The 55,814-nt window shown below is 73.4% G+C and carries 56 protein-coding genes and 1 riboswitch (2 of these 57 running past the window's edge); of the genes, 17 read left to right on the top strand and 39 right to left on the bottom strand.

Annotated features, from left to right (window positions below; genetic code table 11):
- From def to pyrR, 18 genes are all read right to left on the bottom strand, one after another.
- Nucleotides 1-469 carry the 5' portion of a peptide deformylase gene (def, locus tag Nocox_RS15210; RefSeq protein WP_020541707.1) on the bottom strand. It extends 80 nt beyond the left edge of the window, so the window shows 469 of its 549 coding nt (coding positions 1-469); its start codon is at nt 467-469; the stop codon falls past the left edge of the window.
- A 28-nt stretch (nt 470-497) separates the two neighbouring features.
- Complete coding sequence (locus Nocox_RS15205; protein ID WP_020541706.1) at nt 498-1,826, bottom strand: hypothetical protein; 1,329 nt, start codon at nt 1,824-1,826, stop codon at nt 498-500.
- A 37-nt stretch (nt 1,827-1,863) separates the two neighbouring features.
- A complete protein-coding gene (locus Nocox_RS15200) occupies nt 1,864-3,333 on the bottom strand; it encodes a hypothetical protein (RefSeq protein ID WP_020541705.1) in 1,470 nt (489 codons plus the stop codon).
- A gap of 49 nt (nt 3,334-3,382) precedes the next feature.
- Nucleotides 3,383-5,890 (bottom strand): primosomal protein N', encoded by a 2,508-nt coding sequence (locus Nocox_RS43040; RefSeq protein ID WP_020541704.1) that lies wholly within the window; start codon nt 5,888-5,890, stop codon nt 3,383-3,385.
- Nucleotides 5,891-6,153: 263 nt separating this feature from the next.
- Nucleotides 6,154-7,341, bottom strand: coding sequence for a methionine adenosyltransferase (gene metK / locus Nocox_RS15185; protein WP_020541703.1), 1,188 nt, complete (start codon nt 7,339-7,341; stop codon nt 6,154-6,156).
- A gap of 146 nt (nt 7,342-7,487) precedes the next feature.
- Nucleotides 7,488-7,781: a hypothetical protein gene (locus Nocox_RS15180; RefSeq protein ID WP_246649792.1), complete on the bottom strand. Its 294-nt coding sequence runs from the start codon at nt 7,779-7,781 to the stop codon at nt 7,488-7,490.
- A 179-nt stretch (nt 7,782-7,960) separates the two neighbouring features.
- On the bottom strand, nt 7,961-9,178 hold the full coding sequence (gene coaBC / locus Nocox_RS15175; RefSeq protein WP_020541701.1) for a bifunctional phosphopantothenoylcysteine decarboxylase/phosphopantothenate--cysteine ligase CoaBC: 1,218 nt from the start codon (nt 9,176-9,178) through the stop codon (nt 7,961-7,963).
- An 8-nt stretch (nt 9,179-9,186) separates the two neighbouring features.
- Nucleotides 9,187-9,456, bottom strand: a complete 270-nt coding sequence (rpoZ, locus tag Nocox_RS15170) for a DNA-directed RNA polymerase subunit omega (protein WP_020541700.1) — start codon at nt 9,454-9,456, stop codon at nt 9,187-9,189.
- A 4-nt stretch (nt 9,457-9,460) separates the two neighbouring features.
- Nucleotides 9,461-10,048: a guanylate kinase gene (gene gmk, locus Nocox_RS15165; RefSeq protein ID WP_051112486.1), complete on the bottom strand. Its 588-nt coding sequence runs from the start codon at nt 10,046-10,048 to the stop codon at nt 9,461-9,463.
- 122 nt (nt 10,049-10,170) lie between these two features.
- A complete protein-coding gene (mihF, locus tag Nocox_RS15160; RefSeq protein WP_020541698.1) occupies nt 10,171-10,494 on the bottom strand; it encodes an integration host factor, actinobacterial type in 324 nt (107 codons plus the stop codon).
- Nucleotides 10,495-10,848: 354 nt separating this feature from the next.
- Nucleotides 10,849-11,541 (bottom strand): orotidine-5'-phosphate decarboxylase, encoded by a 693-nt coding sequence (pyrF, locus tag Nocox_RS15155; RefSeq protein WP_020541697.1) that lies wholly within the window; start codon nt 11,539-11,541, stop codon nt 10,849-10,851.
- Between the two features lie 92 nt (nt 11,542-11,633).
- A complete protein-coding gene (locus Nocox_RS15150) occupies nt 11,634-12,611 on the bottom strand; it encodes a dihydroorotate dehydrogenase (protein ID WP_026214022.1) in 978 nt (325 codons plus the stop codon).
- Nucleotides 12,601-13,452 carry a dihydroorotate dehydrogenase electron transfer subunit gene (locus tag Nocox_RS15145; protein WP_020541695.1) on the bottom strand — a complete coding sequence of 284 codons (852 nt, stop codon included), beginning with the start codon at nt 13,450-13,452 and terminating at the stop codon, nt 12,601-12,603. The genes Nocox_RS15150 and Nocox_RS15145 overlap by 11 nt, the downstream gene beginning before the upstream one ends.
- A gap of 40 nt (nt 13,453-13,492) precedes the next feature.
- Entirely contained in the window at nt 13,493-16,780 is a 3,288-nt protein-coding gene (gene carB, locus Nocox_RS15140) for a carbamoyl-phosphate synthase large subunit (RefSeq protein WP_020541694.1), read from the bottom strand.
- Nucleotides 16,767-17,861, bottom strand: a complete 1,095-nt coding sequence (gene carA / locus Nocox_RS15135) for a glutamine-hydrolyzing carbamoyl-phosphate synthase small subunit (RefSeq protein WP_211212558.1) — start codon at nt 17,859-17,861, stop codon at nt 16,767-16,769. The genes carB and carA overlap by 14 nt, the downstream gene beginning before the upstream one ends.
- An 11-nt stretch (nt 17,862-17,872) precedes the next feature.
- Complete coding sequence (locus tag Nocox_RS15130; RefSeq protein ID WP_020541692.1) at nt 17,873-19,162, bottom strand: dihydroorotase; 1,290 nt, start codon at nt 19,160-19,162, stop codon at nt 17,873-17,875.
- On the bottom strand, nt 19,159-20,076 hold the full coding sequence (locus tag Nocox_RS15125) for an aspartate carbamoyltransferase catalytic subunit (protein ID WP_020541691.1): 918 nt from the start codon (nt 20,074-20,076) through the stop codon (nt 19,159-19,161). The genes Nocox_RS15130 and Nocox_RS15125 overlap by 4 nt, the downstream gene beginning before the upstream one ends.
- Nucleotides 20,073-20,657 (bottom strand): bifunctional pyr operon transcriptional regulator/uracil phosphoribosyltransferase PyrR, encoded by a 585-nt coding sequence (gene pyrR / locus Nocox_RS15120; protein ID WP_020541690.1) that lies wholly within the window; start codon nt 20,655-20,657, stop codon nt 20,073-20,075. The genes Nocox_RS15125 and pyrR overlap by 4 nt, the downstream gene beginning before the upstream one ends.
- 159 nt (nt 20,658-20,816) lie before the next feature.
- On the opposite strand from pyrR, the gene Nocox_RS15115 reads away from it, so the two are divergent.
- The 5 genes from Nocox_RS15115 (at nt 20,817) to Nocox_RS15095 (ending at nt 25,896) form a co-directional block, all read left to right on the top strand.
- Nucleotides 20,817-22,061, top strand: coding sequence for an arginine deiminase (locus Nocox_RS15115; RefSeq protein ID WP_020541689.1), 1,245 nt, complete (start codon nt 20,817-20,819; stop codon nt 22,059-22,061).
- Nucleotides 22,062-22,168: 107 nt separating this feature from the next.
- Complete coding sequence (locus tag Nocox_RS15110; RefSeq protein ID WP_020541688.1) at nt 22,169-23,590, top strand: amino acid permease; 1,422 nt, start codon at nt 22,169-22,171, stop codon at nt 23,588-23,590.
- Nucleotides 23,590-24,456, top strand: a complete 867-nt coding sequence (locus Nocox_RS15105; protein ID WP_020541687.1) for a universal stress protein — start codon at nt 23,590-23,592, stop codon at nt 24,454-24,456. The genes Nocox_RS15110 and Nocox_RS15105 overlap by 1 nt, the downstream gene beginning before the upstream one ends.
- A gap of 301 nt (nt 24,457-24,757) precedes the next feature.
- Nucleotides 24,758-25,252, top strand: coding sequence for a transcriptional regulator BldD (bldD, locus tag Nocox_RS15100; protein WP_026214021.1), 495 nt, complete (start codon nt 24,758-24,760; stop codon nt 25,250-25,252).
- A gap of 284 nt (nt 25,253-25,536) precedes the next feature.
- Nucleotides 25,537-25,896 carry a hypothetical protein gene (locus Nocox_RS15095; RefSeq protein WP_020541685.1) on the top strand — a complete coding sequence of 120 codons (360 nt, stop codon included), beginning with the start codon at nt 25,537-25,539 and terminating at the stop codon, nt 25,894-25,896.
- Between the two features lie 594 nt (nt 25,897-26,490).
- Here the strand turns inward: Nocox_RS15095 and Nocox_RS15090 are convergent.
- The 3 genes from Nocox_RS15090 to Nocox_RS15080 form a co-directional block, all read right to left on the bottom strand.
- Nucleotides 26,491-26,937 carry an SAV_6107 family HEPN domain-containing protein gene (locus Nocox_RS15090; RefSeq protein WP_033408393.1) on the bottom strand — a complete coding sequence of 149 codons (447 nt, stop codon included), beginning with the start codon at nt 26,935-26,937 and terminating at the stop codon, nt 26,491-26,493.
- A gap of 429 nt (nt 26,938-27,366) precedes the next feature.
- Nucleotides 27,367-27,558, bottom strand: coding sequence for a ferredoxin (locus tag Nocox_RS15085; RefSeq protein ID WP_026214019.1), 192 nt, complete (start codon nt 27,556-27,558; stop codon nt 27,367-27,369).
- 11 nt (nt 27,559-27,569) lie between these two features.
- Nucleotides 27,570-28,760, bottom strand: coding sequence for a cytochrome P450 (locus Nocox_RS15080; protein WP_020541682.1), 1,191 nt, complete (start codon nt 28,758-28,760; stop codon nt 27,570-27,572).
- A gap of 96 nt (nt 28,761-28,856) precedes the next feature.
- Between Nocox_RS15080 and Nocox_RS15075 the strand changes: the two genes are divergently transcribed.
- Nucleotides 28,857-29,528 (top strand): TetR/AcrR family transcriptional regulator, encoded by a 672-nt coding sequence (locus Nocox_RS15075; protein WP_020541681.1) that lies wholly within the window; start codon nt 28,857-28,859, stop codon nt 29,526-29,528.
- A gap of 23 nt (nt 29,529-29,551) precedes the next feature.
- Entirely contained in the window at nt 29,552-30,124 is a 573-nt protein-coding gene (locus tag Nocox_RS15070; protein ID WP_020541680.1) for a hypothetical protein, read from the top strand.
- On the opposite strand, the gene Nocox_RS15065 is transcribed toward Nocox_RS15070, so the two are convergent.
- The gene (locus Nocox_RS15065) at nt 30,111-30,956 is read right to left on the bottom strand and encodes a L,D-transpeptidase family protein (RefSeq protein ID WP_246649791.1); all 846 of its coding nucleotides are present in this window, start codon (nt 30,954-30,956) and stop codon (nt 30,111-30,113) included. The genes Nocox_RS15070 and Nocox_RS15065 overlap by 14 nt on opposite strands.
- A gap of 97 nt (nt 30,957-31,053) precedes the next feature.
- On the opposite strand from Nocox_RS15065, the gene Nocox_RS15060 reads away from it, so the two are divergent.
- Nucleotides 31,054-31,530: a YbaK/EbsC family protein gene (locus Nocox_RS15060; protein WP_026214018.1), complete on the top strand. Its 477-nt coding sequence runs from the start codon at nt 31,054-31,056 to the stop codon at nt 31,528-31,530.
- 9 nt (nt 31,531-31,539) lie between these two features.
- Nucleotides 31,540-32,115: a GNAT family N-acetyltransferase gene (locus tag Nocox_RS15055; RefSeq protein ID WP_020541677.1), complete on the top strand. Its 576-nt coding sequence runs from the start codon at nt 31,540-31,542 to the stop codon at nt 32,113-32,115.
- Nucleotides 32,116-32,271: 156 nt separating this feature from the next.
- On the opposite strand, the gene metF is transcribed toward Nocox_RS15055, so the two are convergent.
- Nucleotides 32,272-33,192 (bottom strand): methylenetetrahydrofolate reductase [NAD(P)H], encoded by a 921-nt coding sequence (gene metF, locus Nocox_RS15050; RefSeq protein WP_026214017.1) that lies wholly within the window; start codon nt 33,190-33,192, stop codon nt 32,272-32,274.
- A 106-nt stretch (nt 33,193-33,298) separates the two neighbouring features.
- Between metF and Nocox_RS15045 the strand changes: the two genes are divergently transcribed.
- The gene (locus Nocox_RS15045; RefSeq protein WP_026214016.1) at nt 33,299-34,366 is read left to right on the top strand and encodes a polyprenyl synthetase family protein; all 1,068 of its coding nucleotides are present in this window, start codon (nt 33,299-33,301) and stop codon (nt 34,364-34,366) included.
- Nucleotides 34,367-34,496: 130 nt separating this feature from the next.
- Here the strand turns inward: Nocox_RS15045 and thiE are convergent, their stop codons facing one another.
- From thiE to Nocox_RS15030, 3 genes are read right to left on the bottom strand one after another with little or no spacing between them, the layout of a single operon-like run.
- Complete coding sequence (gene thiE, locus Nocox_RS15040) at nt 34,497-35,135, bottom strand: thiamine phosphate synthase (RefSeq protein ID WP_020541674.1); 639 nt, start codon at nt 35,133-35,135, stop codon at nt 34,497-34,499.
- The gene (locus Nocox_RS15035) at nt 35,113-35,490 is read right to left on the bottom strand and encodes an Rv2175c family DNA-binding protein (protein WP_020541673.1); all 378 of its coding nucleotides are present in this window, start codon (nt 35,488-35,490) and stop codon (nt 35,113-35,115) included. The genes thiE and Nocox_RS15035 overlap by 23 nt, the downstream gene beginning before the upstream one ends.
- A gap of 30 nt (nt 35,491-35,520) precedes the next feature.
- Complete coding sequence (locus Nocox_RS15030) at nt 35,521-36,684, bottom strand: NAD(P)/FAD-dependent oxidoreductase (RefSeq protein WP_026214015.1); 1,164 nt, start codon at nt 36,682-36,684, stop codon at nt 35,521-35,523.
- A gap of 81 nt (nt 36,685-36,765) precedes the next feature.
- A riboswitch (TPP riboswitch) is annotated at nt 36,766-36,882 on the top strand.
- Here Nocox_RS15030 and thiO point away from each other — a divergent pair.
- The 4 genes from thiO to Nocox_RS15010 all read left to right on the top strand — a co-directional run bounded on the left by thiO (nt 36,870) and on the right by Nocox_RS15010 (nt 41,218).
- On the top strand, nt 36,870-37,991 hold the full coding sequence (gene thiO, locus Nocox_RS15025) for a glycine oxidase ThiO (RefSeq protein WP_020541671.1): 1,122 nt from the start codon (nt 36,870-36,872) through the stop codon (nt 37,989-37,991). (Overlaps the previous riboswitch by 13 nt.)
- Nucleotides 37,988-38,188, top strand: coding sequence for a sulfur carrier protein ThiS (gene thiS / locus Nocox_RS15020; protein WP_020541670.1), 201 nt, complete (start codon nt 37,988-37,990; stop codon nt 38,186-38,188). Before thiO ends, thiS begins: the two co-directional genes overlap by 4 nt.
- A 40-nt stretch (nt 38,189-38,228) precedes the next feature.
- A complete protein-coding gene (locus tag Nocox_RS15015) occupies nt 38,229-38,936 on the top strand; it encodes a thiazole synthase (protein WP_246649865.1) in 708 nt (235 codons plus the stop codon).
- Between the two features lie 152 nt (nt 38,937-39,088).
- On the top strand, nt 39,089-41,218 hold the full coding sequence (locus Nocox_RS15010) for a Stk1 family PASTA domain-containing Ser/Thr kinase (protein WP_051112478.1): 2,130 nt from the start codon (nt 39,089-39,091) through the stop codon (nt 41,216-41,218).
- 55 nt (nt 41,219-41,273) lie between these two features.
- Here Nocox_RS15010 and alc read toward each other — a convergent pair whose 3' ends face one another.
- From alc to Nocox_RS14995, 3 genes are read right to left on the bottom strand one after another with little or no spacing between them, the layout of a single operon-like run.
- A complete protein-coding gene (gene alc / locus Nocox_RS15005; RefSeq protein ID WP_020541667.1) occupies nt 41,274-42,233 on the bottom strand; it encodes an allantoicase in 960 nt (319 codons plus the stop codon).
- Nucleotides 42,234-43,544: an allantoinase AllB gene (allB, locus tag Nocox_RS15000; protein ID WP_020541666.1), complete on the bottom strand. Its 1,311-nt coding sequence runs from the start codon at nt 43,542-43,544 to the stop codon at nt 42,234-42,236.
- Nucleotides 43,541-44,686 (bottom strand): glycerate kinase, encoded by a 1,146-nt coding sequence (locus Nocox_RS14995; protein ID WP_020541665.1) that lies wholly within the window; start codon nt 44,684-44,686, stop codon nt 43,541-43,543. Before Nocox_RS14995 ends, allB begins: the two co-directional genes overlap by 4 nt.
- Before the next feature lie 156 nt (nt 44,687-44,842).
- Here Nocox_RS14995 and Nocox_RS14990 point away from each other — a divergent pair, with 156 nt between their 5' ends.
- The gene (locus Nocox_RS14990; RefSeq protein ID WP_020541664.1) at nt 44,843-46,009 is read left to right on the top strand and encodes a winged helix DNA-binding domain-containing protein; all 1,167 of its coding nucleotides are present in this window, start codon (nt 44,843-44,845) and stop codon (nt 46,007-46,009) included.
- 13 nt (nt 46,010-46,022) lie between these two features.
- On the opposite strand, the gene Nocox_RS14985 is transcribed toward Nocox_RS14990, so the two are convergent.
- Genes Nocox_RS14985 through uraD form a run of 7 tightly spaced genes read right to left on the bottom strand, consistent with a single transcriptional unit; the run spans nt 46,023 to nt 50,652 of the window.
- Nucleotides 46,023-46,235: an EF-hand domain-containing protein gene (locus tag Nocox_RS14985; protein ID WP_020541663.1), complete on the bottom strand. Its 213-nt coding sequence runs from the start codon at nt 46,233-46,235 to the stop codon at nt 46,023-46,025.
- Between the two features lie 27 nt (nt 46,236-46,262).
- Nucleotides 46,263-47,642, bottom strand: a complete 1,380-nt coding sequence (locus tag Nocox_RS14980) for an 8-oxoguanine deaminase (protein WP_020541662.1) — start codon at nt 47,640-47,642, stop codon at nt 46,263-46,265.
- A complete protein-coding gene (locus Nocox_RS14975; RefSeq protein ID WP_020541661.1) occupies nt 47,639-48,112 on the bottom strand; it encodes a (2Fe-2S)-binding protein in 474 nt (157 codons plus the stop codon). Before Nocox_RS14975 ends, Nocox_RS14980 begins: the two co-directional genes overlap by 4 nt.
- Nucleotides 48,112-48,975: an FAD binding domain-containing protein gene (locus tag Nocox_RS14970; RefSeq protein ID WP_219495624.1), complete on the bottom strand. Its 864-nt coding sequence runs from the start codon at nt 48,973-48,975 to the stop codon at nt 48,112-48,114. The genes Nocox_RS14975 and Nocox_RS14970 overlap by 1 nt, the downstream gene beginning before the upstream one ends.
- 5 nt (nt 48,976-48,980) lie before the next feature.
- Nucleotides 48,981-49,841, bottom strand: coding sequence for a factor-independent urate hydroxylase (gene pucL / locus Nocox_RS14965; protein ID WP_020541659.1), 861 nt, complete (start codon nt 49,839-49,841; stop codon nt 48,981-48,983).
- A complete protein-coding gene (gene uraH / locus Nocox_RS14960; RefSeq protein ID WP_020541658.1) occupies nt 49,841-50,146 on the bottom strand; it encodes a hydroxyisourate hydrolase in 306 nt (101 codons plus the stop codon). Before uraH ends, pucL begins: the two co-directional genes overlap by 1 nt.
- The gene (uraD, locus tag Nocox_RS14955; RefSeq protein ID WP_020541657.1) at nt 50,143-50,652 is read right to left on the bottom strand and encodes a 2-oxo-4-hydroxy-4-carboxy-5-ureidoimidazoline decarboxylase; all 510 of its coding nucleotides are present in this window, start codon (nt 50,650-50,652) and stop codon (nt 50,143-50,145) included. Before uraD ends, uraH begins: the two co-directional genes overlap by 4 nt.
- A gap of 174 nt (nt 50,653-50,826) precedes the next feature.
- Between uraD and Nocox_RS14950 the strand changes: the two genes are divergently transcribed.
- Nucleotides 50,827-51,669: a deoxyribonuclease IV gene (locus Nocox_RS14950; protein WP_033408329.1), complete on the top strand. Its 843-nt coding sequence runs from the start codon at nt 50,827-50,829 to the stop codon at nt 51,667-51,669.
- Nucleotides 51,670-52,265: 596 nt separating this feature from the next.
- On the opposite strand, the gene Nocox_RS14945 is transcribed toward Nocox_RS14950, so the two are convergent.
- Together Nocox_RS14945 and Nocox_RS14940 are read right to left on the bottom strand one after the other, a co-directional pair.
- Nucleotides 52,266-53,006, bottom strand: coding sequence for a LytR/AlgR family response regulator transcription factor (locus Nocox_RS14945; RefSeq protein WP_026214014.1), 741 nt, complete (start codon nt 53,004-53,006; stop codon nt 52,266-52,268).
- Nucleotides 53,007-53,119: 113 nt separating this feature from the next.
- Nucleotides 53,120-53,716, bottom strand: a complete 597-nt coding sequence (locus Nocox_RS14940; RefSeq protein ID WP_246649790.1) for a molybdopterin-dependent oxidoreductase — start codon at nt 53,714-53,716, stop codon at nt 53,120-53,122.
- A 243-nt stretch (nt 53,717-53,959) separates the two neighbouring features.
- Between Nocox_RS14940 and aroF the strand changes: the two genes are divergently transcribed.
- On the top strand, nt 53,960-54,991 hold the full coding sequence (gene aroF, locus Nocox_RS14935) for a 3-deoxy-7-phosphoheptulonate synthase (protein WP_020541653.1): 1,032 nt from the start codon (nt 53,960-53,962) through the stop codon (nt 54,989-54,991).
- 28 nt (nt 54,992-55,019) lie between these two features.
- Here the strand turns inward: aroF and thiI are convergent, their stop codons facing one another.
- On the bottom strand, nt 55,020-55,814 hold the 3' portion of the coding sequence (gene thiI / locus Nocox_RS14930) for a tRNA uracil 4-sulfurtransferase ThiI (protein ID WP_020541652.1). The gene runs 405 nt beyond the window's last position; only the last 795 of its 1,200 coding nucleotides appear in the window; the start codon falls outside the window, past its right edge; its stop codon occupies nt 55,020-55,022.

The raw sequence follows: 55,814 nt of genomic DNA, 5'->3' as shown, positions 1-55,814 counted from the left end.
CCGCCTTCATGGCGAGCTTGCGCTGCTTGGGGTCCATGCGGTCGATGAACAGGATGCCGTCGAGATGGTCGGTCTCGTGCTGGAAGCATCGTGCCATGAGGTCGGTGCCCTCCAGCGTGACCGGCTCGCCGTGCATGTCGTAGCCCTTGGCCACGGCCCGCACGGCGCGCGGCGTCGGGAACGACAGCCCGGGGAAGGACAGGCAGCCCTCCTCGCCCTCCTCGTCCAGCTCGGACGACAGGTCGAGGTCGGGGTTGATCAGGTGGCCGAGCTGGTCGTCGACGTAGTAGGTGAACACCCGCAGGCCGACGCCGATCTGGGGGGCCGCGAGGCCCGCGCCCGGCGCGTCCATCATCGTGTCGGTGAGGTCCTTGACCAGCTTGCGGAGCTCCCTGTCGAAGTCGACGACCGGGGCCGCCGGGGTGCGCAGCACCGGGTCTCCGAACAGCCGGATCGACTGGATCGCCAAAGGGGTCACTCCGTTTCGTCGCGAGGGATCAGCCCAGTTTAGTGTGCTGGAGCGACCGGGCCTTCATCGCGGCTTTACGGGCGGCCTTGGCCACCTGCTGGTCGTCGTGCCGGCCGGCCAGCAGGTCGAGCACGGCGACGGTGTCGGGGTGCCCGACGGCGGGCATCTCGGCGACGAGCTTGACGAGGTCCTCCGGCGGGTCGAGCCGCGCCGCGGCGGGCCCGGACAGGTGCAGCAGCGCCGCGAGGGAGTCGACCGCGAGCCATGTGTGGTCCTCGGGGCCGAGCGCCGGGGCCGGCAGGTCGCGGATGTGCAGCCAGGAGGCGGCGTAACGGCGCAGGAGCGGCTGGCCGAGCGCCTCGCGCACGGGCGTCTCGGCCTCGGGACCCAGCTCCTCCAGGATCGCGCCCACCGCGCCGCGCTGCCCGGCGGTGCCGGACGCGGCGATCGCGAGGAGGTCGCGCGCGGCCGACTCGGGCGGGCGGCGCTCCAGCCACCCGGCGACCGCGCTCTGCGTGGCCGTGCCCTTGACCAGCGCCTCGACCAGCTCGGCCGCCGACAGGTCGGCGAAGACCTCCACCTCCTCGGCGGTCGGCGCGTCGTGTCCCTCGCGCAGCAGGTCGCGGCGGACGGCCCACACCCCGAGCGGGGTGAGCGCCGTGCGCCCCGCGGAGGTCTGCTCAACCAGCCCGCAGTACGTCAGCAGCGACAGCGCCTCCAGCAGCTCGGCCGGCAGCGCGGCGGCCAGCCGGCGCATCTCGGCCGCCCCGGGGGCGCAGGCCACCTCGTGGGACTGGAGGATGCCGCGGGCGAGGTTGGCGGTGGCGACCCCCGAACGCACGGAGTAGATGGTGGCCAGCATCTCGGCCAGGTGGCCGTCCACCACGGCCGAGCCGGTCAGACCGTCGTCGGCGCGGTCGAGGACGTCCATCACCACGCCGTCCCAGAACTCGAGCGTGGCCTCGACCGTGAGCTGCATCGACAACGGGCCCCGCGCCACCCGTCCGGCCGTGATGCGCAGCAGGCCGGTGTTGACGGCGACGATCCAGACCAGGCGCAGCCGGGCGGCGCTCAGGCCGAGCCGGGCGGCGGCGGCCGCCGCGTCGGTCTCGCCGAGGTGCCCGTCGGGGCCGACCGCGCGCTCGCCCGTCCAGGCGGTGAGCCTGATGGCGTCGGCCACGAGCGGCACCGCGGGCACCGCCCGCGCCAGCTCGGCGTCGGACGCCAGCAGGACCGGCGGGAAGGTCAGCGCTTCGTGCTCCTCGGCGGGAGCCGCCTCGGCCTGCCGTGGGGGCACGGCAGCCTGCTCATCGATCAGCTTGCGCAGCTCGGCGAGGTCGAAGACGTTGTTGGCCACTCACGAAACTTACTGCACGGCAGTCACATGAGCGTACTCAACGGATCGCCCGGGAGCGGGCCTTGAAGGCCGCCTTGCGGGCGGCCTTGGCGACCGTGCCGTCGGGGATCGAGCGTCCCAGCAGCTCCAGGACCTCGACCACGTCGGGGTGGTCGACCCGCCACATCTCCTCGATCATATGCGCGGGCGGACCGGACGCCGCCATGTTCTCGGCGAAGATCTCCGGGTCCTCCTCGGCGGCCGGCATGGCGAGGGCGAGCATGTCCACGCTGACCCACAGCAGCTCGTCCTGGGTGAGCTGCGGCGCGGGCAGGCCGCGGGCGGCCAGCCAGTGGATGACGTGGGGGCGCAGCTCGGCGTCGTCGAGGTGGTCGCGCAGCTGCGGCTCGGCCTCCGCGCCGAGCCGGTCGACGATGGTCACGGCGATGCCGCGGGCCACGGCGGGCGCGCCCGAGGCGGCGGCCAGCAGCTCGCCGGCCGCCTCGCCGGGGGTGCGGCCGCTCAGCCAGCGGTCGATGTCGCCCTCGGCGAGCTCGGCGGGCACGCCTTCGAGCAGCCCCTGGATGAGGCCGAAGGCGTCGGCCTCGGCCAGGTCGGGGGCGAGCGGGGCGTCGAGGCCGAGCGCGAGGTAGTGCTCGCGCAGGCCCCAGACGGCCAGCGGGGTGAGCTCGGCCTCGCCGTCCTCCACCCGGAGCAGGCCGCACCAGGACAGCCGGTCGAGCACGGCGCCGAGGTCGTCCTCGCCGTCGCCGGACAGGTCGTCGAGGTAGTCGCCGATGACGCCGACCGGCACCCGCACCTGGAGGCGGTAGAGCATGTCGAACAGGTCGTAGAGACCCTCGTCCAGCTCGGCGGAGCCGGTGACCGAGCCGCGCGGGTCGCGTTCGAGGATGCCGGTGACCACGTCGGCCCACTCGCGCAGCGGCTCGCCGGCCCCCGGCAGTGGCCGCTCGCGCAGCATCGGGACGCCGCCCAGGGCGGCGGTCAGCTCCTCGGGCGGCGCGAGGCGGGCGGCGGGCAGCGGGGTGCAGCCGGGACAGTCGCAGGGCGCCTCGCCGAGGTCGGGCACCTCGCCGGAAGGGATGGCGATCGACTGCTCCAGCGACTCGGGGCCGATGGAGCTGAACAGGCTCTTGGCCATGCCGAAGTTGGAGGTGTCGGCGAGCGCGTCGGACAGGCGGGGTTCGATGTCGGCGATGCGCTCCCGCATGCGGGCCGCCCGGTCCTCGGGGACGGCGCCCGTCTCGATGAGGTAGGCGACCAGGGTGCGGGCGGCGGCGATGGTCTCCGGGGCGCTCTCCGGAGGTGCGATGACCTTGCGCGGATAGATGGACAGGAGCAGCTCGTCGAAGGTCTCGGCGGTGAAGTCACCGAGTTCGTCGACGTTGAGGTAGTCGCTGGCGTAGTCGCAGAGCAGGCGGACCTCGTCCGCGTCCACCTCGACTTCCCGCGCGCGCCCCCAGGCACGCAGGTCGTCGATGGCTTGGTTCACCCATTCGATCGACACAGGGGCACGCTAACGGCTGGTCCTCCGATGAGCGAATCGGGGAAACGGTCTAAATCAGGTCGAGCGGGTCGACACTCACCCTCACGACATCCGGCGTCTTACGCGCCGCGCGTACCCCGCTGGCCCCCTTGAGCGCTGCCGCCAGGGCGGCCCCACCGGTTCTGCGTACCCGGATCATGGCCCGTTCCTGGCCCTCGTCGTCGACCGGCACGGGGCCGAGCACCTGCGCCTCGGCGGGCAGCCGGGCCTCGTCGATCATCTGCCGGACGGCGGACGCCGGGCCGGTGAGCGTGGCCATCCGCACCGCGGGCGGGAAGCCCAGCTCGGCCCGGTCGGCCAGCTCGCGCTCGGCGTGCGTGATCGGGTCCCAGCGCACCAGAGCCTGTACGGCGGGCAGCGCGGCGTCGGCCAGCACCACCAGCTCCGCGCCGGGGCGCAGCAGGGCGGCGGCGTTCATCCAGCGGCGTACGGCCTCCTCGCCGGCCCGCAGGTCGGCGCGGCCGAGCAGCGCCCAGCCGTCCAGCAGGACGGCGGCGGCGTACCCGCCCTCGGCCACCGGCTCGGCCCCCGGTGTGGCGACGACCAGGGCGCGGGCGGCGGGCACGGTCGCCAGCACGCCGTCCCGGCCGGACGTGCGCACCGGGACCGACGGGAAGGCCCTGCCCAGCTCCTCGGCGGTACGGCGGGCACCGGTCACCACGGCCCTCAGGTGCGGGCTGCCGCACGACGGGCAGCGCCACGCGGCGTCCACCCGGCCGCACCAGCGGCAGTAGGGGGCCGCGTGCCCGCCGCGCAGCGCCAGCGGTCCGTGGCACGACACGGCGGCCGTCCCCGCGAGTTCCAGCGGCAGAGGGACGCCGACGCCCTGAACCCCCTCCCCGGCATCCTGAAGGCCCGCATCACCGGAGGTCTGAGGAACCGGCTCACCGGAGAGACCGCGCCCGCCCTCCCCACCGCGCACCGGATCCGGCGGCGCAACGGAGGACCCCCCTTCGTGACCGCCACCGGCAAAGCCCGGCAGCCCATGGGACGGACCGCCCGACTCTCCTCGGTGACCGCCACCAGGAGAGCCCGGCAGCCCGTAGGACGGTCCGCCCGCCTCTCCCCCGCCCGCGACGCCGGACGGCGGGGCGAGAAGGGTCCGGGTGGGCGGGAGGACGCAGCGGGCAGGCGTACGGCAGTGCCGGCAGGCCAGGGCGGGCAGATAGCCGCGCCTGGGCACCTGGACCAGCACCGGGCCCCCGCCGTCCAGCCCGTGCCGCAGCGCGCGCCAGGCGAGGCTGGGCAGGCGGGCCTGGCGGGCGGCCTGGTCCTTGGCGAGCTCGGCGTCCTCGCCCGCGGGCCGGACGCGCGGCGCGAGGCTCCTGACCGTGGTGCGGGCCGCCACGATGGGACGGGCCCAGCGCCCCGCGATGAGCTGGGTGGCCTCGGCGGTACGGGCGTAGCCGCCGATCAGCATGGCGGCCCCGGTCCGGTGCGCGCGCAGGCCGAGCACCTCGCGCGCGTGCGGGTACGGGGCCAGCCGCTCCGCGTGCAGGTCGTCGCCGTCGTCCCAGATCGCCACCAGCCCCAGCTCGGCGACCGGGGCGAACATCGCGGCGCGGGTGCCGACGACGGCGCGTACCTGGCCGCGCAGCACCCTCAGCCAGCGGCGGTACCGTTCGGCGGGGCCGAGGTCGGCGGTGAGCGCCACGTGCCTGCCCGGCCCGAGCAGGCGGGCCAGCTCGGCATCGGCCAGCGCCACGTCCTTGCCGTCGGGGACCACGACGACCGCTCCCCTGCCGCCGTCCAGCGTCGCCCGTACGGCCTCGGCCACGGGCCGGGCCCAGCCGAGGGCGCCGGGCAGCGCCGACCAGACCGCCCTGGGCGCCCTGCCGGCGCGAAGCGCGTCCAGAAAGGACGGCCCCATCGGATACGCATCCCATGCACTCTCCCCGCCCCGGCTGCTCCCCGCATCCTGGGCCCCCGTCCGCTCCAGGGCCCCCATACCGACGGGGGCGTCCGTCCCATCGGGGGCGTCGGTCCCATCCGGGGCATCCGTGCCGCCGGGGGCGTCGGTCCCGTCAGGGGCGGCCGCTCCCGGCACCGTGGAACGGTCCGGCTTCGCGGCCTCGGACGCGACCTCGGCCTCGGCCTTGGCGTGGCGGGGCGGGATGGCGAGGCGGAGCACGTCGGTGAGGGTGCCCGCGTAGCGGTCGGCGACCGCCCTGGCCAGCCCGGCGATCTCGGGCGTCAGCACCCGCTCGGGGGACACCACCCGTTCGAGCGGCATGAGCCGCCCCTCGTGGTCGCTCTCGTCCACCCGCTCCAGCAGGAACCCGTCGACCAGCTTGCCGGCGAACCTCACCCGCACCCGCACCCCGGGCTCGGCCGTCTCGTGCAGGGTGGCGGGCACCGCGTAGTCGAAGGGCCGGTCGAGGTGGGGCAGCGGGCTGTCCACGACGATCCGCGCCACGGGCCGCTCGGGCGCGGGCACGACGGCGCCCTTGGTGTCCTTCGACGAGGCCGCGGGCCGCACGGCGTCGAGCGGCAGGAGGGCGTCGTCGGAGTCGGTCACGCATAACGTCTACCAGACCCGCCCGCTCGCCACGCCCGCCCGCACCCACGGCGGAAGGGACCGCCCGCGAAGGGGCAGGCGTACGCCCGCGGACGGCCCGGCGTACGCCCGCGGACGGCCCGGCGAACACCCCGCGGAGGGGCAGGCGTACGCCCGGACCGCGCCGAACGGCACGGCCCGGGCTCGCGCACAGGCACAGAATCAGGCGGCGCCGGCCGTCACGACGGCGCCCCCGGCATCACCCGGGCCCGAGGACCCGGCGGTCAGAGATCAGCGGCCGTGCGGAGGGCCTCCGCGCGGTCGGTGGACTCCCAGGAGAAGCCCTCACGCCCGAAGTGCCCGTAGGCGGCGGTCTCGGAGTAGATGGGCCGCAGCAGGTCGAGGTCGCGGATGATCGCCGCCGGCCGCAGGTCGAACACCTGGAGCACGGCGCTCTGGATCTTCTCCACCGGCAGCTTCTCGGTGCCGAAGCACTCGACGAACAGGCCGACCGGCTGCGCCTTGCCGATCGCGTACGCCACCTGGACCTCGCACCGGTCGGCGAGCCCGGCCGCGACGACGTTCTTGGCGACCCAGCGCATGGCGTAGGCGGCCGAACGGTCGACCTTGGACGGGTCCTTGCCGGAGAACGCGCCGCCGCCGTGGCGGGCCATGCCGCCGTAGGTGTCGATGATGATCTTGCGGCCGGTCAGGCCGGCGTCGCCCATGGGGCCGCCGATCTCGAAGCGCCCGGTCGGGTTGACCAGCAGCCGGTAGCCCTCGACCTCGATCTCGAGGTCGGCGAGCACCGGGTCGACGACGTGCTCCTTGATGTCGGGCGTCAGCATCTCCTTGAGGTCGATCTCGGCCGCGTGCTGCGTGGAGACGACCACGGTGTCGAGACGGACGGGCGTGTCGCCGTCGTACTCGATGGTGACCTGGGTCTTGCCGTCGGGCCGCAGGTAGGGGACGGTGCCGTTCTTGCGGACCTGCGACAGCCGCAGGGAGAGGCGGTGGGCCAGCGTGATCGGCAGCGGCATCAGCTCGGGGGTCTCACGGCAGGCGTAGCCGAACATGAGGCCCTGGTCGCCCGCGCCCTGGCGGTCGAGCTCGTCGCCGTCGCCGTCGACGCGGTGCTCGTAGGCGTCGTCCACGCCCTGCGCGATGTCCGGCGACTGCGCGCCGATGGACACCGACACACCGCACGAGGCGCCGTCGAAGCCCTTGTGGGAGGCGTCGTAGCCGATCTCGAGGATCTTCTCGCGGATGACGCCGGGGATGTCGACGTAGGTCTCGGTCGTGACCTCGCCTGCGACGTGAACCTGGCCGGTGGTGATCAGCGTCTCGACGGCGACCCGGCTCTTGGGGTCGTCCTTGAGCATGGCGTCGAGAATCGCGTCACTGATCTGGTCGGCGATCTTGTCCGGGTGGCCCTCTGTGACCGACTCGGAGGTGAACAGGCGACGTGACAACTCAGTGGCTCCTCAATGCAGCGGCTGCTGACGTATCGACGGCCCGGGACATCGGGACGGACGCGCGCCGGGGCCTCGCCGAAGTCTAGCCCTACCGGGAGCCGGGTCGCGAAACCATGCCCCCTGCCGCACTCGCGTCGCACGAGTCACAGGTCCGGCAGCGGATCGTGGGGCAGCGTCTCGGGGGCGAACACCTCCGCGTCGGCCGCCGCCACGACCGCGGCGTACTCCTCATCGAAGGCGAACATCATCGAGCCCAGCTCGAGAACCGGTCCAGGCAGGACCGGACCGAGCCGGGTCCTGCGCGGGAACTCTGCGTAGACGCCGATCGGGCGGTCGGTCCTGAGCGTCCGGGTGGCGAGCACCGCTATGGACGCGTCCGTGACGACGACGAGGAAGTGTCCCGTGTCCGCCGGCCCCGCCGCGGACGCGGGGAACACGTAATGGATGTCCCCCTGTCCGCCGAGCAACGTCCGGCACCGATCCCTGACAGCAGAACCCAGCGGCATTCCGTCCCCCTTCGCCCCAAGTATCCGCAGGCGGGCGGGAGTGTCGCAACAGGTGATCGGGTAATCGGTCTTACACGCTTTGTACGTTTTCGCCGCTTTTGTGGCACAGGTCACGGAAGCCGCAGAGCCACCAGGTCCCAGACGGCGTCGGCCACGTCCTCCTTGGGCCCGAGCGGCACCTCCACCGGCTCGCCCCCGGCGACCAGCACGGTGGCCGCGTTGTCGGGGGTGCCGAAGGCCCGGCCCTCCCCCACCTGGTTGACCACCAGCAGGTCACAGCCCTTGCGGGCGAGCTTGGCCTGGCCGTTGGCGAGCACGTCGTGCGTCTCGGCGGCGAAGCCGACGATGACCGCGGGATCGACGGGCGCGAGCCCGTCGGTGGCCTCGCGGGCCGCGCGGCGCAGCTCGCCCAGCTCGGCGAGGATGTCGGGGTTCTTGGTGAGATGGATGGGCTCGGGCGCGCCGTCCGTCTTCTTGATCTTGACGTCGTGCCGGGACGCGGGCCGGAAGTCGGCCACCGCGGCCGCCATGACGACGACGTCGGCCCCCGCCGACGCGGCCAGCACCGCCTCGCGCAACTGGGCCGCCGACTCCACCCGGACGACCGTGGCCCCGGCCGGGTCGGGCAGCGCGACGTTGGCGGCCACCAGCGTGACCTCCGCGCCGCGCGCGGCGGCCGTGCGGGCCAGGGCGTAGCCCTGCAGCCCGGTGGAGCGGTTGCCGAGGAACCTGACAGGGTCGATCGCCTCGCGGGTGCCGCCGGCGGACACCACGATCTTGCGCCCGGCCAGGTCGCGCGGCCTGCCGCGCAGCACACGCAGGCAGACCTGGAAGATCTCGGCGGGGTCGGGCAGGCGCCCGGGACCGGTGTCGGCTCCGGTGAGCCGCCCGACGGCCGGATCGAGGACGATCACGCCGCGCTCGCGCAGCGTGGCGACGTTGGCGCGGGTGGCGGGATGCTGCCACATCTCGGTGTGCATCGCGGGCGCGAGGACGACCGGGCACGTCGCGGTGAGCAACGTGTTGGTGAGCAGGTCGCCGGCCAGCCCGTGCGCCGCCTTGGCGAGCAGGTCGGCGGTCGCGGGCGCCACCACGACGAGATCGGCGCTCTTGCCGATCCGCACGTGGGGCACCTCGTGGACGTCGTCCCACACCTCGGCCGACACGGGGTTGCCCGACAGGGCGGCCCAGGTGGGCGCGCCCACGAACTTCAGGGCCTCGCGGGTCGGGACGACCCGCACCTCGTGGCCGGACTCGGTGAACAGCCGCAGCAGCTCGCACGCCTTGTAAGCGGCGATGCCGCCGCTGACGCCCAGGACGACCTTCATCGGGAGGGTCAGGCCGCGCCCTCGATGGGCTCGGCGGTCAGCAGCCCCTCGGAGACCTCGCGCAGCGCGATGGACAGCGGCTTCTCCTGGGCGTGCGTCTCGACGAGCGGCCCGACGTATTCGAGGAGGCCCTCGCCGAGCTGGGAGTAGTAGGCGTTGATCTGGCGGGCGCGCTTGGCACCCATGATCACCAGGGAGTATTTGCTGTCGACGATGTCGAGCAGCGCGTCGATCGGCGGGTTGGTGATGCCCTCCGCGGCCGCCACGGTGCCTGCCACGATGTCAGACCTCTCGTTCGGTGGTAGTCGTGACCCCCTGAGGGTCAGTCATCAAGGCTATCAGCCGGTCGCACACGTCCTGGACGCTCGTGTTGACCAACGTCAGGTCGAACTCGGGCTCGGCGGCCATCTCGACGCGCCCCGCCGCCAGCCGGCGGGTGATGACGTCCTCCGGCTCGGTGCCGCGCCCGCGCAGCCGCTTCTCCAGCTCCTCCCAGGTGGGCGGGGCCAGGAACACCAGCAGGGCCTCCGGCATGGTGCGGCGCACCTGCCTGGCGCCCTCCAGGTCGATCTCCAGCAGGGTGGGGACGCCGTCGGCGAGCTTCTTCAGCACCGGCTCGCGCGGCGTGCCGTAGCGGTTGCCCGCGAACTCCGCCCACTCCAGCAGCTCGCCCGACTCCACGAGCCGGTCGAACTCCTCGCCGTCGACGAAGAAGTAGTGGACCCCGTGGACCTCGCCGGGCCGGGGCCGCCTGGTGGTCGCCGAGACCGACAGCCACACCTCGGGGTGTGCCCGCCGGAGCTCGGCGACGACCGTGGACTTGCCGACGCCGGACGGCCCCGACAGGACCGTCAGGCGTCGTTCGTTCATGGGCAGGAATCCGACCTCCGTCCCCGGCCCGACCGCCTCGTAGGCACGTGCACCGCCGGACCAGGACCTGTCGGTCACTTTCCTACCCCCCGTTGAACCCGCGTTTCCGTGTGGAACCGAGATTAGCTCTCGTTGCCACCGAACTCGCGCTCGAGGGAGGCCCTCTGGTTCGCGCCGAGGCCCCGTACGCGACGGGACTCGGCGATGGCAAGCCGCTCCATGAGCTGCTTGGCGCGGACCTTGCCCACGCCGGGGAGTGATTCCAACAGAGCCGACACCTTCATCTTGCCGATGACGTCGTCGGTCTGCCCATCCTTGAGCACCTCAGCCAGAGAAACCGCGCCATGCTTGAGCCGGTTCTTGACCTCGGCACGCTCTTTACGGGCCTTGGCAGCCTTCTCCAGGGCTGCGGCGCGCTGCTCAGGGGTCAGGGGAGGAAGAGCCACGCCGGGTCACCTCGAATTTCTGTCGATGTACTCGGACGGGAAGGGAAACTAGCTGGTCATCGCCCCCTAAGCAACGCCAAGAGCGGTTTCTCTCCTCACAAAATCCACTTCATCACTGTCCGTGACGGTAAAATCACACAGCGCTGATCAAATCGCCCTCACATCCGGGTACGGGCGTCCGATCCCGCCGTTGTCGCGAAACGCAACGGTGATCACGTCCTCGTGGCGGCCCAATGTCCGAAACCCCGTCCCCACCAGGCCCGAAACCTGCTTTGATCTTGGGATGACGCCCCGCTATGATCTTGCCGGACGAGCTTCACCAGCCCGTGCCCAGGTGTGTCCCAGGTGTGTCCGTCAGGACGCGCGCCGCAGGGAGGCGGCGATCGCGGCGGCGGCCGCGCCCGGGTCCGGGGAGCCGGTGATGGGCCGGCCGATGACGAGCAGGTCCGCGCCGTCGGCGAGCGCCTGCTCGGGCGTCGCCACCCGCGCCTGGTCCTGCGTGGCCGCGCCGGCCGGCCGCACGCCGGGCGTGATCAGGGTGATGCCGTCCCCCACCTCGCGCCGCACGGCCGCCACCTCGTGCGGCGAGCACACCAGCGCGGTGGCCCCCGCCTCGACCGACAGCGCCGCCAGGCGGCGCACCGCGTCGTCGGCCGGGCCGCGGAGCCCGATGCGCTCCAGGTCGGCCTCGTCCAGCGAGGTCAGCACGGTGACCGCGGCGATCGCGGTGTGCGGCGCGGCCTCGACCGCGGCGCGGATCATCGCCGGGCCGCCGGCCGCGTGGACGGTCAGGATGGCCGGCCGCAGGCGGGCGACCGCGCGGGCGGCGCCTGAGACGGTGTTGGGGATGTCGTGCAGCTTCAGGTCGAGGAACACCCGGACGCCGCTGGCGCCGCGCACGGAGGCGATCACGTCGGGGCCGTAGCGCAGGTAGAGCTCCAGGCCCACCTTGACCGTGCTGACGTGCGGAGTCACCAGCGACGCCCAGCGCGCGGCGGTCTCCAGGTCAGGGGCGTCAAGGGCGACGGCGATCGGTGCGGGGGTCAAGTCGTGCTCTCCTCGGTCGTTCAGGCGTGTCTCGTGGGCGGAGTCTTCGCGGGCGGGATCTTCGCGGGCGGGATCTTCGTGGGCGGGGCGCGTCACGGCGCGCTCTCCTCGGTGTCGACGAGCAGGTGCCGGGGCGCGCTCCCCGGCGGCCGGTGGGCCAGCCCGACGGCGTCGGCGAGCCGCTGGAACCCGCGGGCCCGCAGCAGGTCCTCAAGCTCGCGCTCGATGCGCAGGCAAGCGTAGGGATCATGGAACAGGGCGGTGCCCACCCCGACCACGCAGGCGCCCGCCAGGACGAGCTGGAAGGCGTCCCTGCCGCTCATGACGCCCCCGATGCCGATGAGCGGCACCCCGGGCAGCGCGGCGTGCACCTGCCACACGCAGCGTACGGCGAGCGGCAGCACGGCCGGCCCGGACAGCCCGCCGGTCACGGCGGCGAGCGACGGGCGCAGGGCCTCGGTGTCGATGGCCATGCCGAGCGGGTTGTTGATCATGGACAGCGCGTCCGCGCCGGCGTCCACGCAGGCCCGCGCCACGGACACGATGTCGGCCACGTCGGGGGCGAGCTTGGCCACGACCGGCACGTCGTAGCGCATGATCGAGCGTACGGAGGCGATGACCTCGGCGGCGGCGCTGCCCTCGCGGGCGAAGATCCGGCCGCGGTCCTCGATGTTGGGGCAGGAGAGGTTGACCTCCAGCGCGGTGACGCCGGGCGCGTCGGCGAGCCTGCGGGCCAGCTCGGAGTACTCGGCGACGGTGCCGCCGCCGATGGAGACGATGGTCTTGATGCCGCGCTGGGCCAGCCAGGGCAGCTCGCGCTCCAGGAACGCCTCGATGCCCGGCCCCTGCAGCCCGACCGCGTTGAGCATGCCCGAGGGCGTCTCGGCCATGCGGGGCGTGGGCCGGCCGGCGCGCGGCGCCATGGTGATGGAGCGGGTGGTGAGCGCCCCGAGCCGGTGCAGGTCGAAGAACTGGGCCAGCTCCCGCCCCGAGGAGGCGCACCCGGCGGCCGTGGTGATCGGGTTGGCGAGCTCCACGTGCGCCAGGAAAGTACGCATATCAACTGACATGTCGTGCACCGCCTCCGGGGGCGCCGAGCGCGTCGAACGGGATCGTTCCCACGTCCTCGAACCGCACCCGCTCCCCCCGGAACACCGGCCCCTCCGCGCACGCCCTGACCATCCTGGTCGCCCCGTCGTCCCCGATGACCGGGATCACGCACGTCATGCACACCCCGATGCCGCAGGCCATCCGCTCCTCCACGGCCACCTGCACCGGGATGTCGAACTCCATGCCCACCGCCGTCACCGCGCGCAGCGTCTCCATCGGCCCGCAGGCGTAGACCGCGTCGGCGCGGGTGTCGGCGATCACCGACGGCAGCGCGTCCGTGACCTTGCCGCGCAGCCCGAGCGAGCCGTCCTCGGTGGTCAGCGTGGTCGTCTCGGCGATGCGGCGGGCCCGCATCGCCCCGAAGACCCGCTCGGCGCCCGCGCCGCCGAGCACGAAGTCGACCCGGCAGCCCCGCGCCAGCAGCGCGTCGGCCAGCGGGAACAGCACGGCCGAGCCGTACTCGGCGCCCACCAGCACGCAGTGCGCCGGGTCGCGGGGCAGCGGGAAGGGCCGGCCGAGCGGCCCGACCAGGTCGAGCGTGTCGCGGGCGCGCCGCTCGGCCAGCCACGCCGTGCCCCGGCCGCGTACGGTGAAGACCAGCTCGACCGTGCCGCCGTAGTCGGACTTGACGTCGTGGACGGAGAACGCGCGCCGCGTCACCATCGAGGTGTACGCCCCGCCCACGGCCACGGAGACGAAGTGGCCGGGGCGGAAGCGCTCGGCGATGCCGGGCGCGACCACCGTCAGCGCATGGTAGGCGTCGACCCGGCGCGTCGTCAGCACCGTGCCCGTCACCTGCACCGGTGTGCCGGCCAGTCGTCCTTCACCTCCCCTGCGGAGCTCAGCCCCGCAGCGCCTGCGCGTGCTCCTGGAGAGACCGTACGCCCACGTCGCCGCGTACGATCGCCTGGATGCCCGCCGCCGCGGCCGCGAGCCCCGCGACGGTCGTGATGCACGGGATGCCCCGCAGCACCGCGGCGGTGCGGATCTCGTAGCCGTCGAGGCGCGGCCCCGACTGGCCCGGGCTGCCGAAGGGCGTGTTGACGATGAGGTCGACCTCGCCGTCGAGGATGGCTTGCACGCTCGTCGGCTCACCTCCCGGGCCCGGCCCCTCGCTGTGCTTGCGCACGATCTTGGCATGGACGCCGTTGCGGCGCAGCACCTCGGCGGTGCCCTCGCTGGCGAGGATCTCGAAGCCGAGGTCCGCCAGAGCCTTCACCGGGAAGATCATCGCACGCTTGTCGCGGTTGGCCACGGACACGAACGCGCGTCCCTTGGTCGGGAGCTCGCCGTACGCGGCCGCCTGCGACTTGGCGAAGGCGATGCCGAAGAACGCGTCGATGCCCATGACCTCGCCCGTGGAGCGCATCTCGGGCCCGAGCACGATGTCGACGCCGCGGAAGCGGTTGAACGGCAGCACCGCCTCCTTGACCGCGATCGCGGCGTCGAGCGGCAGCGTGCCGCCGTCGCCCTCGGCCGGCAGCATGCCCTCGGCGCGCAGCGAGGCGATCGAGGCGCCCAGCATCACCCGGGCCGCCGCCTTGGCGAGCGGCACGGCCGTGGCCTTGGACACGAACGGCACGGTGCGCGAGGCCCGCGGGTTGGCCTCCAGGACGTAAAGGACGCCGGCCGACATCGCGTACTGGACGTTGAGCAGCCCGCGCACGCCCACGCCCCGCGCGATGGCCTCGGTGGCCGCGCGGATGCGCTTGATGTCGTGGCCGCCGAGCGTGATCGGCGGCAGGGCGCACGCCGAGTCGCCGGAGTGGATGCCGGCCTCCTCGATGTGCTCCATGACGCCGCCGAGGTAGAGCTCCTCGCCGTCGTAGAGGGCGTCGACGTCGATCTCGATGGCCTCGTCGAGGAACTTGTCGACGAGCACCGGGTGGCCGCCCTCCTGGGCCGCCATGTAGGTGCTCAGCGTCCGCTCGTCGTAGACGATGGCCATGCCGGCCCCGCCCAGCACGTACGAGGGCCGCACCAGCACCGGGTAGCCGATCTCCTCGGCGATCTCCGTGGCCTCGGCCACCGTGAGCGCGGTGCCGTGCTTCGGCGCCGGCAGCCCGGCCTCGGCCAGCACCCGCCCGAACGCGCCGCGCTCCTCGGCGAGGTGGATGGACTCCGGCGAGGTGCCGACGACGGGCACGCCGGCGTCCTTGAGCGCCTGCGCGAGCCCGAGCGGCGTCTGCCCGCCGAGCTGCACGATCACGCCCACGACGGGCCCGGTCTGCTGCTCGGCGTGGACCACCTCCAGGACGTCCTCCAGGGTGAGCGGCTCGAAGTAGAGCCGGTCGGAGGTGTCGTAGTCGGTGGAGACGGTCTCGGGGTTGCAGTTGACCATGACGGTCTCGAACCCGGCCCGCGACAGCTCGAACGAGGCGTGCACGCAGGCGTAGTCGAACTCGATGCCCTGGCCGATGCGGTTGGGCCCGGAGCCGAGGATGATGACCTTGCGCCGCTCGCCGTAGGGGACCTCGGTCTCCTCGTCGTACGTCGAGTAGAGGTAAGGGGTCTTGGCGGCGAACTCGGCGGCGCAGGTGTCGACGGTGTTGTAGACCGGCCGCAGCGCGAGGGCGTGCCGCAGGTCGCGCACCCGCGCCTCGTCGATGCCGCGGATCTCGCCGAGCTGCGCGTCGCTGAAGCCGTGGCGCTTGGCCCGGCCCAGCACCTCGGCGGTCAGCTCGGGCGCGGCGGCGACGGCGGCGGCCTCCTCGTCGAGCAGGAAGAGCTGGTCGATGAACCACGGGTCGACGCTCGTGGCCGCGAACAGCTCCTCGGGCGTGGCGCCGGCCCTGATCGCCTGCTGCATGGTGCGCAGGCGGCCGTCGTGCGGGGTGCGGCAGGCGGCCAGCAGCTCGTCCTTGTCGCCGGGCTCGCCCGCCCAGGTGAAGGAGGATTCCTTCTTCTCCAGGGAGCGCAGCGCCTTCTGGAGCGCCTCGGGGAACGAGCGGCCGATGGCCATCGCCTCGCCCACGGACTTCATGTGCGTGGTGAGCGTGGGGTCGGCGCCGCGGAACTTCTCGAAGGCGAAGCGCGGCACCTTGACCACGATGTAGTCGAGGGTCGGCTCGAAGGAGGCCGGGGTCTCCTTGGTGATGTCGTTGGGGATCTCGTCGAGGGTGTAGCCGATGGCCAGCTTGGCCGCGATCTTGGCGATCGGGAAGCCGGTGGCCTTGGAGGCGAGCGCGGACGAGCGCGACACGCGCGGGTTCATCTCGATGACGATCATGCGGCCGGTGCGCGGGTCGACCGCGAACTGGATGTTGCAGCCGCCGGTGTCGACGCCGACCTCGCGGATGACCGCGATGGCGACATCGCGCATGTTCTGGTATTCGCGGTCGGTGAGGGTCAGCGCGGGCGCGACGGTGACGCTGTCGCCGGTGTGGACGCCCATCGGGTCGATGTTCTCGATGGAGCACACGATGACGACGTTGTCGGCCCGGTCGCGCATGACCTCCAGCTCGTACTCCTTCCAGCCGAGGATGGACTCCTCCAGGAGCACCTCGGTGGTCGGCGAGGCGTCGAGGCCCGCGCCGGCGATGCGGCGCAGGTCGTCCTCGGTGTAGGCGAAGCCGGAGCCGGCGCCGCCCATCGTGAACGAGGGCCGCACCACCAGCGGGTAGCCGAGCTCGGCCGCGCCGGCCAGCACCTCGTCCATGGTGTGGCAGATGACCGAGCGGGCGGACTCGGCGTTGAGCCCGTGCTCGCGGGCGACCTTGGCGACGATCTCCTTGAACCGCTCGCGGTTCTCGCCCGCCTGGATGGCGTCGAAGTCGGCGCCGATCAGCTCGACCTCGTACTTGTCGAGCACGCCAGACTCGTGCAGCGCGACCGCCGTGTTGAGCGCGGTCTGGCCGCCGAGGGTGGGCAGCAGCGCGTCCGGCCGCTCCTTGGCGATGATCTTCTCGACGAACTCCGGGGTGATCGGCTCGACGTAGGTGGCGTCGGCGAACTCGGGGTCGGTCATGATCGTGGCCGGGTTGCTGTTGACCAGGATGACGCGGAAGCCCTCGGCCCGCAGCACCCGGCACGCCTGCGTGCCCGAGTAGTCGAACTCGCACGCCTGGCCGATCACGATCGGCCCCGAGCCGATCACCAGGACCGACCTGATGTCCTCACGCTTGGGCACGGCTCATGACCTCGCAAAACTCGTCGAAAAGGTAGGCGGCGTCGTGCGGCCCGGCCGCGGCCTCCGGGTGGTACTGGACGCTGAAGGCGCGGCCGTCGAGCAGCCGCAGCCCTTCCACGCAGCGGTCGTTGAGGTTGACGTGGCTGACCTCGGCCGGACCGTACGGCGTCTCGAACGGCCCGTCGAGCGGCGCGTCCACCGCGAACCCGTGGTTGTGCGCGGAGATCTCCACCTTGCCGGTGCGGACGTCCTGGACCGGCTGGTTGACGCCCCGGTGGCCGTAGCGCAGCTTGTAGGTGGACAGCCCGAGCGCCCGGCCGAAGATCTGGTTGCCGAAGCAGATGCCGAAGAACGGCACCTTCGCCTCCAGCACCCGGCGCAGCGTCGTGACGTCCACGGTGGCGGGGTCGCCGGGGCCGTTGGACAGGAACACGCCGTCCGGCTCCACGGCCATGATCTGCTCGAAGGTGGCGTCGGCGGGCAGCACGTGCACCTCGCAGCCGCGCTCGGCCATGCGGTGCGGGGTCATGCCCTTGATGCCGAGGTCGACGGCGGCGACCGTGAAGCGCCGCTCGCCGATCGCGGGCACGACGTACGGCTCGGTGGTGGCGACCTCGCCGGCGAGGGCGGCGCCCTCCATGCGCGGCGCCTGCCTGACCCGCTCGACCAGGTCCTCGACCGGTGTGGCGGGGGCGGTGAAGATGCCCGCCCGCATGGCGCCGCGCTCGCGCAGGTGGCGGGTCAGCGCGCGGGTGCCGGGGATCGCGATGCCGACGACGCCCTGCTCCTTGAGGTAGTCGTCCAGGGAGCGGGTGGCCCGCCAGTTGGACACGACGCGCGACGGCTCGCGCACGACGTAGCCGGCGACCCAGACGCGGCGGGACTCGGGGTCCTCGTCGTTGACGCCGGTGTTGCCGATGTGCGGCGCCGTCATGGCGACGATCTGCCGGTGGTAGGAGGGGTCGGTGAGGGTCTCCTGGTAGCCGGTCATGCCGGTGTTGAAGACCATCTCGCCGAACGTCTCGCCTTCGGCTCCGTAGGCGCTTCCGTGGAAGACGCGGCCGTCTTCCAGAACGAGCACGGCGGGCGTGTTCAAACCAGCTTCCCTTCGAGTACGGTCGGCCTGCCCCTCAGGAACGTGGCCACCACCCTGCCGGGCAGCGTCATGCCCTCGTAGGGGGTGTTCCTGCTCTTGGACGCGAAGGCGGATGGGTCCACCTCGGTGCGCGCGGACGGGTCGTACAGCGTGATGTTGGCGGGAGCGCCTCGCTCCAGCGGCTGCCCCTGCCCGGCGAGCCGCCCGATGCGCGCGGGCACGACGCTCATGCGCTGGGCGACGCCCGCCCAGTCGAGCAGCCCGGTCTCCACCATCGCCTCCTGGACGACGCTGAGCGCGGTCTCCAGGCCGACCATGCCCATGGCGGCGGCCGACCACTCGGTCTCCTTGTCCTCGACCGGGTGGGGCGCGTGGTCGGTGGCGACGATGTCGATCGTGCCGTCGGCCAGCGCGGCGCGCAGCGCCTCGACGTCGGCGCGGGTGCGGAGCGGCGGGTTGACCTTGTAGATGGGGTTGTAGGCGCCCACCGGGGAGTCCTCGACGAGCTCGTCGGTGAGCAGCAGGTGGTGGGGGGTCACCTCGGCCGTGACGTCCCAGCCCTTGGACTTGGCCCAGCGGATGATCTCGACGGAGCCGGCCGTGGAGACGTGGCAGACGTGCAGGCGGGAGCCGACGTGGGCGGCAAGCAGGCAGTCGCGGGCGATGATCGCCTCCTCGGCGACCGCGGGCCAGCCGGTCAGGCCGAGCCGGCCGGAGACGACGCCCTCGTTCATCTGGGCGCCCTGGGTGAGGCGCGGCTCCTGGGCGTGCTGGGCGACGACGCCGTCGAACGCCTTGACGTACTCCAGGGCGCGGCGCATGAGGACCGCGTCGTCCACGCAGCGGCCGTCGTCGGAGAAGACCCGCACCCGGGCCGCCGAGTCGGCCATCGCGCCGAGCTCGGCGAGCTGGCGGCCCTCCAGTCCGACGGTGACGGCCCCGACCGGGTGCACGTCGCAGTGGCCGAACTCGCGGCCGAGCCGCCACACCTGCTCAACCACGCCGGCGGTGTCGGCCACGGGCGAGGTGTTGGCCATGGCGTGCACGGCGGTGTAGCCGCCGCGGGCGGCGGAGCGGGTGCCGGTCTGCACGGTCTCGGCGTCCTCGCGGCCCGGCTCGCGCAGGTGGGTGTGCAGGTCGACCAGGCCGGGCAGCGCGACGGCGCCCCCGCCGTCGATCTCCTCGCCGCCGCTCAGCCCGCGGCCGATCTCGGCGATCACGCCCTGGTCGATCCGGAGGTCGGCGGGCTCGCCGCCGAGGATCCTGACGTTCTTGACGACGATCATGCGCTCTCTCCCCCGAGCAGCAGGTACAGGACGGCCATCCGGATGGTCACGCCGTTGGCGACCTGCTCCACGATGGTGGAGCGGGCCGAGTCGGCCACCTCGGCGGCGATCTCCATGCCCCGGTTCATCGGCCCGGGGTGCATGACGATGGCCTCGTCCGGCATCTTGGCGAAGCGGTCGCGGTCGAGCCCGTAGCGGCGGGAGTACTCCCGCTCGCTCGGGAAGTACGCGGCGTTCATCCGCTCCTTCTGCACCCGCAGCATCATGACCACGTCGGACTTGGGCAGCACCGCGTCGAGGTCGTAGGACACCTCGCAGGGCCAGTCGCCGACCGAGACCGGCAGCAGCGTGGGCGGCGCGACCAGGGTGACCTCGGCGCCGAGCGTGTGCAGCAGCAGCACGTTGGAGCGGGCGACCCGGCTGTGCAGGATGTCGCCCACGACCGTGATCCTGCGGCCCTCCAGCCCGCCCAGGCGGCGGCGCATGGAGAAGGCGTCGAGCAGCGCCTGCGTGGGGTGCTCGTGGGTGCCGTCGCCGGCGTTGACGACGCTGCCGTGCACCCAGGTCGCCAGGCGGTGCGGCGCGCCGGAGGAGCCGTGGCGGATGACGACCGCGTCGGCGCCCATGGCCTCCAGGGTGAGCGCGGTGTCCTTGAGCGACTCGCCCTTGGACACGCTCGACCCCTTGGCCGAGAAGTTGATGACGTCGGCGGACAGCCGCTTGGCCGCCGCCTCGAACGAGATGCGGGTGCGGGTGGAGTCCTCGAAGAACAGGTTGACCACGGTGCGTCCGCGCAGCGTGGGCAGCTTCTTGATGGAACGTTCCGAGACCCTCGCCAGCTCCTCGGCGGTGTCGAGGATGAGGAGGGCGTCGTCCTTGGTCAGGTCTCCCGCGGAGATGAGGTGGCGGTTCACCTGGACTCCTCCTTCGCCGGCAGGCCCTTCATGAGCAGCACGGCATCGCGCCCGTCGGTCTCCTGGAGGTAGACCCTGACCTTCTCGCTCTTGGCCGTGGGGAGGTTCTTGCCGACGTAGTCGGCGCGGATGGGCAGCTCGCGGTGGCCGCGGTCGACCAGCGTGGCGAGCTGGACGGCGGTGGGGCGCCCGAGGTCGTTGAGCGCGTCGAGCGCGGCGCGGACGGTGCGGCCGGAGTAGAGGACGTCGTCGACCAGGACGACGATCTTGCCGTCGACGCCGTCCGGCGGCAGCTCGGTGCGGCCGAGCGGGCGGGCGGGCCTGAGCCGGAGGTCGTCGCGGTACATGGTGACGTCGACGGAGCCGACGGGGATCTTGACGCCCTCGAACTGCTCGATGCGGTCGCCGAGGCGGCGGGCCAGGGTGGCGCCGCGGGTGGGGATGCCGAGGAGGACGACGTCGTCGCCGCCCTTGGTGCGTTCGAGGATCTCGTGCGCGATGCGGGTCAGCGCCCGGTGGACGTCGGGGGCCTCAAGGACCGCCCGCGCATCGGCCCGCGGTTCGGGCCGGGGGTCGGACATGACGAAACTCACCGCCTTTCCCGCCTCACGGGACGGGTCATTAAAGGGTGCTGGTCGGGACACACAGTACCAGGGGCTACCAGGTACGACGTGAGCGCCCTGCGGCGCGCCGGGCATGGCGCGGCGTGAGATCGGCCACCACGCGGGGATACCGCAAGGATGACCTTTCACGTCGATTCGGAGGTCGGGCGGCTGCGTCAGGTCCTCCTGCACAAGCCCGATCTCGCGCTCAAGCGGCTCACCCCCGCCAACAAGGACGCCTTCCTGTTCGACGACGTGCTGTGGGTGCAGCGCGCGATGGAGGAGCACGAGGAGTTCCAGCAGGTGCTGCGCTCACGCGGCGTCGTCATCCACATGCTCGACGACCTGCTGCGGGAGACGGTCGACATCCCGGAGGCCCGCAAGCACATCCTCGACGCCGTCGTGGACGAGCGCTGGCTCGGGCCGGTGGCGATCGACGACATCCGCAACACCCTGGACGGCATGGACTCCGCGACGCTCCAGGTCTACCTGACCGGCGGCATCACCAAGGGCGAGCTGGCCGAGCTGGGGTGCGCGCCGCAGTCGGTGACCTTCCACGCCATGGGCGAGCACGACTTCATCCTGCCGCCGCTGCCGAACCACCTGTTCACCCGCGACCCCTCCTGCTGGGTGTACGACGGCGTGGCGATCAACGCGATGCGCAGGAAGGCCCGCATGCGCGAGACGGTCAACATGGAGGCCGTCTACATGTACCACCCGATGTTCGCCGCCGGCTTCGACCGGCCGGGGCAGGGCGGCTTCCACTGCTGGACGCCGGGTCACGCGGCGGCGCCCGCCACCATGGAGGGCGGCGACGTGCTGGTGCTCGGCCGCGGCGCGGTGCTCGTCGGGATGAGCGAGCGCACCCGGCCGCAGGCGGTGGAGATGCTGGCGCGGCGGCTGTTCCAGGCCGGGGCGGCGAACCGGATCGTGGCCGTGGACCTGCCGAAGGCGCGGGCGTTCATGCATCTCGACACCGTGATGACGATGCTCGACGAGGGCGTCTTCACCCAGTACGCGGGCCTCGGCATGCTGCCGGCGTACACGATCGAGCCCGGCCGCACCGCCAAGGAGCTCAGGTTCACCGACCACCCGCCGGAGGACATGCACAAGGCCATCGCCCACGCGCTCGACCTGCCGGAGATCACGGTGCTGAGCGCGGCGCAGGACGTGCGGGCGGCGGCGCGCGAGCAGTGGGACGACGGCTGCAACGGCCTGGCCGTCGAGCCCGGCGTGGTCGTCGCCTACGAGCGCAACACCACGACGAACGCCTACCTGCGCGACCACGGCATCGAGGTGATCACCATCAGGGGCAGCGAGCTGGGACGGGGCCGCGGCGGGCCCCGCTGCATGAGCTGCCCGCTCGAACGCGACGGCATCTAGGGCCCCGCCGGGCCTGCGCATACTCGGCCGATCCGGGGGCACGATCCGGTCACGCCGGCGCGGACCGATCGGCCGGCGGGCTTTCGCGGGGGAATGGGGTGGGGCGGATGACGCCGGTCGCGCGGCTCTTCCGCACGAAGCCCACCGAGCGGATCGTGGCCGAGGGCGGCCACGGCGAGGGCGGCGAGCTGCGGCGGACGATGTCGCTGTGGCAGCTCACGCTGTTCAGCGTGGGCGCGACGCTCGGCACCGGCATCTTCGTCATCCTCGGGCAGGCGGTGCCCAAGGCGGGCCCGGCCGTGGTGCTGTCGTTCGTGCTGGCGGCGTTCACGGCGCTGCTGTCGGCCCTGTCGTACGCGGAGCTGGCCGGGACGATCCCGGTGTCCGGCTCGTCGTACTCGTACGCGTACGCGACGATGGGCGAGCTGGTGGCCTGGGTGTGCGGCTGGTGCCTGATGCTGGAGTACGCCGTGTCCGTGGCGGCCGTGGCCGTCGGGTGGGGCGGCTACCTCAACGCGTTCCTGCGCTCGCTGGCCGGCGTCGAGCTGCCGGCGGCGATCACCGCCTCCCCCGGCCAGGACGGCGGCGTGGTCAACCTCCCCGCGATCCTCATCGTGGCGCTGGCCACCTGGCTGCTGCTGCACGGGGCGTCCGAGAGCGCGCGGGCCAACGCCGTCTTCGTGCTCATCAAGGTGGCGGTGCTGCTGTTCTTCTGCGCGGTGGCGTTCACGGCCTTCCGCGCGGGCAACCTGACGCCGTTCGCGCCGCTGGGGCTGGCGGGGGTGACCGCGGCGGCCTCGCAGGTGTTCTTCTCCTACATCGGCTTCGACGCGGCCTCCACGGCGGGCGAGGAGGCGCGCAACCCGCGGCGCGACCTGCCGCTGGCGATCCTCCTGTCGCTGGCCGTCGTGACCGCCGTGTACGTGCTGGTGGCGGTGGCCGCCGTGGGCGCCAGGCCGTGGACGGAGTTCGACCCGGAGAGCACGGAGGCGAGCCTGTCGGCCATCGCGGACGAGGCGGCGGGGGCGACGTGGCCGGGGCTGGTCGTCTCGTTCGGCGCGGTCGTGGCCATCGCCAGCGTCGTGCTGACCGTCCTGTACGGGCAGACCCGCATCCTGTTCGCGATGTCGCGCGACGGGCTCGTGCCGCGCGTGTTCCAGCGGGTGGACCCGCGCAGGCAGGTGCCGGTCGCGAACACGCTCATCGTGGCCCTGTTCGTGTCGGTGCTGGCCGGGCTGGTGCCCCTGGGGCAGCTCGCCGAGGCCACCAGCATCGGCACGCTGTTCGCCTTCGCGCTGGTCAACGTGGGCGTGGTGGTGCTGCGGCGGCGCCGGCCCGACCTGCCGCGCGGCTTCCGCGTCCCGTTCTTCCCGGTCACGCCGGTGCTGGGGGCCGTCATGTGCGTGGTGGTGATGGCGGGGCTGGCCGGGGTGACCTGGGCGGCGTTCGGGCTGTGGATGGCGGCCGGGCTGGCCTGCTACTTCCTGTACGGCTTCCGCCGTTCGCGGCTGAACACCGAGGCGGCGTGATGAGGCTGGGCGAGCTGCTGGCGGGGTACGTGCCGGGGCCGCGCGGCCGGGACGGGCTGGAGCTGGCGCTGCTGCTGCGGCGGCGGGCCGGCTCCCGCCTGACGGTGGCCTGCATCCGCCCGCCCGCCTGGTCGCCCCCAGGCCCGGCGCGGGCGGAGGACAGCGCCTGGCGGGCGTACCTCGCCGAGCAGGCCGACGCCGCGATCGCCGAGGCCCGCGAGGTGGCGGGCGAGGAGGCCGACTATGTCGTCCATCCGGGCAGGCACAGCGGGCGCGGGCTGGTGGAGCTGGCGCGCAGGCGCTCGGCCGACGTCGTGGTGATCGGCTCGGCCCCGGGCGGTGCCAGGGGGCGCATCTCCGTGGGCAGCACGGCCGACCAGCTCCTGCACGCCTCGTCCGTGCCCGTCCTGCTCGCCCCGCGCGGGTACGGCGACGACCCGCCGGCCACCTTCGACCGGCTCACCCTCGCCTACCGGCGCGGCCCCGGCTGCGACGCCGCCGTCAAGGACGCCGCCCGCACGGCAGTGGCGCTCGGCCTGCCGCTGCGGCTGGTGACGCTGGTCGTCGGCCCCGCCCGGCGGGTCAGGGCCGAGGAGGACATGCTGGCGCGGCTGCGCGAGCAGGCGGCGGCCGACCTGCGCGCGGCGGCCCGGGGCCAGGCCCGGCGGCTGCGCGTGGAGGTCGAGGTGCTGGATGGCCGCACGGTCGCGCAGGCGCTCGGCGCGGCGTCGTGGCTCCCCGGCGAGATGATCATATGCGCTTCCAGCGACACCGGGCCACTTCGCCGGGTGTTCCTCGGGGACACTTCGTTGAAGATCGTACGAGCGGCGACGCGCCCTGTCATGATTCTCACGCGACAGCCCTGACCTGGGCGCACGCATGGGCAAACTGTGACGAAGTAGTGTTACCTCTGGGACATGGGGGGCGTTTGCGGCGATCCCTACCGGACCGGATTCGGCATCTTTTTTCCAATCAGCTTGACCTTCGGCGTCCACCCCTTTACCGTCACTGTGCGTAACCACACCTCGCGGCCTTCTGGGGTAAACCCAGAGCCATGGCTACCGATGGTGCCGAGCCCGGCACCAGACCCCCCGGTGGCTGGGGCATATGCCGCAAGGGAGCACAATCTACTGTGAGCGATACATACGAGAGCCGGGGGGCCACACGATGCCGTCTGAGTACGCAAAGTCGCTGGGTGCACGACTTCGCGCCATCCGCACCCAGCAGGGCCTGTCCCTGCATGGAGTCGAGGAGAAGTCGCGTGGCAGGTGGAAAGCCGTGGTCGTGGGCTCGTACGAGCGTGGCGACCGCGCGGTCACGGTGCAGAAGCTTGCCGAGCTTGCCGACTTCTACGGGGTGCCCGTCTCGGAGCTGCTGCCGGGCGGGGCCGCGCCCAGCCCGCTGGGGCCGACACCCAAGCTTGTGATCGACCTGGAGCGGCTCGCGACGCTGCCCAAGGAAAAGGCCGGCGCGCTGGCGCGCTACGCCGCCACGATCCAGAGCCAGCGTGGCGACTACAACGGCAAGGTGCTGTCCATCCGCCAGGAGGACCTGCGCTCCCTCGCCGTGATCTATGACAAGTCGCCGAGCGAGCTGACCGAGGAGCTCATCAGCTGGGGCGTCCTGGACGCGGAGGCCCGCCGGGCCGTCGAGTCCTTCTGACCGGACGCGGCCGTCCCACGCCCTCCGGGCCCGTACGGGCCGGCCGCCCGACCGTTTGACCCTTTCAGGAGCCCGCCACACCCGGCGGGCTCCTTCTCCTTTTCCGGCCCCCTCTCCGGTCCCACCGGCCGGAACGCGCCCTGGACGCGGAGTGTGACGACATGGATACTCTTCGTGTCAGGCCCTCTCGCCCCCGTGACCGCACTCCTCGAAGCACCGCCTTCGCCGGCGTGTTCCGTGCTGCCCGGAGTCCGTGCACCAGGGGGTACCAAGAAGGAGAATGTATGCAGGTCAAGAAGCTCCTGACCCTTCCGATCGCCCTCCTCGCGGCGGGCGCGTGCGTGACCACCGGCGCCATGGTGAGCACCTCGACCGCCTCCGCCGCCGCGGCCGGCGCGTCGGCGCTCCCCCCGGGCTACCAGCTCGTCACGCTGCCCAACGCCAACGTCCCCAACTTCCAGCGCCGCACCCTCTACTGCCCGCACAACAAGAGAGTCCTCGGCGGCGGCGCCGAGGCCCGCGGCAACAGGGCGATCCTGGTCGGCTCCTTCCCCACCGACGACGGCCGCGGCTGGATCGGCCTCGGCCGCCAGGACGGCTACAACGACGTCGGCATCAGCGTCTTCGCCATCTGCGCCAGCTGACAGGGGTGAGGTAGCTGAGCGCTTCCCGCCAGGGCACCCGGCGGACCCGCCCTGACCGGGAAGCGCTCATCCCCACCGGCCCCAGCCTCAGCCCCCCAGGCCGCCCACCCTCCCCTGCACCGGCGCGTCCCCGCCCTCTGACGTCACACGTCCGACCGCACCCCGACCCCTGGGGTGAGCACCGGCCTGAGCCGAGACAACCCAGCACCGCCGCCCCCACGACAGCCGAAGCGCCCCACAACTCGGGCAGCCCGGGTCACGTCCACGGAGACAGGCGGCGGCGGCACGCGATAGGGATACGCAACTCAGGCACGACACGGGCAGGCGGCACGGGCACTAAAGCCCATACATGCGGCGTGGCAGTCCGGCACAGACACGCGGCACGGGGCTCAGGAGGCCGACAGGCGTGGGTGGGTGGGGCGGCAGGGTGGGTGTGGGCTTTCTTGGGCGTGCGGGACACACCCGCGGGACCGCTGGCGTGCCGGCGGTCAGGACGTCTCAGTCGTCCCCTCGTCGCCCGTCAACGTCGCCGCCGACGTCGCCGCCACCGCGACCATCGCCGCCGTCGTCGTCGTCGGCGGTGGGATCAGGTGGTCATCCGGCGAGCGGGACGTTCAGTGGTAGTTGGGGCTGGACGGGAACCCCCAGCAGATCCTCGACGGTGGACACGAACGTGTCGGCCTCGGCCAGGATCTCGTCGGCGTCGGCCGCGCTGATCCGGCTGGTCATGCCCGCCTCCGCGGCGGCCCGCTTGGCGGCGGTCACCGAGAAGTAGGCGGCCCACTCGGCCAGGTGGGGCTCCGCCTCGGGCAGCAGGTCCCACGCGCTGCGCAGCTTGCGCCTGCGGCTCTCGCCGGGACGGGGGCGGGCGGCGAGCATCGCCGCGGCCGCTCTCAGGGCCGCCAGGTGCGCGGCCACGTAACGGGGAGCCGGGGTGCGAGCGGCGCTCGCCTCCGCCAGGCTGGAACGTGCGTCGGCCAGGTGTGCCCGGACCGCGGGCGACAGCCGGGGCCCGGGCGTGTCTCTCGGCCTTGGTGCCATCTTGCGCGCCTCCTCGAAATCGTGGGCGGCTGCCGGCATCTCCACCGGTGATGTCAACACTCTCAGACGCCACCGACATTTCCGCCGGGCCGGCCGGACGAGGAGCTTCCCCTCTCCCCGTCCGGCCAGGACACGCCCGATCGTCTCCGCCGACGACGAGGACGTGGCCTTCGCCCGTGGAACCTGGCCGCGGGTCGCGCTTGGGGAAGCGATCACCCGCGACCAGGTCCTCGTGACGTTGAGCCGCGAGCCTCACCGTCACTAGGTCGAACATAATTTCGATCACCCTCCGATGTCAACCGGTTCCACGAACACAGGTTCGATGACCTTGAAGGAAAGCAGCTCGAAAGCAGGAAAGCCGCCGTCGCGACGGTGTGTCGCGGCGGCGGCCGCCGGTGTTGCCCGTGGTCGCGGCGGGAGGGGCCGGCGTCAGGTGGCGGAGATGGCGCCCGACGGGCACAGGGTGACGGCCCGCCGCACGGTGTCCTCGAGCTCCGGCGGCACCTCCCGCTGCAGGACCAGCACGGTGCCCTCGTCCTCGCTCTGGTCGAACAACTGCGGAGCGGTCAGCGCGCACATGCCGGCCCCGATGCACACGGTCGTGTCTGCCTTGATTTCCATGGTGATGACCTCTACCAGGTGACAGGGAGGCGGTGCACTCCGTAGATGCTCATGTCCGAGCGCATCGGCACCTCCTCCGGCGTTACGGCCAAGCGTAGGCCAGGCAGGCGGCGCAGCAGCGCAGGGTAGGCGATGCGCATCTCCGCCCGCGCGAGCTGCTGTCCGAGGCACTGGTGGATGCCGTGGCCGAAGGTGAGATGGCCGGTCGCGGGCCGGGTGACGTCGAGCGTGTCCCCGCCGGGGAAGCGCTCGGGGTCGCGGTTGGCGGCGGGCAGGCTGAGCGCGACCGTCTCCCCCGCCCTGATGAGGACGCCCTCGATCTCGACGTCCTCGACGGCGCTCCTGACCGGCCCCAGGTGGATGATCGTGAGGTAGCGCAGCAGCTCCTCGACGGCGGTCTCGGCGATCGAGGGGTCGTCGCGGAGCGCGGCGAGCTGCGCGGGGTTGGTGAGCAGCGCGTACGTCCCGAGCCCGAGCATGTTGGCGGTGGTCTCGTGCCCGGCGAGGAGCAGCAGGAACCCGACCCCGGTCAGCTCCTCGTCGGTCAGCTCGCCGCCCTCGACGAGCCCGCTCAGCAGGTCGTCGTCCGGCTTGTCGCGCTTGCGGCCGATGAGGTCGCTCAGGTACGCCATGGTGCTGCCCACGGCGGCCAGCGCGTCCTCGGCCTTGGTCTCCAGGTTGAACAGGATCCTGGCGTCCTCCTGGAAGCGGGCGCGGTCCTCGTACGGCACCCCGAGCAGCTCGCAGATCACCAGCGAGGGGATGGGCAGCGCGAACGCCTCCACCAGGTCGGCGGGCGGCCCCGCGGCCTCCATGGCGTCCAGGTGCTCCTCGGTGATCTCGGCGATCCGCGGCTCCAGCGCCTTCATCCTGCGTACGGTGAACTGCCCGGTCAGCAGCCGGCGGTAGCGCGTGTGCTCGGGCGGGTCGGTGCGCAGGAACATCCCCGGCGGCAGCCGGAAGCCCTCCCGCCTGGCCAGCTCCATCCTGCCGGGGATCGGCGGGTGCATCCTCTCCGGCCGGTTGGAGAAGCGCGGATCGGCCAGCACCGCGCGGGCGGCGGCGTAGCCCGTCACGAGCCAGCCCAGATGGCCGTCGGCGAAGGTCAGGCGGTGCACGGGTGCCTGCCGCCGCAGCTCGCCGAGCTCGTCGGGTGGATCCAGCGGACGCCGCCGGACCATGGGAAGGGTCAGATCGGACATGCCTGGGCTCCTCTCCGGAACGTACTCCCAGAAAACCTCAATGATTGCAAAATTGCAATGAATGAAACAGGACTTCGCGTGCAGTAAAGTTCGGCCATGGCGGGACTGCGGGAACGCAAGAAGCAGCGCACGCGCCGGGCACTGATCGACGCGGCGCTCCGGCTGTTCGCGCGGAAGGGCTACGCCGACACCACGCTCGCCGAGATCGCCGCCGCGGCGGAGGTCTCCACCCGCACGTTCTTCAGCTACTTCGGCGGCAAGGACGACCTGGTCTTCCACGACAGCGAGGAGCGCGCGGAGCGCGCGCTGGCGCTGCTGGCCGGCCGCCGGCCCGGCGAGAGCGCCGGGGCGCTGCTGCTGCGGCTCGTCGAGGCGGGGATCGCGTGGGCGCTGGAGGACGACGAGCTCACGTTCGAGGAGGCCGAGCTGCGGCTGCGGCTCGTCATGGAGGAGCCCGCCCTGCGGGCGCGGGCGCTGCTGCTGATGTACGACAACCAGCTCAAGGTCGCCGCGGCCCTGCGCCAGGCGTGTCCCGAGGAGCTGGACGAGGTCGAGGCGGCCGCCGCCGTGGGCGCGCTGTTCGGCGCGATCAAGCTGGCCGTGATGGCGCATCTCGGGCACGACCGGTCGCTGAAGGACATCCAGACGACCGGCCGGCGCGCGGCCGAGCTGGCGCTGGACGGGTTGCGCGCCTTGGAGACGCGCCGGGCGGAGGACCGTCCCGCCGGCTCCCGGATCCCCGCGGACCCACCGGGGATGGCAAGCTGAGACCGGTCGGGGAAGGGGGGCGCATGGCGGGCGGCCGAGGGCGGCGGATCGGCGTGGCGCTGCTGGTGTCGGGGCCGGTGCTGGTGGCGGCGTACGCGCTGGCCGGGCGGACGGCCGTCGGCCGGGCCGCCGAGGCGCAGGCGCGCGGGCCCCGATGGGAGGGCGGCAGGATCGGCCCCGACGGACTGACCTCGCTCGGCGTGGACGCCTGGCGGGTGGTGGCGCTGACGGCCCTGGTGGTGGGCGTGACCGCGCTGGCCTACCTGGCCATCGGGCCGCTGCTCGGGCGCGGCGGGCGGGGGCGGACGTTCCTGCTCGTGCTGTCGGGCTTCCTGATCGTGCCGTACGCGCTGGGGTGCGTGGTGGCGTTCGTCAACCCGCCGCGGCTCCTCGGCGGTCTCTACCAGGCGGCGGACTTCGTGGCCGGGCTGCCCGGCTGGCAGCCGGCCACGGCGTTCCTGCTGCCCGCGGCGGGGCTCGCGCAGGCCGCAGGGCTGGCGCTGACGGCCCGCCGCAGGCCCCCGGCGGCCCCGCCGGCGCCTGTGCGGGCCGAGGAGGCCCGCCCCGCGTCGCAGGGCCCGCTCACAGCCCCCTGAAGCGGCCCCGTACGTGCACCGGCACGCCCTTGCCGAGCTTGCCGGGCAGTTCTTCGGCCACGTTCATCGGCAGGCGGACGCAGCCGTGCGAGGCCGGGTGGAGCGGCACCGAGAGCGCGCCGTGGAAGGCGATGCCGCCGTTGAAGAAGATCGGGTTGTACAGCTCGCCGAGGTAGGACTTGTGCCAGCCGCTGGTGCGCCAGGTGGTCCGGTAGTCGCCGGTGGGGGTGGTGGCCGAGCCGCAGAAGCGCTGCTCCTTGCCCTGCCACACGGTGGTCTCGCAGTAGGGGACGCCGCTGCCGGAGGAGATGTGCGTGATCAGCGCGGGCTTCCCGCCGACGTACAGCACCATGATCTGCTTGCTCAGGTTGACCTCGGCGCGGGTGGACCGGCCGCGGGGCACCAGGACCTTGGGGGCCTTGGGGCTCTCCAGGGCGTCCCAGGTGCGCTTGGCGATGGTGCTGGTCGGCGTGATGCCGTTGACCTTCTGGAACGCCCACACGGCGGCCAGCGTGGTGCCGCCGTAGCGGCCGTCGGCCCTGCCGGGACGGTAGCCCAGCTCGGTGAGCCGGCGCTGCACCCAGGTGACGGCCTTGCCCTTGGCGCCCAGCTTCAGCGTCTTGCGCGGGGCCGCGACCGGATCGGTGGCGGCGGGAGTGGTGGCCGGAGTGGTGGCGGCGGGCCCGGCCTGCGCGCCGGCGGGCGAGGCCGCCGTCACGGAGGCGGAGGGCACCTGCGGGGGCGGGCCGGGGGCCGCCGTGCCGCATCCCGCGAGCGCGACGGCTCCGGCCGTCAGCAGGACCGCCATTCCGGGCAGTCGGGAAACTCCCACCCGTACCACCTCTCATGCCGTGGACAACGGATCACAGGACCCTACACCAGTCACCATGAACGGGTAATGAAGCCGTCAACCTGTTTAGAGTGTCCCCATGTCTCAGAAGTTGCCACCAAACGCCGTCGTCGTGCAGTCCGCCCTGCGCGAGCTGGGCGCGGTCGGCGAGGTCGTCGTGCTGCCGGAGAAGGCGCCCACGGCGGCCACCGCGGCGGCGCAGCTCGGCTGCGAGGTCGGCGCCATCGCCAACAGCCTGATCTTCGACGCCGACGGCGAGCCGCTGCTGGTGCTGACGAGCGGCGCGCACCGCGTCGACACCGCTCTGATCGCCCGTACGGCGGGCGCCGCGAAGGTACGCCGGGCCACCCCGGAGTTCGTCCGGGCGGCGACCGGCCAGCCCATCGGCGGCGTGGCCCCGGTGGGGCATCCCGCGCCGGTGCGCACGCTGGTGGACAACTGGCTGGGCAAGCACGAGGTGGTGTGGGCGGCCGGCGGACATCCGCTGACGGTGTTCCCGACCACGTTCGAGGAGCTGGTGCGCATCACCGGGGGCCTGGCGGTGGACGTCGAGTAGGGTGCGACGGTGATCGAGTTTCGCGGGGCGGGACCGGCCGGGTTCACCGAGCGGCTGGAGACGGTGATCGGCATCTACACGGCCGCGATGCGCCCGCCGGCGGACCAGATCGCCGGCCGCAAGGCGATCATGCGCAATCACGCGACATATCCCTATTTTCAGTGCTATTTCGCAGAATTGCGCGATTCGTCCCTTTCGTCGGGCGACCGTGAGAAGCCGTACATCGTCGGCTTCGCCTACGGCTTCCGCGGCGCCCCCGGGCAGTGGTGGCACGACGTCGTGCTGCGGGCGCTCGCCGAGCAGTCCGGGCGCGAGGCCGCCCACGCCTGGCTGGGCCACGCCTTCGAGCTGGCCGAGATCCACGTGCACCCTGAGTACCAGGGCAAGGGCATCGGCCGCGCGATGATCAGGGCGCTCTGCGCGGGCCGTCAGGAGCGATCGGTGGTGCTGTCCACCCACGACCAGCCGACCGCCGCCCGCCACCTCTACGCGAGCCTCGGCTTCGTCGACCTGCTCTCCGGGTTCGTCTTCCCCGGCGGCTACGAGGAGTACGCGATCGCGGGCCGCCCCCTCCCCCTGCCCTGACACGTGGTTTGCCGCGTCATGACCTGGGGCATGAGTCCTTACGGAAAGTGACCGACCCTTTACCGGCCGATCTGGTTACCCTGCCGTCATCCGCCCGGTCCCCCTGCGGGCGGGTGACGGCCCGCACCCGCTCATGGACGAGCCTTGACGCGGGCCTCAGGCGGGCGACGAGGCCGGCTCCAGCCGCTGGAACACCTCACGGGAGGCGCTGGAGCGGTTGAAGGTGATGAAGTGGATGCCGGGCGCGCCCTCGTCCAGCAGCCGCTGGCACAGCTCGGCGCCGTGCTCGATGCCGAGCCGCCGCACCGCGGCGGGATCGTCCTTGACCGCCTCGAAACGCGCCGCCACGTCCGTGGGGAACGGCGCCCCCGACAACTGCTCCGAACGCGCGATCGTGCTCAGCTGGGTGACCGGCATGATGCACGGGATGATCGGCGTGTCGCAGCCCTCGGCCGCCACCCTGTCACGCAGCCGCAGATAGTCGTCGGCCTGGAAGAACATCTGGGTGATCGCGTAGTCGGCCCCGGCCCGGCACTTGCGCACGAAGTGCTCGGTGTCGGCCTCGATGGACGGCGAGCGCGGATGTTTGTACGGGAAGGCCGCCACGCCCACGCAGAACTCGCCCGCCTGGCGGACCAGGCGTACGAGCTCCTCGGCGTAGAGCACGCCCTCCGGGTGCCGCACCCACTCCCCCGTGGGGTCGCCGGGCGGGTCGCCGCGCACGGCCAGGATGTTGCGCACCCCCGCGTCCGCGAAGCGCCCCACCAGGTGGCGCAGCTCGCGGACGGAGTGGTTGACCGCGGTGAAGTGCGCCACGGGGGTCAGCGTGGTGTCGTGCGCGATGCGCTCGACGATGTCGACCGTGCGGTCACGGGTGGAGCCGCCGGCGCCGTAGGTGACCGACACGAACGTCGGCCGCAGCGACTCCAGCTCCCTGATCGCCTTCCACAGCTGCCGCTCGCCCTCGTCGGTCTTCGGCGGGAAGAACTCGAACGAGAACGTGCGTTTGCCGGAGGCGAGCATCTCGCGGACGGTGGGGACACGTCCCGGCAGGACGGAGGGTCGACCAAGGGCCATGCCCACCAGGCTACAGGCAGCGGCGGCGCGCGCCGAGGCCGCGGATCGCCCCCGCTCGGCCACGTCCCGATCGGAAGCGCTCGAAGCGGCCACTAGTCTCGGTGTCATGACCAGTGACGCCGCGAGCATGGACGTCCTGCGCACGCGGGTTGAGCGTGCCCTGGGCGCCTTCGTCGAACGCCAGCTCCCCGCCTCCGGTGACCCCGACTTCCAGCCGCTCCGCACGGCCGCCGAGGACCTGCTGGCCGGCGGCAAGCGGCTGCGGCCCGCGTTCTGCTACTGGGGGTGGCGCGGCGCGGGCGGCGCGGACGGCCCCGGCATCTTCACCGCGGCCGCCTCCCTTGAGCTGCTGCAGGCCAGCGCGCTCGTGCACGACGACGTGATGGACAAGAGCGACCTGCGCAGGGGCATGCCGGCGGCGCACCGCCGCTTCGAGGCGCTGCACGAGAAGGAGGGCTGGCACGGCTCCGCCCCGCAGTTCGGCGAGGGCGCCGCGATCCTGCTGGGCAACCTGCTGCTGATCTGGTCGGGCGAGATGTGGCGCACCAGCGGGCTGCCCCGCGAGTCGCTGGAGGCGGCCCAGCCCGTGCACGACCACATGCGCACCGAGCTGATGTGCGGCCAGTACCTCGACCTGCTGGAGCAGGCCCACGGCGAGAACACCTTCGACTCGGCGCTGCGGGTGGCCCTCTACAAGAGCGGCAAGTACTCCGTCGAGCAGCCGCTGCGGCTCGGTCTCGCGCTGGCCGCCCGCGAGCTCGCGCCCTGGATGGACGAGCTGTGCACCGGCTACGGGCGGCGGGTCGGCATCGCCTTCCAGCTCCGCGACGACATCCTCGGCGTCTTCGGCGACCCGGCGCAGACCGGCAAGCCGGCGGGCGACGACCTGCGCGAGGGCAAGCGCACCATGCTCGTGGCCCGTACGCTCGCCGCCGCCTCCCCCGGCGAGGCCGCGACCGTGCGCCGCCTGCTCGGCGACCCCGGGCTCGACGAGGACGGCGTCACCACGCTGCGCGGCGTCATCGAGGGCACCGGCGCGCTGAGCGCCTGCGAGGACCTGATCGGCGACTACCTCGGCGAGGCGCTGGACGCGCTCGGCCGGGCCCCGGTCACGGAGGAGGCGCGGGCGGCCCTGAAGGACCTCGCGATCGCCGCCACCTCCCGCACCACCTGACCGGCCACACCCCGCGCCACTCGACCGGCCACGCCCCGCGCCGCCTTACCGGCCGCCGGGCCTTTTCCGCTCCCGGCATGGGAGCGCCGCCCCACCGGACGGTGGGGCGGCGCGAGGGTCGGATGGTCGGTCAGGCCGCGGCGAGGCGCTTGGCGAACTCCGCCGCCGCCGCGCCGGGATCGTCGGCCTCGGTGATGGCGCGCACGACGACGACCCGGCGCACGCCGTACGACAGGACCTCGTCGAGGTTGCCGAGGTCGATGCCGCCGATGCCGAACCACGGCCGCGCCTCGCCCAGCGACGCCGCGTGCCGCAGCAGCGACGGGCCGGGGGCCGGGCGGCCCGGCTTGGTCGGCGTGGGCCAGACGGGCCCGCAGCAGAAGTAGTCGACGCCCTCCTCCACGGCCGCGGCGGAAGCCTCGGCGGCGGAGTGGGTGGACCGTCCGATGACGAAGTCGTCGCCGAGTATCTCTCGCGCGACCGTCAACGGAAGGTCGTCCTGCCCCAGGTGGAGCACGTCGGGCCGGGCGGCGTAGGCGATGTCCGCCCGGTCGTTGACCGCCAGCAGTTTGCCGTGCCGGTCGCAGGCGTCGCGGAAGACGTCGAGGAGGGCGAGTTCTTCGCGGGCCTCCAGTCCCTTCTCCCGCAGCTGGATGATGTCCACGCCGCCCGCCAGCACCGTGTCGAGGAACTGCGCCAGGTCGCCGCGGTCGCGGCGGCCGTCGGTGCAGAGATAGAGGCGGGCGTCAGAAAGCGAGGGCTTGGGCACGCCGCTTGACCTCGGTGTGACGGCCGGCCCTGATCGCCTCGACGGGCGAGCCTGGCAGGGAGTCGTCGGGGGTGAAGAGCCAGCGCAGGGACTCGGCGTCGTCGTAGCCGGCGTCCCGCAGCACGGTCAGGGTGCCCGGCAGGCCCTTCATCACGTCCTTCCCGTCGAGGAACACCGCGGGCACCTGTGGGGACCCGCCGCCCTCCCGGCGGACGCCGAGGAGCTTGTGATCCTTGAGGAGCTGCTTGGCCCGCCCGATCGGGAGATCCAGGCGCTTGGCCACTTCGGGGAGCGTGAGCCACTCGCTGACGAGCTGGTCGGTCTCCCGGTCGATCTGTGCAACATAAAGCGTCACGGAACCACAACTACCACATGCCGTGCTTGCTCAAACAACACAATCCCGTAGGGGTACTTCTGGATCTACCAGGCGTTCCGCGTCCAGCCGGGAGCCCGCGCCGATGATACGGCGGCCCTGGACGAGGTCTCGCGGCCGGTCCACGGCGAACACGGCGGCGAGAGTGTCGTCGCCCCTCAGCCATACGGCGGACCACTTGCCCTCGGGGCCGCCGCGGTAGAGCAGCCGCTCGCCCGCGGGGTGGTGGCCGGCGTACTGGACCATGTGCCCGAACTGCTCCGACCAGAAGTAGGGGACCGGGTCGTAGACGGCGTCCTCGCCGAGCAGGCTCGCGGCGGCGACCTCGGGGGCGTTGAGCGCGGTGTCCCAGTGCTCGACCCGCAGCCGGTCCTGGAAGCGGCGCGACCACCAGGCGGCGCAGTCGCCCACCGCGACCGTGCCGGGCAGCGAGGCGCGCAGGTGCTCGTCCACGACGACGCCGTTGTGCAGGTCGAGGTCGGCGTCGGCCAGCCACTGGACGGCCGGGCGCACGCCGATGCCGGCGACGACCACGTGCGCGTCCAGGAACTCGCCGCCGACCAGCTCGACGCCGCCCTCCTCGACGGAGTGGACCATGGCGCCGAGACGCAGGTCGATGCCGTCGTACCAGCGTGCGGTGCGGGCGCCGATCTCCGCGCCGACGGCGAGGGCGAGCGGCGCGGGGCCGGCCTCGACCACCGTGACCACGCAGCCGGCGCGGCGGGCGGCCGTGGCCACCTCGGCTCCCACCCAGCCCGCGCCGACGACCACGACGCGGGCGCCGGGGACGAGCGCGGCGCGCAGCTCGTGGGCGTCGTCGAGGGTGCGCAGGACGTGCTGGGGGCCGTCTCCGGGCAGCCGGACCGGGTCGGCGCCGGTGGCGATGACCAGCCCGTCGAAGCGGAGCTCGCCCTCGGTGGTCTCGACGGCGCCCGGCCGCAGCGCGGTGGCGGACACCCCGGGTCGGAAGGCGACGCGCAGCGCGGCGAGGTCGGTGTCGACGAACGTCGTGTCGGACTCGCCGAGCAGCACGCTCTTGGTCAGGGGCGGGCGATCGTAGGGGCGGTGGCGTTCCCGCCCGACGAGGGTGATCCTGCCGCCGAATCCGCGCCCGCGCAGCGCCTCGACCGTGCGTACGCCGGCCAGGCCCGCTCCCACCACCACGACATGGTCCACGACCAAGACCATAGACGGGTACGGGGCCCGGCGGCGAAGGGGGTCGTGCCTGGAGCCGCCGGGGACGTCGTAGGGTGGGGGCGTAAGACGCGCGGGAGTCCGGCCGTGACCGGGCTGAGAGGAAGGCTGCGTCGGGCCTTCGACCGCAAGACACCTGATCCGGATCATGCCGGCGAAGGGAGCGCATGGTGGAGGTCATCGTCGGCGGCGGGATCGTCGGGCTGTCGGTCGCGTGGCGGCTGGCGCGGGCGGGGCGGCCGGTCACCGTGGTCGACCCCGATCCCGCGGGCGGGGCTTCGCACGCGGCGGCGGGCATGCTGGCGCCGGTCAGCGAGGTGACCTACACCGAGGAGCCGCTGCTGCGGCTCGGGCTCGCGTCGCTGCGCCGCTGGCCGGCCTTCGCCGCCGAGCTGGCCGCCGACGCGGGGCTGCCCGAGGGGGCGGGCGGGGTGGACCTGCGCGCCGAGGGCACGCTCGACGTGGCGTTCGGGGCCGACGACCTCGCGGCGCTGGACGAGCTGGCCGCGTTCATGGACAAGCTGGGGCTGCCGGTGGAGCGGCTGACCGGGCGCGAGTGCCGCCGCCTGGAGCCCATGCTGGCGCCGTCGGTGCGCGGCGGCCTGCTGGCCTCCGGGGACGCCTGGGTGGACCCGCGCCGCGTGACGGCGGCGCTGCTGACCGCACTGGAACGGCGGGCCGTGCCGATCGTCCGCACCCGGGTCACCGAGCTGCTGCGCGAGGACGGGGCTGCTGGGCGGGTCGTGGGGGTGCGGCTGGAGGGGGGCGCGGAGCTTGCGGCCACGACGGTGGTGCTGGCGGCCGGGGCCTGGAGCGCCGGGCTGGCCGGGGTGCCGGTGCGGCCGGTCAAGGGGCAGATCCTGCGCCTGCGCTCGCCGCAGCCGCTGCTGACCCGGTGCGTACGCGGCTCCGTGCACGGCTCGTCCGTCTACCTCGTCCCCCGGGGCGACGGCGAGCTGGTGGTCGGCGCGACCCAGGAGGAGCTGGGCTTCGACACCCGGGTGACCGCGGGCGGCCTGTACGAGCTGCTGCGCGACGCCAGGGAGCTGGTGCCGGGCGTGACCGAGCTGGAGCTGGCCGACGTGGTGGCGGGCCTGCGCCCCGGCACGCCGGACAACGTGCCGATCGTCGGGCCGGCGGGTGACGGGCTGGTGCTCGCCACCGGCCACCACCGGGGCGGTGTGCTGCTCGCGCCCCTCACGGCGGCCCTGGTGGCCGGGGAGGCGGGCGGCGAGGAGGGCGGGCCGGCGGCGTTGTGCTCGCCGGCGAGATTTGGAGAGATCGCATGATGGTGCAGATCAACGGGGCCGCGCACGAGGTCGCCGACGGCACGACCGTGGCGCAGGCCGTACGGGCCCTGACGGCGGCGACCACCGGGGTCGCCGTGGCGGTCAACGACGAGGTGGTCACGCGCGGCGCCTGGGAGACCACGGCGCTGCGCGAGCGCGACCGCGTGGAGGTGCTGACGGCGGTGCAGGGTGGATGATCTGATCATCGCCGGGGAGAAGTTCTCCTCCCGGCTCATCATGGGCACCGGCGGCGCCCCCTCGCTGGAGGTGCTCGACCAGGCGCTGGCGGCGTCCGGCACCGAGCTGACCACGGTGGCGATGCGCCGGCTCGACCCGCGCGCCCGCGGCTCGGTGCTCGACGTGCTGCGCGAGCGCGACATCAAGGTGCTGCCCAACACGGCCGGCTGCTTCACCGCGGGCGACGCCGTGCTGACGGCCCGCCTGGCCAGGGAGGCCCTCGGCACGAACTGGGTCAAGCTGGAGGTCATCGCCGACGAGCGGACGCTGCTGCCGGACCCCATCGAGACGTTCGACGCGGCCGAGCGGCTGGTGGCCGACGGGTTCGTGGTGCTCCCGTACATCGGGGACGACCCGGCGCTGGCCCGGCGGATGGAGCAGGCGGGCTGCGCGGCGGTGATGCCCCTGGGCGCGCCGATCGGGTCAGGGCTCGGCATCCGCAACCCGCACAACATCGAGCTGATCGTGGAGGCCGCGTCGGTGCCGGTGATCCTCGACGCGGGGATCGGCACGGCCAGCGACGCCGCGCTCGCGATGGAGCTCGGCTGCGACGCGGTGCTGCTGGCCACGGCGGTCACCCGCGCCCAGCGGCCCGACCTGATGGCGGCGGCCATGAGGGCGGCGGTGACGGCCGGGCGGCAGGCGCGGCAGGCGGGGCGCATCCCGCGCCGCCGCTACGCCGAGGCGTCCTCCCCCATGGCCCCCTGACTCCCCCGTGACCTCCTGACGCGCGGGACGCGCGGGACGCGCGGGGCACGCCGGAGCTCGCGGGGCTCCGGCGCGTTCCAGGGGGCACGGCTCGGCATCGGTTTCGGGCGGCTGGGCCCTGCCGGTGCCAAAACGCCCGTAAACTCAGCCGGGTGGATACGACGACTGCGGACCCTCTGGTCGGGCGGCTCCTCGATGGACGCTATCGCATCGAGAGCCGGATCGCCCGGGGCGGTATGGCGACCGTCTACCTGGCGCTCGACGTCCGGCTGGACCGGACCGTCGCGCTGAAGGTCATGCACCGCTCGCTCGCCGAGGACCCCGCGTTCGTCAGGAGGTTCATCGGCGAGGCGAAGTCGGTGGCCAGTCTCTCCCATCCCAACGTCGTGCACGTCTTCGACCAGGGCACCGACAACGACGTCGTCTACCTGTCGATGGAGTACGTGCCGGGCCGCACGCTCCGCGACGTCCTGCGCGAGCGCGGCCGGCTGCCCGCCCGCGAGGCGCTGGAGATCCTGATCCCGGTGCTGGCCGCCCTCGGCGCCGCCCACCAGGCCGGCATGGTGCACCGCGACGTCAAGCCGGAAAACGTCCTGATGACCGACGACGGGCGGGTCAAGGTCGTGGACTTCGGCCTGGCCAAGGCCATCGAGGCGACCAACCAGACGCGCACCGGCGTGATGATCGGCACGATCGGCTACATGGCGCCCGAGCAGGTGCTCACGGGCGCGGCCGACGTGCGCAGCGACGTCTACGCGGCCGGCATCATGCTGTTCGAGCTGGTGACCGGGCAGCAGCCCTACGACGGCGAGACACCGATGTCGGTCGCCTACCGGCACGTGCACGACACGGTGCCGCCGCCGTCGGCGCTGGTGCCCGACGTGCCGCCGCTGATCGACACGCTGGTGGCGCAGGCGACCGCGCGCGAGCCGCACGACCGGCCCAAGGACGCCACGGCCCTGCTGGTGGCGGCGGTCGACGCGCACCGCATGCTGCCGCGCACCACGATCCCGCCGACGCCGCAGGCGCAGCCGTACGGGCGGGCGCCGGGTTCAGGCCCGGTGCCGTTCCCCGGCTCGGGCGCGATGACGGGCCCGGGCGCCGCGGCGGGCTCAGGGGCTCAGACGGTCTCCGGCGCGATGCCGGGCCAGCTGTCCGGCCCGATGTCCGGCCCGATGTCCGGCGCCGTGTCCGGGGCGATGCCGGGCCCGATGGCCGGGTCAGGGGCGCGGTTCCGCCCGCAGCCGCCGTCCCAGCCCAACGACCGCACGGCCGTGCACGCGGCCCCGTCGATGCCGCAGGACGCCCCCGCGCACACGCTCATCCAGCCGCGCGTCGAGGTGCCCGAGCCGTCGCGGCGGCGCGGGTTCCGGCCCAACTGGTTCCTGGTGGGGCTGGCCGCCGTCATGGTCGTCGCCATCGCGCTGACCGGGTGGTTCTTCGCCCAGCCCGACTACGTCCGGGTGCCCAGCCTGGTCGGCAAGAACATGGTGCTGGCCGAGCAGAGCGCGGTCAACGGCGGTTTCAAGGTCAAGACGGCTCCTGGCCAGTACTCCGAGAAGACCGCCGAGGGCCTGGTGCTGGCCATGGAGCCGGTCGCCGGCACCGAGGTCGAGCAGGGCAGCACGATCACGCTGACGCCCTCGCTCGGCCCCAAGCGCGTGGTCGTGCCCAACGTCACCGGCATGACCGGCAACGACGCCCGCGCCGCGCTCGCCAAGGAGGGGCTCACCCCGGGCTCGGTGAAGCGCCTGCCCAACACGCAGGTCGAGCGCGACAAGGTGATCCGCTCCTCGCCGCAGGTGGGCGAGAAGGTCAAGGAGGGCGCGCGGGTCGACATCTTCGTCAGCGCCGGCCTGGTGATGCCCGACGTCAGCGGCATGCCGAAGGACGAGGCCGCCGCCTACCTCGGGCAGCAGGGCTTCCAGGTGCAGGTCCAGGAGGTGGACGACGACGCCGAGCCGTGCACGGTCATCGCCCAGGTGCCGAAGGCCAAGTCCGAGGTCGACGGGGGCGCGCAGGTGATGGTCACGGTGGCGCGCTGCCAGACCGACTTCTGGCAGTGGTTCGGCCAGGGCGACGCCCAGGCCCGCGACGACCAGCAGCTCGCCCTCGTCCCCCAGGTGATCGGCAAGAACGTCAACGACGCCCGCCGCGACCTGGAGGCGCAGGGCTTCAAGGTGCAGGTCCACCGGCTGGGCAACCGCGGCGTGGTGCAGTTCCAGCGCCCGCTGCCCAACAGCGAGCGCCCGGCCGGGTCCACCGTCCACCTCTGGCAGTGACCCCCGGCCGGCGGGACGGCGGCCGGGACGCTCGGCAGCCGGACGGCCACCGCGGTCAGGGCGTCAGGTGTCCGTGGAGGCGGACCCTCGCGAGGCCGCCGTCCGGGTGGATGTCCACGCGCACGTGGGTGACCGGCGTGGCCGCCGCCAGGCGGAAGCGGTGCGGGGTGTCCGGCTGCAGGCGGGTGCGCGGCAGCAGCTCGACGGGCGCGGCCGTCCCGGGCTCGCCGTCGTAACCGGTGAGGGTGACCGCGGCGGGGGCGTTGAAGAGCAGGTTGGTGGTGTCGATCTCGGCCAGCGCGGGCGTGCCGCGCCCGGCCAGCCGGATGATCAGCCAGTCGTTGCCGCCGTCGCGCCGCCGCGCGGTCTCCCAGCCCTCCGCCTGGTGACGGGCCAGGCCGGGGGCGATGACGTTGTGGGGGGCGGAGTAGAAGTCGTCGGAGCAGGCGGTGACGGCGCCGCCGTTGGCGAGGGCGGCCAGGTCGAGGCCGAGGCCGTCGTACACCGACAGGTCGGGGCGGGGCTCGCCGTGCACGCGCAGGCGGGCCACGCCGCCGTCGGGGAAGATGTCGAGCCGTACGTGCGTGGCGTGGAACCCGCCCGCGACCTCGAAGGGGTGCTCGGCGTCGCCCTTCAGCCCGGCCCGGGGCACGATCTCCGTCCACGGGGCCGCCAGCAGCTCGTCAGGCGACGGGTGGCCCTCGACGCGGGTGGCCGCGACGGCGGCGTACGGCGGGTAGTTGCCCTTGAACCAGGCGGTGTCGATCACCACGCCGCGGATCATCCCGGGCACGCCGAGCCGGACCAGCGCCCAGTCGTGGCCGGGCGCGCGCCGGCGGCGGGTCTCCCAGCCGTCGTACACCTGCCCCTTGGGCCCGAAGGTCCCGGCGCGGAAGCCGGGCCGTCCGGGCCGGACGAGGCTCTCCTTCTCGGCGAACGACTCGTCGCTGGCGGCCACGACCGACCCGCCGAGGGTGCGCAGGGCGAGATCGGGCAACGTGGTGAAGCAGGGCATCTAGCGCTCTCCCAGGAGGAATCTTCCGTGCGGTTCGCCGTCCACGGGGCGGCCGCGTAGCCAGGTGGTCAGCACCGCGCCCTTGAGCACCTGCCCGTGGTAGGGGGTGACCGGGTTCTTGTGGTGCAGGCGGGCGGCGTCCACGGGGCGGTCGGCGGCCGGGTCGAAGGCGACGAGGTCGGCGTCGTTGCCCGGCGCGATCGCGCCCTTGCCCGGAAGACCGGCCAGCGCGGCCGGGGCGGCGGCCATCCAGCGGGCCACGTCGGCGAGCCGGTGCCCCCGGCGGGCCGCCTCCGTCCACACGGCGGACAGGCCGAGCTGCAGCGAGGCGATCCCGCCCCAGGCCGCGGCGAAGTCGGGCACCTTGAGGTCGGCGGTGGACGGCGAGTGGTCGGAGACCACGCAGCTCAGCGTCCCCGCGGCCAGCCCCTGCCACAGCAGGTCGCGGTTGGCCGCCGAGCGGATCGGCGGGCAGCACTTGAACGCGGTCGCCCCCTCGGGCACCCGTTCGGCCTCCAGCGTCAGGTAGTGCGGGCAGGTCTCGGCGGTGACCGGCAGGCCCTCGGCGCGCGCCGCCGCCAGCACGTCCAGGCAGGCGGCGCTGGAGACGTGCAGGACGTGCACCCGCGCGCCGGTCTCCCTGGCCAGCTCCACGAGCCGGCGGACGGCGGCGCGCTCGGCCGCCCCCGGCCGCGAGGCCAGGAACTCCCCGTACGTCGGCCCGGACGGCTCGGCCAGCAGCTCCGGGTCCTCGGCGTGCACCACCATGAGCCCGCCGAACCCGGCGACCTCCTCCAGCGCCCGCCGCAGCTCGCCGCCGGCCAGCGGCGGGAACTCCGGCACCCCCGACGGCGACATGAAGCACTTGAAGCCGAGCACGCCGCGCTCGCGCAGCGGGCGCAGCTCCTTGACGTTGCCCGGCACCGCCCCGCCCCAGAACCCGACGTCCACGTGGCACTGCCCGCGCGCCGCGGCGAGCTTGGCCTCCAGCGCGGCCACGCTGACCGTGGGCGGCAGCGCGTTGAGCGGCATGTCGGCGATCGTCGTGACGCCGCCGGCGGCCGCCGCCCTGGTCGCCGAGGCGAACCCCTCCCAGTGGGTGCGGCCGGGCTCGTTCACGTGGACGTGCGTGTCCACCAGGCCGGGCAGCAACGCGAGGTCGCGCAGGTCGACGTCCTCGGCGGCGGCGAGCGGCGCGTCGTAGGGGTGCAGGGCCTCGATCCGCTCCCCCCGTACGGCCACCGCGGCGGGCCGCTCCCCGTCCGGCGTGACGGTCCTGCGGGAGCGGACCACGAGGTCGAGCGGCGTCATGGCGTCCCCTCCGCGAGGCGGTGGTCGGCGGCGATCCTGGCGGCCAGGCGTTCCAGCAGGGGCCCTGCCCCGGCCATGCAGCGCGCCGGGTCGGGTTCCAGGTCGGTGAGGGCGTAGGCGGCCTCGATGCCGGCCGCCTTGAGCTCGGCGTCGGAGAGCGTCCGCCGCCCGCAGACGGCGACGACGGGCACGCCGGCCCGCGCCGCGGCCTGCGCGACCCCGATGGGGGCCTTGCCGCGCAGCGACTGCTCGTCGAGCGAGCCCTCGCCGGTGATGACCAGCCGGGCGCCGGCGGCGTGCGCGCCGAAGCCGAGCAGCCCGAGCAGGTAGTCGATGCCGGGGCGGATCTCGGCGTGCAGGAACGCCAGCGCCGCGAAGCCGACGCCGCCGGCCGCGCCCGCGCCCGGCGCGCCGGCCACTCCCATGGCCCGGACGATGTCGTCGTGCTCGACCGCGCCCATCAGCCCGTGCGTACGGGTCGCCACGGCGGCCAGGCGGGTCAGCCCCGACTCCAGGACCTTCACGTCGTCCGGCGTGGCGCCCTTCTGCGGGCCGTACACGGCGGCGGCGCCGTGCGGGCCGAGCAGCGGGTTGTCCACGTCGCTCGCGACCACGAACGCGACCCCGGACAGGTCGGGGAAGCCGGACAGGTCGATGCGCTCCAGCGAGCGCAGCGCCGCCCCGCCCCTGGGCAGCTCGCGGCCCTCGGCGTCCAGGAGGCGGGCGCCGAGGGCCTGCGCCATCCCCGCGCCGCCGTCGGTGCAGGCGCTGCCGCCGAGCCCGAGCACCACGCGCCTGGCGCCGTGGCGTACCGCGTGGGCGATCAGCTCGCCGGTGCCGTGGCTGGTGGCGGTGAGGGGCTCGGGGCCGGCCGGCAGCCGGCGCAGCCCGGACGCCTCGGCCAGCTCGACCACGGCCGTGGCGTCACCGGCGTGCCAGGCGTAGGAGGCGGGGACGCGCTCGCCCGCCGGGCCGGTGACCTCGATCGTGACGCGGTCGAAGCCACAGGCCACGGCGGCGTCCACGGTGCCGTCGCCGCCGTCGGCCACCGGCAGCTCCACCGTGGGCACGCCGAGCCCGGCCGTCACCCGCGCCGCCACCTCGGCCGCCGTCAGCGACCCCTTGAACTTGTCCGGAGCCACCAGAACATGCTGAATCACTACCAACTCCCACATGATGATGAACAATGGCCGGACACGCCTTCCTGCCCGGTGCGAGCGGGCAGGAAGGCGTGCCTCATCATCCTGACATCACCGCATCGGGTCACCTGCGACGGCCTTGCGGCGAAGGGGGCGTCTGTGCAGGGTTCCAAGGTGCGGATCTCCGCCGGGCAGCGGCGGGCCCGGCTCGGCCTGCGGCATCGGCTCGCGGTCAAGGCGGCCACGCCGGAGGAGGTGGCGGCGTCCGTGGTGGCGCTGCACGGCACCGACCCGTCCACCGTGTTCCTGTCGGCGGGGGCGCGGCTCACCTCGCCGGGCCCCGAGCCTGTGGAGCGGGCCATCTACGACGAGCGCACGCTGGTGCGCATGACCGGCATGCGGCGGACGGTGTTCGCGGTGCCGGCCGAGCTGGTGCCGGTGGTGCACTGGTCCACGATGGCGCCGGTCGCCCGCCGGGAGCGGCGCACGCTGCTGAAGACGTTCGGCGCGGGCGGCTGGGACGAGGCGCGCGTCGCGGCGGCCGAGGCCGCGGTGCTGCGGGCGCTGGCCGAGCACGGGGAGGCGGACGCGGCCAGGCTGGGGACGCTGGTGCCCGAGCTGCGCGAGCAGGTGGTGGTGGCGGCGGGCAAGCCGTACGAGGCGCTGGTCAGCCTGGGCTCGCGGCTGCTGCCGCTCCTCGCGATGGACGGCCTGCTGGTACGGGGCCGCCGCGCGGCCGGCACGTGGGTCAGTGGCCGCCACCTGTGGGGCCTCGCCCCCGAGCTGCCCCTCCTGGCGGCCCCGGAGGCGCGGGCGGAGCTGGCGCGCCGGTGGCTGGCGGCGTTCGGCCCGGCCACGGAGGCCGATCTGAAGTGGTGGACCGGCTGGACGCTGACCGAGACGCGCGCGGCCCTGTCGGCGGTCGGCGCGGTCGAGGTGGACCTGGACGAGGGGCCCGGCCTGGCGCTGCCGGACGACCTGGAGGAGGTGCCCGAGCCGGAGCCGTGGGCGGCGCTGCTGCCGGCGCTCGATCCGACGCCGATGGGCTGGCAGGCGCGCGACTGGTATCTGACCCCCGGGCACCGGGCCGAGCTGTTCGACCGCAACGGCAACATCGGCCCCACCGTGTGGTGGGACGGGCGCGTGGCGGGCGGCTGGGCGCAGCGGCCGGACGGCGAGATCGTCTGGCGGCTGTTCGCCGACGTGGGCGCGGAGGGGCGGGCGGCGGTCGAGGCCGAGGCGGCCGGGCTGGCCGCCTGGCTCGGCGGGATCCGCGTCACGCCGCGCTTCCGCACCCCGCTGGAGCGGGAGCTGTCGGCCCCGTGATCCTGTGGAGCGGTCAGGCGACCGTCCTGATGAACTCCTCCAGGGAGTACCGGCCGTCCTGGTCGGAGTCCGCGCTCTGGCTCAGCGCTCCCAGCGCCTCGGCCGGCAGGTCGGGGAAGTGGTGCTTCAGCTCGCTCTCGCTGATGTAGCCGTCGCCGTCGGTGTCGATCGCGGCGAAGGCGCTCTTGAGCCTCGCCAGCCGCTCTTCGGGGAGTTCCGCCGTCACGGGGCCGCCTCTCGGGGGAATGGACCATCAGGACTTCCACACCTTAACGGGCACACCGCGCCGTTCGGCGTGTTCGAGCAGCCTCCGTCCCGCCTCGGCCCCGGCCCGGCCGAGCGCGTCCTGGGGGGCGGTCCTGAGCTCGCCGTCCGCGACGACCGTACGCCCGCCGACCAGCAGCCGGACGAGCGGCAGCGCGGGCCCGAACACCAGCGCGCAGACCGGGTCGGCGACGGCCGCCGTGTAGGGCCCGTCCACCCGCCACAGGGCGACGTCGGCGAGCTTGCCGGGCTCCAGCGTGCCCAGCTCGGCGTCGCGGCCGAGGTTGCACGCCCCGCCCAGCGTGGCCAGCTCCAGGGCCTGGCGGGCGGTCAGCGCCTGCGGGCCGTAGCGGGCGCGCTGGAAGAGCAGGGCCTGGCGCATCTCGCCGGCCAGCGGCGTCAGCTCGGAGGAGGCGGCGCCGTCCACGCCGAGCCCGACGTTCACGCCGCGCCGCAGCATCTCCGAGACGCGGGCGATGCCGGCCCCGAGCCGCCCGTTGGAGGACGGGCAGTGGGCGGCGCCGGTGCCGGTGAGGGCGAGCTTGGCGATGTCTGCGTCGTTGAGGTGCACCGCGTGCGCGAGCCACACGTCCGGCCCGAGCCAGCCCAGCTTCTCCATGTAGTCCACGGGCCGCAGGCCGAACTGCGCCAGGCAGTGCTCGTCCTCGTCCACGGTCTCGGCGAGGTGCGTGTGCAGGCGTACGCCCTTGTCCCTGGCCAGGGCGGCGGACTGCGTCATCAGCTCGCCGCTGACGGAGAACGGCGAACACGGCGCGACCGCCACCCGCAGCATCGAGGAGGGCGACGGGTCGTGGTAGGCGTCCACGGCGTCGGCCGTGGCGGCGAGGATCTCGTCGAGGTCCTCGACCACCTCGTCGGGCGGCAGGCCGCCGGACGACTCGCCCCGGTCCATGGAGCCGCGGGCGGGATGGAAGCGGAGCCCGACCTCGCGCGCCGCCTCGATCCCGGCCGCGAACAGGTCGCCCCGCCCCTTGGGGAACAGGTAGTGGTGGTCGCTGGAGGTGGTGCAGCCGGACAGCGCCAGCCAGCCGAGCCCGGCCGCCGAGGCGCCCCTGACGACCTCGGCGTCCATGGCGGCCCACACCCGGTAGAGCGCCACCAGCCACTCGAACAGGGTGGCGTCCTGCGCCAGCCCCTGGGAGGCCCACTGGTACAGGTGATGATGGGTGTTGACCAGCCCGGGGGTGGCCAGGCAGCCGGTGCCGTCGAGGCGTTCCGCGCCGGGCGCGTCCGGGGCGGGGCCGGGGCCCAGCTCGGCGATCCGGTCGCCCTCGATCCTCAGGTAGCCGGCGGCGATCTCGGGGCCGGCGACCGGCGCGAGGTGCACGTTCTCGATGATCAGGCTCATCCCGCGGCCCCCTTCCTCGCCGCGGCCAGGCGTACCGCGTCGAGGATCTTCTCGTAGCCGGTGCACCGGCACAGGTTGCCCGCCAGCGCCTCGCGGATCTCCGCGTCGGACGGGTCCGGCAGGCGTTCCAGCAGGTCGTGCGCCTGCACGAGCAGCCCGGGAGTGCAGAAGCCGCACTGGACGGCCCCGCACGCGACGAACGCCTCCTGCACCGGGTCGAGCCCGTCCTCCCCGGCCAGGCCCTCCACGGTGCGCACCCGGCGGCCCTCGGCCTGACCGGCGGCGACCAGGCAGGAGCAGACCGGCTCGCCGTCCAGGTAGACGGTGCACGAGCCGCACTCGCCCTGCTCGCAGGCGTTCTTGGAGCCGGGCAGGCCGAGGCGCTCGCGCAGCACGTAGAGCAGGCTCTCGCCCTCCCACACGCCGTCGGCGCTCTCCTCACGGCCGTTGACGGTGAACGTGACGCGCATCAGGCCGCCCTCCTTCCGAGATGGTCGTTCCAGGCCCAGGTCAGCGTGCGGCGGGCCATGACCTCGACCGCGTGCAGGCGGTAGGCGGCGGTGCCGCGCACGTCGTCGATCGGCGCGGCGGCCCGCGCGCACAGCCGCCCGAACCGCGCCGCCAGCGACGGGTCCAGCGCGGGCGCGTCCCAGTCGAGCTCGCGGGCCAGCAGGTCCTCGGCCTCCTCGGCCCGGCGCGGGGTCGGGGCGGCCGAGCCGATCCCGGTGCCCACCCGCCGCCGCGCGGGGTCGAGCGCGACCGCGAACGAGCACACCGCGATCACCATGGCGTTGCGCGTGCCGACCTTGGAGAAGTATTGAGGGCCCGGCGCGCTCGGCACGCGCACGGCCCTGATCAGCTCGTCGGGCCGCAGGGCGCTGCGCTTGACGCCGAGGTAGAACTCCGCGGCCGGGATCAGCCGCACGCCGCCGTCCCGCGACTCCACCTCGATCACCGCCCCGGCGGCCAGCAGCGGCGGATGGCTGTCGCCGGCGGGCGAGGCCGCGCCGAGGTTGCCGCCCACCGTGCCGCGGTTGCGGATCTGCGGCGAGCCGACCGTCCGCGCCGCCTGGGCCAGCCCAGGCACGACGCCGCCCAGCTCCTCCACGACCACCCGGTACGGCACCCCGGCCCCGATCGTGCACTCACCCCCGGCCACCGACCACTCCCGCAGCTCGGCCACCCGCGTGAGGTCGAGCAGCGCGGGCGGCCTGCGCACGGCGAAGTTGATCTCCACCATGACGTCGGTGCCGCCCTGGAGGGGCACCGCCTCCGGCTGGTCCGCCTTGGCGGCCAGCGCCTCCGCCCACGTCGTGGGCCGCAAGAAGTCCATCGTGGCTACTCCCAGGCGAATCCGGCGTCGGGCGCGTCCTCGCGCAGCACGCCGCCCTCGATGAGCCCGTACGGCCGGTCGGCGGCGTGGTAGACCTCGTTGTCGTTGTCCAGTCCGAACGGCGACAGGTCCACGAGGAAGTGGTGCTTGTTGGGCATGGCGAGCCGCACCTCGCACAGCTCGGGGCAGGAGGTCAGGACGCGCTCGCCCATGGCGTACAGGGTCTGCTGGAGCGACAGGCTGTGGGTGCCGGCGAACGCCTCCAGCAGGCAGCGGCGGGCCCGCTCGTACGAGGCCGCGTGGTCGCCACCCTCTCCCCTGTGCCGCCAGCGCGCGGTGACGGCGGTGGCCAGGATGCGGTCGGTGGTGGGCCGCAGCGTGGTGTACTCGTCCACGGCGTACCCGTGGAACTCCGAGCCGGTGGTGTTGAGCAGCACCAGGTCCTTGAGCCCCGACACCACCGTGGTGCGCCCGTCGCGGTCGTGGTGGACGACGCAGGTGCGCACCTCGCCGCCGTCCCGTACGAACGAGTGCGGGCCCTCGCGGCGCCAGGCGTACTCCTCGATCTCCACCCGCGCGTGGTGCACGGCCTGCCCCGTGTCCACGAAGTGCCGGGCCAGCAGCAGCGCGAACTCCTCGATCTCGCCGACGCCGTGCTTCCTGGCGAAGGCGTGGACGGTGTTCTTCTGGCTGTCGGTCGGCAGCACGGCGGCGTTGTCGCCGGTGAGGTGCACGGCCTCCATGTCGCCGGAGAGCGCGGTGGAGACGTTGAGATCCTTGAGGTGGTGGACGGTGCCCTCGCGGACGACCCGGACGAGCCTGACGCCCGCCTTGCCGTAGCGGTTGGGGCCGAGCTTGACGGTCATCAGCTTCCTCGGTAGGTGGAGTAGGCGTAGGGGCTGAGCAGCAGCGGCACGTGGTGGTGCTGGGCGGGGTCGCTGACGGTGAAGGCGATGACGACCTCGGGGTAGAAGGTCTCGGCGAGGTAGCCGCCGGTGTCGAAGACGACGCGGCGCACGCCGGCGCCCGCGGTGTCCCAGCCCTTGATCCGGCCGTCGCCGTCGGTGCGGCCCTCGGCCAGGACCCGCCCCCGGTCGTCCTCCAGGCGCACCCGCACCCCGGCGGCCGGCCGTCCCGCGACCGCGTCGAGCACGTGGGTCGAGAAGCTCATGCCCCTCCTTCCATCAGCCTGGCCAGCCGCAACCTGGTGATCTTGGCCAGCTCGGCGCGTACGGCCGCGCGCTCGCGCTCCTCGTCGTTGCCCAGCCGCTCGCGCAGCCTGGCCAGCAGCTCGGCGCCGTCGAGGCCGGTCGCGCACACCAGGTAGACGTGCCCGAAGCGGGCCTCGTAGTCCCGGTTGCCCGCGGCGAGCGCGGCCCGCAGGCCGTCCTCGACGCCGGACTGCTCCTGCCGGGACCAGGCGGCCTCCCTGCCCGTGCCGGCGGGCCGCTCCCCGATCCTGGGGTGGGCGGCCAGGGCCTCCAGCACGTCCGGCCAGGCCAGCTCGCCCGCCGCCGCCTCGGCCGCGGCCAGCAGGCCGGCGAGGTCGCCGTACGGGCGGCCCGCCGCCACGCGCGCGGCGAAGGCGGCGGAGGAGCAGCAGGCGCGCAGCTCCTGCTCGGCCTGTCCCGCCGGGGCGGCGTTGAACGCGGCGAGCGCGATGGGCGTTGCGGGCATGTGAGAAGTACACACAGGCCGTTCGTGCCCGGTCCATCCGTGAGAACTCCCAACTCCCACCCCCGGTGCGGCCCGCTTTTCGTGTCATGCTCCAACACGCTGACCGGCGACACGGACTCTGCGCAGGTCGCGGCGGCTCCGGGCGGCGCGCGGTGCGCCTAAACTGGGGCCATCATGAGCCCAACATCCCTGATCGGCGGACACGTGTCCGTGACCGGCGGCCTCGCGACCGGCGGCCTGAAGTACATGGCCGAGATCGGCGCCGAGATGATCCAGGTGTTCGTCACCAACCCGCGCGGCTGGGCGCTCAACGACGGCAGGCCCGACGAGGACGCCAAGCTGGCCGAGTCGGGGGTCACGGCCTTCATCCACGTGCCCTACCTCGTCAACTTCGGCTCGCCGAACCCTGAGACGCTCGCCAACTCGGTCGCCGTGGTCCGGCACGCGCTGCGGCGCGGCGTGGAGACCGGCGCGAAGGGCGTCGTGGTGCACACCGGCTCTGCGGTGACGCAGCCGCGTGACGACGCGATGCGCCAGCTCCGCGAGCACCTGCTGCCGCTGCTCGAGGAGATCCCCGACGGCGGGCCCGACCTGCTGCTGGAGCCGATGGCCGGGCAGGGCGCCATGCTGTGCGCGACCGTCCAGGACCTGGAGCCCTACCTGGCGGCGCTGGAGTGGCATCCGCGCGCCTGCGTCTGCTTCGACACCTGCCACGCCTTCGCCGCCGGCCACGACCTGGCCGCGCCGGGCGGGGTGGCCGAGACGTTCGACGCGCTGCACGGCATCGCGCCCGGCCGGCTCAAGCTGATCCACGCCAACGACTCCAAGGACGTGTGCGGGGCGAAGAAGGACCGGCACGAGAACATCGGGGCGGGGCACATCGGCGCGGAGCCGTTCGGGGCGATCATGCGGCATCCGGCGGTGGCGGGCGTGCCGATCTGCATCGAGACGCCGGGAAAGGCGCCCAAGCACGCCGAGGACATCGCCTTGCTGAAGAAGCTGCGCGACGCCCACTGAGCCGCCTGGGACGGGGCTGTCTGGGACGGGGCCGCCTGGGACGGGGGTGGCGTGACGCCGGGAGCCCGTGACAGGGGCGCCCGCTCGCGCGATCCGACCGCCCCCGTGGCCGGATCGCGGGGCCGGTGGAACCGGCCGCTGCGGGCGCCCCTTCACGAGCCGGCGTGGCGGGCCCCACCCCCCGGTCAAGGGCCCGGCCGCCGCGGCGGCCGGCGATGGCCGCCGGTGAGTCCGGCGCATCAGACCTGCGGTGAGCCCTCCGGCTCGTTCCCCGATGCGCCGGGGTGGCTTCCGATGGCCTCGACACTACGGATGCGATCTTGGGAGCGAAACCCTGTTCACGGCCAGCGCGTCGAACGGTCAGTAGTCAGCGGTGTACGGAGAGTGCGTTGACGACGAGCGGTCACCGCGGGGCGACGAGCGGCAGGTTCCGGGGCGCGCCCGGCTCCCGGGCACATGCGTTCGCATGTTCGTCAGACCTCTTCCGCCCGCCGCCCCAGGGCATGTGACCAGGGAAATCATTCCCATCCGCGCGGGCAGGCCCGCCGCCGCCTGCGGCGCGGGTGCGGGACGCGCCCGCACCCCGTTTCACGCCCTTACGAGATCACGCCCCGGTGCTGGCGGACGAGCTGCTCGCGCACCTGGCGGCTGTGCCGGCGGCTGACCGGGAGCTGCTCGCCGCCGACCGTGAGCGTCACCCGCCCGCCCTCGAACCGCAGCTCGCTGACGTGCCGCGCCGACACCAGCGTGCTGCGGTGGATGCGCAGGAACCCGGCCTGCGACCAGCGCCGCTCCAGCGCGGCCAGCGACATGCGGACGAGGTAGCTGCCGTCGACGGTGTGCAGCCGCACGTAGTCGCCCTTGGCCTCGGCGTAGCGGACGGCCTGCTGCGGCACGAACCTGGTGCGCCCGCCCAGCTCCACCGGGATGACGTCGTCCTGGGCCGGCTTGACCACCGGCGCCGTGACGGCCTGCAGGCGGCGTACGGCCTCCGACAGCCGTTCGGCGCGGACCGGCTTGAGCAGGTAGTCGACCGCCTCCAGCTCGAACGCCTGCACCGCGCACTCCTCGTGGGCGGTGACGAAGACCAGCCGGGGCGGGCTGGGGAAGCCGCCGACCAGCCGGGCCAGGTCGAGGCCGTCGAGCCCCGGCATGCGGATGTCGAGGAACACGCCGTCGAGCCGCTCGCCACCGCCGATCATCTGGACCATGTCCTGCAGCGCCGTGATGCCGTCGGCCGCGGTCGAGACGTGCTCGATCCGGTCGTCCTGGCGCAGCAGGTAGGCCAGCTCCTCCAGGGCGGGGACCTCGTCGTCCACGGCCAGCACTCTCAGCATGGCTGCCACGCTGCCGCATGAACGCGAAGGCCACAAGCGACACGCCAACCGAGGGTGATGATCCGGCTACACTTCGGCGGCACGCGGCTCGGCCTCGCGCGCCGAGGGTGAGGTCAGGGAGGTCCTTCGCCGGGTTCTTCCTGGTAGGAGTAGCGCTGCTCGCGCCAGGGGTCGGCGACGTTGTGGTAGCCGCGCTCCTCCCAGAACCCGCGCCGGTCCTCCAGGAGGTATTCGACGGCCCGCACCCACTTGACGCTCTTCCAGGCGTACAGGTGGGGCACCACGATGCGGACCGGGTGGCCGCGCTCGGCGGTGAGCGGCTTCTCGTCCAGCTCCATCGCGAACAGCGTCTCGGGGGCGGTGAAGTCGGACATGCGCAGGTTGGCGCTGTAGCCGTACTCGGCCCAGATCATGACGTGGCTGACGCCCGGGTCGGGCGGGGCGGCCGCCATGAGGGTCGCCGGGGTGACGCCGCGCCACTCGTTGGCCATGAGCGAGAACTTGGTCACGCAGTGGAAGTCGGCCACGCGCGTCGCGCGGGGCAGGGACTCGAACTCGGCCCAGGCGAAACAGTGCTCCTCGCCCGAGGCGGTGGCGCCGAACACCTTGAAGTTCCAGGTCTCCGGCCTGAACTGCGGCACCCTGCCGTAGTGGATGACGGGTCGGCCGCGCGGGACGTACTGGCCTGGCGGCAGGCGCGACTCCTCCACGATCTCTCCCCTCACCGGTCTCGCGTCTGACGGACATCCTGCCACCGGCCCGCGTGCGGCTCGCGGCCGGGTCTCATGCGATAGGATGCGGACACTATGCGCAACGCGTTCCTGTTTTGGTATGGCGACGGACCCGAGTCCGTTCGCCATCTGACGCTGCGCTAGCAGACAGGCGAACGAAAGGCCCCGGGTCCTGACGGACCCGGGGCCTTTCGTGTTTTCCGGGAAGGGAAGAGTGTTCAGATGGTGATCGTCATGGGGCCCGAGGCCACGTCCGGCGATGTCGAGGCGATCGTCGCCCTCGTGCAGGCGGCCGGCGTGGAGGCGTTCGTCAGCAAGGGGGTGCGGCGCACGATCGTCGGCCTGGTCGGCGACGTGGCCCAGCTCGACGGGGCGAGCCTGCGCGGCATGACCGGGGTGCGCGACGTCATGCGGATCTCGGCCCCGTACAAGCTGGTGAGCCGGGAGAACCATCCCGAACGCTCGACGGTCCACGTGGGCGGCGTGCCGATCGGCCCCGGCACCGTGACGCTCATCGCGGGGCCGTGCGCGGTGGAGACGCACCAGCAGACGCTGGACGCGGCCAGGATGGCGCAGGCGGCCGGGGCGCGGCTGCTGCGCGGCGGGGCGTTCAAGCCGCGCACCTCGCCGTACGCCTTCCAGGGGCTGGGCGAGGCGGGCCTGCGCATCCTCGCGGACGTGCGCGAGGAGACCGGGCTGCCGATCGTGACCGAGGTGGTGGACGCCCAGGACGTGGAGCTGGTGGCCAGGTACGCGGACATGCTCCAGGTCGGCACCCGCAACATGCAGAACTTCGCGCTGCTGCAGGCGGTCGGCGCGGCCGGCCGGCCGGTGATGCTGAAGCGCGGCATGAGCGCCACCATCGAGGAGTGGCTGATGGCCGCCGAGTACGTCGCCCAGCGCGGCAACCTCGACATCGTGCTGTGCGAGCGCGGCATCCGCACCTTCGACCAGGCGACCCGCAACACGCTCGACGTCTCGGCGGTGCCGGTGGCGCAGCGGCTGTCGCACCTGCCGGTGATCGTGGACCCGTCGCACTCGGGCGGCCGGCGCGACCTGGTGCTGCCGCTGACCAGGGCGGCCGTGGCGGTGGGCGCCGACGGCGTGATCATCGACGTGCACCCGCAGCCGGAGCAGGCGCTCTGTGACGGCCCGCAGGCGCTGGTGGAGGACGACCTGGGCGAGCTGGCCCAGACCATGACCGACCTGCCGCCGCTGCTCGGCAAGTCGGCCGCGGCGGCGCTGGCGCTCTGAGCCCGCGCCGCCGCCGTCGTCGGCCCCGCTAGAGGGTGTATTCCTGGATCGAGTCGGCGAGCTGGACGCACAGCTCCTCCGCGTCCAGCCGCCGCTCGATCTGCTTGAGGTCCTCGATCTTGGCGCGCGTCTCGGCGCGCTTGGGGGCCAGCAGGGAGCAGCAGTCCTCGTCGGGCAGCTCGGAGATCTCCAGCGTGCCGATGCGCCGGGCCTCGGCCATGATCTCGGTCTTGTCCCAGCCGATGAGCGGGCGCAGGATCGGCAGGTCGACCGCGTTGTCCTGGGCGGTGATGTTGGTCAGGGTCTGCGAGGAGACCTGGCCGAGCGCGTCGCCGGTGACCAGCGCGGCCGCCTTGATGCGGTGGGCGACCTCCTCGGCGGTCTTGAGCATGAGCCGCCGCTGCGCGATGACCGCCAGGCGGTCCTGGCCGGAGGTGCGGATCGACTGCTGCGCCTTGCCGAACGGCACCACCCAGAGCCGCGAGCGGCCCTGGAAGCGGTCGAGCTTGCGCACCAGCGCGTACGCCTTGTAGATCGACTCGGAGGTGGTGAACGGGATGCCGGAGAAGTGCAGGAAGTCGACGTGGAGGCCGCGCCGCATCATGCGGTAGGCGGCCACCGGGGAGTCGATGCCGCCCGACATGAGCACCAGCGCCCGGCCGCTGCTGCCGACCGGCAGGCCGCCCTGGCCGGGGATGCCGCCGGTGAAGACGAACACCTCGTCCCTGTCGACCTCGATGTGCAGGGTCAGCTCGGGGTTGCGCAGGTCCACGGGGAGGCCGTACTCGTCGTTGATGGCGCCGCCGACGAGGCGGTCGAGCTC

It is taken from the genome of Nonomuraea coxensis DSM 45129, assembly GCF_019397265.1.
GTDB classification, from domain to species: Bacteria; Actinomycetota; Actinomycetes; order Streptosporangiales; family Streptosporangiaceae; genus Nonomuraea; species Nonomuraea coxensis.
This window is presented reverse-complemented; position numbering and strand designations above follow the sequence as displayed.

Bases quoted from the DNA above. Each gene is read 5' to 3' on its own strand.
- metF (WP_026214017.1), bottom strand. From the start codon at position 33,192: ATGGCCCTTGGTCGACCCTCCGTCCTGCCGGGACGTGTCCCCACCGTC.
- Nocox_RS14945 (WP_026214014.1), bottom strand. From the start codon at position 53,006: ATGCTGAGAGTGCTGGCCGTGGACGACGAGGTCCCCGCCCTGGAGGAG.
- Nocox_RS15115 (WP_020541689.1), top strand. From the start codon at position 20,817: ATGACCTTTCACGTCGATTCGGAGGTCGGGCGGCTGCGTCAGGTCCTC.
- alc (WP_020541667.1), bottom strand. From the start codon at position 42,233: ATGCCCTGCTTCACCACGTTGCCCGATCTCGCCCTGCGCACCCTCGGC.
- bldD (WP_026214021.1), top strand. From the start codon at position 24,758: ATGCCGTCTGAGTACGCAAAGTCGCTGGGTGCACGACTTCGCGCCATC.
- Nocox_RS15070 (WP_020541680.1), top strand. From the start codon at position 29,552: ATGGCGGGCGGCCGAGGGCGGCGGATCGGCGTGGCGCTGCTGGTGTCG.
- Nocox_RS14950 (WP_033408329.1), top strand. From the start codon at position 50,827: ATGAGCCCAACATCCCTGATCGGCGGACACGTGTCCGTGACCGGCGGC.
- uraH (WP_020541658.1), bottom strand. From the start codon at position 50,146: ATGAGCTTCTCGACCCACGTGCTCGACGCGGTCGCGGGACGGCCGGCC.
- thiS (WP_020541670.1), top strand. From the start codon at position 37,988: ATGATGGTGCAGATCAACGGGGCCGCGCACGAGGTCGCCGACGGCACG.
- Nocox_RS15110 (WP_020541688.1), top strand. From the start codon at position 22,169: ATGACGCCGGTCGCGCGGCTCTTCCGCACGAAGCCCACCGAGCGGATC.
- Nocox_RS14980 (WP_020541662.1), bottom strand. From the start codon at position 47,642: ATGAGCCTGATCATCGAGAACGTGCACCTCGCGCCGGTCGCCGGCCCC.
- allB (WP_020541666.1), bottom strand. From the start codon at position 43,544: ATGACGCCGCTCGACCTCGTGGTCCGCTCCCGCAGGACCGTCACGCCG.
- Nocox_RS15150 (WP_026214022.1), bottom strand. From the start codon at position 12,611: ATGTCAGTTGATATGCGTACTTTCCTGGCGCACGTGGAGCTCGCCAAC.
- Nocox_RS15060 (WP_026214018.1), top strand. From the start codon at position 31,054: ATGTCTCAGAAGTTGCCACCAAACGCCGTCGTCGTGCAGTCCGCCCTG.
- pyrR (WP_020541690.1), bottom strand. From the start codon at position 20,657: ATGTCCGACCCCCGGCCCGAACCGCGGGCCGATGCGCGGGCGGTCCTT.
- Nocox_RS15130 (WP_020541692.1), bottom strand. From the start codon at position 19,162: ATGATCGTCGTCAAGAACGTCAGGATCCTCGGCGGCGAGCCCGCCGAC.
- Nocox_RS15045 (WP_026214016.1), top strand. From the start codon at position 33,299: ATGACCAGTGACGCCGCGAGCATGGACGTCCTGCGCACGCGGGTTGAG.
- Nocox_RS15015 (WP_246649865.1), top strand. From the start codon at position 38,229: ATGGGCACCGGCGGCGCCCCCTCGCTGGAGGTGCTCGACCAGGCGCTG.
- coaBC (WP_020541701.1), bottom strand. From the start codon at position 9,178: ATGAAGGTCGTCCTGGGCGTCAGCGGCGGCATCGCCGCTTACAAGGCG.
- gmk (WP_051112486.1), bottom strand. From the start codon at position 10,048: ATGAACGAACGACGCCTGACGGTCCTGTCGGGGCCGTCCGGCGTCGGC.
- Nocox_RS14975 (WP_020541661.1), bottom strand. From the start codon at position 48,112: ATGCGCGTCACGTTCACCGTCAACGGCCGTGAGGAGAGCGCCGACGGC.
- Nocox_RS15080 (WP_020541682.1), bottom strand. From the start codon at position 28,760: ATGTCCGATCTGACCCTTCCCATGGTCCGGCGGCGTCCGCTGGATCCA.
- Nocox_RS15085 (WP_026214019.1), bottom strand. From the start codon at position 27,558: ATGGAAATCAAGGCAGACACGACCGTGTGCATCGGGGCCGGCATGTGC.
- Nocox_RS14970 (WP_219495624.1), bottom strand. From the start codon at position 48,975: ATGGACTTCTTGCGGCCCACGACGTGGGCGGAGGCGCTGGCCGCCAAG.
- pucL (WP_020541659.1), bottom strand. From the start codon at position 49,841: ATGACCGTCAAGCTCGGCCCCAACCGCTACGGCAAGGCGGGCGTCAGG.
- aroF (WP_020541653.1), top strand. From the start codon at position 53,960: ATGGTGATCGTCATGGGGCCCGAGGCCACGTCCGGCGATGTCGAGGCG.
- Nocox_RS15095 (WP_020541685.1), top strand. From the start codon at position 25,537: ATGCAGGTCAAGAAGCTCCTGACCCTTCCGATCGCCCTCCTCGCGGCG.
- Nocox_RS15075 (WP_020541681.1), top strand. From the start codon at position 28,857: ATGGCGGGACTGCGGGAACGCAAGAAGCAGCGCACGCGCCGGGCACTG.
- Nocox_RS15090 (WP_033408393.1), bottom strand. From the start codon at position 26,937: ATGGCACCAAGGCCGAGAGACACGCCCGGGCCCCGGCTGTCGCCCGCG.
- Nocox_RS15105 (WP_020541687.1), top strand. From the start codon at position 23,590: ATGAGGCTGGGCGAGCTGCTGGCGGGGTACGTGCCGGGGCCGCGCGGC.
- uraD (WP_020541657.1), bottom strand. From the start codon at position 50,652: ATGCCCGCAACGCCCATCGCGCTCGCCGCGTTCAACGCCGCCCCGGCG.
- thiO (WP_020541671.1), top strand. From the start codon at position 36,870: ATGGTGGAGGTCATCGTCGGCGGCGGGATCGTCGGGCTGTCGGTCGCG.